Source organism: Streptomyces sp. f51 (genome assembly GCF_037940415.1).
In the GTDB taxonomy this organism is placed as follows: domain Bacteria; phylum Actinomycetota; class Actinomycetes; order Streptomycetales; family Streptomycetaceae; genus Streptomyces.
The window spans coordinates 3,148,724-3,205,333 of the sequence record NZ_CP149798.1 but is presented as its reverse complement, the minus strand read 5'-3'; the positions used below and the strand labels follow the sequence as shown (position 1 = coordinate 3,205,333).

The window sequence follows — 56,610 nt, the reverse complement described above, 5'->3', positions numbered from 1 at the left end:
CGTCCGCGGGACCGCGCCCGCCGCCGAGCAGTACGTCCTGACGCTGTCCTGCCCCGACAAGCAGGGCATCGTGCACGCCGTGTCCAGCTACTTGTTCATGACCGGCTGCAACATCGTGGACAGCCAGCAGTTCGGCGACCAGGACACGGGTCTGTTCTTCATGCGCGTCCACTTCTCGGCGGAGTCGCCGGTGACCGTGGAGAAACTGCGGGCGAGTTTCACGGCGATCGGCGACGCCTTCCACATGGACTGGCAGATCCACCGGGCCGAGGACCGCATGCGGGTCGTCCTCATGGTCAGCAGGTTCGGCCACTGCCTGAACGACCTGCTCTTCCGGACACGGATCGGCGCGCTGCCCGTCGACATCGCCGCCGTGGTCTCCAACCACACGGACTTCGCCGAGCTGGTGGGGTCCTACGACGTTCCCTTCCACCACATCGCGGTGACGAAGGACACGAAGGCCGAGGCCGAGGCGCAGCTGCTGGAGCTGGTGCGGGAGAAGGGCGTCGAGCTGGTCGTCCTCGCCCGCTACATGCAGGTCCTCTCGGACGACCTGTGCAAGCAGCTCAGCGGCCGGATCATCAACATCCACCACTCCTTCCTGCCGAGCTTCAAGGGCGCCAAGCCCTACCACCAGGCGCACGCCCGCGGGGTCAAGCTCATCGGGGCGACGGCGCACTACGTGACCGCCGACCTCGACGAGGGCCCGATCATCGAGCAGGAGGTCGAGCGGGTCGGCCACGACGTCACCCCCGACCAGCTGGTGGCCATCGGCCGTGACGTGGAGTGCCAGGCGCTGGCCCGCGCGGTGAAGTGGCACGCGGAGCACCGCATCCTGCTGAACGGCCGCCGCACGGTCGTCTTCGCCTGACGGCCGACCGCCGACTCCGCACGCCTGACCGGACGCTCGGACCGCCGACCGTCCGGAGCGCCGGGCGTCCGGAGCGCCGGGCGCTGACCCTTTGCGTCCGACCGGCCGTCCGGACCGCCGGGCCTCTGCCCCTGACCGTCTGGCCGGACGTTCGGGCCTCTGCTTCCTCAGCGGCGGCCGGGCCCTCGGGTCCCCGGCCGGCCGGGGACCCGGATCACATCCGGCTCAGTGACGCGGCCGCGAACAGGACGTCCCTGATGACCTCGCGGTCGCCGTCCTGTCCGGCGGCCGCCTCCTCCGGGGACACATGGCCCGCGGCCAGGCGGCAGAACTCCACCCCGTCCAGCGCGACATGGGCCACCTCGTGGTCGGCGGAGCCCACCGCGCCGGGCGAGTCGAGCGGGATGAGCCACTCGCCGCCCCCCGAGCCCTCGATCTCCAGGCGCAGACTGCGCCCCGGGGTGCCCGCGGCGACGAGGTGCCGGACCGACCGGTCCGCGAGCCCGGCCCGGCGCCGCTCGGCGAGCGCGACGGGCAGCATCCGCGCGGCCAGGTCGATCATCCGGTGCAGATGCCGGGGAGCCGGGGGTTCGTACGGGTAGTCCACCGCGTCGGCGATGTCCCCCGCGTGCACCCAGCACTCGAAGGCCCGGTCCAGCATCGAGTCGCTGAGCGGCAGGTCGAATCCGCCGTAGGGCACGGTGAGCCGCCCGGAGGCCTCCCCGCCCGCGACCCCGCCCGCGGCCGGTGCGCCCTCCTCCACGAACGACACCGTCCGCACGAGGTCGTGGCTCTGTTCCCGCCAGGGCCCGCGCACGGACCGGGTGTGCGGGACGCGCGTGGAGCGCCAGTACGCCTCGGTGCGGTCCTGCGGTGTCGGTTCCCGCGCGCCGGTCCCGCCGAGCGGGTCGTCCAGGCCCAGCGCGACGGCGACCAGCCCGTCGACGCTCAGCAGATGGGCGATGACCCCGGCGACCGTCGTGCGGCGGCTCACGGGCGCGTCGCCCTCGAACCAGCGCAGCCGCACGGGCGCGTGCCATTCGGAGCCGCCGATGTCCTGGAGCAGGGCGTCGAGCCGGGCGGTCTCCGCGTCGTACGGAGCGGCCCACCCGGGGACCGGGATGCGCGGCGGGCGCCGGTCGAGGCAGCTCGTCAGGACACGGGTGCGCAGCGTCGGGTCCAGATCGAGGCTCTCCGCCGGGTGCAGCAGCCCGACGGCCTCGCGCAGCCGCAGCGCCTCTTCCGCGCAGGAGCCGCAGTGCCCCAGGTGTTCCTCGACGGCGGCCGTCTCGTCGGCCGAGCAGGCGGCCAGCGCCCACGCGCCCAGCAGCGACTTCAGGACCCGGTGTTCGAGGACCAGCGGCGCCGGCCCCGGCGCGGCGGCCGGTTCGGGCAGCGGCAGTCCGGTGTCCTCCACGGAGGCGCGCGGCGGCGGTATGCGGGGCGGCCCGCCCGGCCGTGGTCCGGCGTCCGCGCCGCCCGCGTCCCCGTGCCCGTCCTCACGCATCCCGCTGTGCCCGTCCTCGTTCTCGTCCATGTTCCCGTGCACGCCCTCGTGGCCGTTCTCGCGCCCCTCCTCGTCGTCGGACGACGTGAACCGGCCGGATTCCCCGCTCACCGCGCACCCCCGGGTTCCGGTGGCGCGCCGGAGGGCCCGGCGTCGTGGGCGGTGGACAGCAGCTGGAGGCCGAGGCGGAGCCGGCGGCGGGCCTCGTCCTCGGTGACGCCGAGATCGGCGGCCGCCTGGCGGTAGTCACGGCGCTGGAAATACGCCAGTTCCAGTGCGGTCCGCAGCGGAGTGGGCATGGACGTGACGATGTAGTCCGCGCGGGCGGCGACGGACGCGCTGCGCACCTTGCGCTCCAGTTCCTCGGCGGTGCCGTCGCCGCCCTGGGCGAGCGCGGCGGTCTCGGTGGCGCGCAGGCGCTGCACGGCCAGGCGGTGGGTCAGCGTGGCGACCCAGGAACGCAGCGGCCCCTGCTTGGGGTCGTAGGCGTCGGGGTTCTCCCAGACGTGGGTGAAGACCTCGCGGGTGATCCCGTCGGCGGCCCGTTCGTCCCCGAGCACGCGATGGGCGAGACCGTGCACGAGCGAGGCGAAACGGTCGTAGAGCTCGCCGAGCGCGGCCGCCTCACCGCGCGAGAGCCGCTGCTGCATCCTGCGGTCCCAGCGGGGCGGTGCGTCCTGCGTCGCCATGCGGCCCCCTCACCTGGTCGTGCCCGGCGCCTGTCCTTGCCTCCGGCCGCTGTGCCGGCCGTGTCCCCTGCCTCTGTCCGCTTCCGCGGTGCCGTCGTCCAGCCTGTGCGCAACCGCTGTCTTGAATGTAGTCGGCACGTCCGGCAGCGCACGCCCCTTTGCGTCAATGTGCGCCCCTTGGCGGGCCGCAGATGGTAAAAGCGCGCCGCTTCCACCCCTGAGCCTGACCGCTGCTGGCCGTATGCGACCGAAAGAGAACCATCGTGGAGCTTTTTCGACCGTAGACAGGCGTTTCTTCCTGGCGCGTTCCGTGTTTCATGGAACTACGGCGGGGCAGCCGCGCTGGAAGGAAGCGTACGGAGTGCTTCCGTTTCTGCTGGGCGAGGCGAGCGAGAGGCGTGGCGGTGACGCTCAAGGTGACCCACGTGACCGACGTGGCCGACGGCGAGAGCGGCGTGGACGAGTGGACCGTGCTGCGGGTGTCGGGTGAACTCGACCTCGTCACGTCCCCGGCGCTGCGCCAGAGCGTGCACGACGTGGTGGCCGCGGGCCGGCACGGCATCGTCCTGGATCTGTCCGAGGTCGTGTTCTGCGACTCCAGCGGTGTCGGCGTCCTGATCGCCGTCCGCCGCCTCATGCGCTCCTGCCGCGGGCGCCTGCGGCTGATCCTGCCCGCCAGGGGCGCGGCCGACGGCTCCCATGTGAACCGTGTCCTCGGGGCCCTCGGGGTGCGCCGGCTCTTCGACGTCTACCCCGACGTCGACGCCGCCAGGGACGAGGAGTCCCGCCCGCTGTCGGCCTGACGGCACGGCGGCGCCGTTGTCCGGGAATTCTCCCGGTCGTGGGACAACCGTCGCTTTCCGGCACCCCGGACGGTTCGGGCGTCGTACGCTCCGTGCCAGATGAACGCAGTCCGGCGGAGGCCGGCTGAGAAGTGAGGCGGTCCGAACACCCATGGTCAGTTCCGAGTACGAGCGCAGGATCGCCGCCCGGTTCGCCGGCTTCGACCAGGACGGCAACGGCTACATCGACCGGGAGGACTTCAGCGCCGCGGCCAAGGCCGTGCTCGCCGAGTTCGGCACGACGGCCCGGTCGGACAAGGGCCAGGCCCTCTACGTCGGTGCCGAGGCGTTCTGGCAGGGCATGGCCGGGATAGCGGACCGGGACGGCGACCAGCGGATCACGCGCGAGGAGTTCGTGAGCGGTGCCGTGAAGCGGCTGCGCGACAACCCCGAGCGGTTCGCCGAGATCGCCCGCCCGTTCCTGCACGCGGCCCTCGCCGTGGCGGACACCGACGGGGACGGCGCGGCCACGGTCGGGGAGACCACCCGCGTCCTCAGGGCGCTCGGAGTGGGCGAGACCCTCGCCGCCACCGTGGCCGGCGCCCTGGACACGGACGCCGACGGACGCGTGGGCGAAACAGAGATCGTGACGGCCTTCGCCCGCTACTTCACCGTCCCGGAATAGCGGACCCGTCCCCGTCGGGGCCGGACCGCCGAGGCCACCCGGACCGCCCGGAGCATCCGGCCCGCCCCCATCGGCCGGTCCGCCCGGCGGGATCGGCCCGCCCCGACCCGCCCGGCCCTCGGCCACGTCGGCCCTCGGCCGCGTCGGCTCTCGGCCACGCCGGCCCCGGCCATGCCAGACCAAGCCAGCCCCCGACCCGCCCGGCCCTCGGCCACGCCAGCCCCCGACCCGCCCGGCCCTCGGCCCGCCGGCCCCCGCCCGGCCATGCCGGCCCCCGCCCGGCCATGCCGGCCCCCGCCCGGCCATGCCGGCCCCCGCCCGGCCATGCCGGCCCCCGCCCGGCCACGGCGGACCCCACGCGGCCACGCCGGGCCTCGCCCGGTCACGCCCGGCAGCGCTGGACCGGCCCGCCCACCCCGGTCCCTCCCGGCCACCCCGGTCCCTCCCGGCCACGCCGGCCCCTCCCCGGCCGCCCCGGCCCCCGGCCGGGGATCAGTCGGAGAAGCGTTCCCTGAGCCGGTACTTGAGTACCTTGCGCAGGGTTTCGTTGCGGGGGAGGGCGTCCACGACCTCCAGGCGCTCCGGCAGCTTGTGCACGGACAGGCCTTCCCCACGCAGATAGGACGTCACCGCGGCCAGCGTCAGCTCCGGCGCCCCCGGCGGCTGTTCCACCACCGCGCAGACGCGCTCCCCGCGCTCGGCGTCGGGCAGCCCGATCACGGCGGCGTCGCCGACGGCCGGGTGCCCGTGCAGCAGGTCCTCGATCTCCTTGGCCGAGATGTTCTCGCCCTTGCGGATGATGATGTCCTTCACCCGGCCGGTGAGGACGAGATGGCCGCCGCCGGTCAGATGCCCCACGTCCCCGGTGATCAGGAACCCGTCCCCGTCGAACGCCTCCGCGGTCTGCGCCGGGTCCAGGTACCCCTGGCACACGGCCTCCCCCCGGAGCCGTACGTCCCCGTCCGCACCGGCCGGCAGGGAAGCGCCCGCCGCGTCCACGATCCGTATCTCCATGCCCTCGGGGGGCCTGCCCTCCGTGGTGGCCAGGTTCTCGGCGGTGTCGTCCGGCGCGCCCATCGTGATCATCGGGACCTCGGTCATCCCGTACCCGTGGGTGAGCTGCACGCCCATCTCGCGGACGACCGAGTGATAGACCTCGGGCGGTTTCGGGGCCCCGCCGCCCGCGAGCAGCCGCAGCGTGGGGATCACCGGCTCCCCGGGCCGCTTGCGCTGTTCGGCCAGGAACATCGAGTAGAACGCCGTCGACCCGCCCGCCACCGTCACCCCGTGCCTGCGGTACTCCGCGAGCGCGTCCGGCAGCGCGAAGTGCTCGAACATCACCGCCGGGAAGCCGTAGAGCAGCAGCATCACGGTGTAGTCGGGCCCGGCGATGTGCGCGTACGGGAAGGCCATCGAGCCCACGTCGTCCCCGGACAGCCGCAGGGCGTGGGCCAGGCAGGAGCCGCCCGCGATCAGTGAACGGTCCGTGTGCAGCACGCCCTTGGGGTCGGAGGTGGTGCCCGAGGTCCAGTAGATCCAGCGGACGGAGGTGCCGTCGGAGGGCGGGGCGGGCAGGACGGCGGGGTCGCCCTCGGGCAGCTCCTCGTACGCCTCGAAGACGTTCCTCGCGCCGAGCCGGTGCGCCATCGCGGTGTGGTCGAAGCCGCGCCACTCGCCCGGCACGGCGAAGTACTCGGCCTTCGACTCCCGCAGCGCGAAGCCGACCTCGCGGTCGCGGTAGAAGGGGATGACCGGCGACTGCACGGCGCCGACGCGGGCCAGCGCGAAGGACAGCACGGCGGTCTCGATCCGGGTGGGCAGCTGCCAGGCGACCACGGTGCCGGGGCGCACGCCCCGCTCGTGGAGGCCCGCCGCCACCCGCTCGGCGCGGTCGCGCAGCCCGCCGAAGGTCAGGGAGCGGTCCTCCTGGAGCAGGACGGGCCGGTCGGGGGTGAGGCGGGCCCGGCGGTCGACCAGTTCCCACAGCGTGCGCGCGGAACTCAGGGTGTGTGCGGTGTCGTTCACGTCGGCCCCCCGGGACGGTTCCCTCGGCTCCCTGTAACTGACGGGTAGTCAGATCGTGGGCAGAGCGTAGGGCTCGGCGCCTTGTCGGTCCATAGGCGCGGGGCTAGCCTGCTTGTGCAGATGAATCTGACGGGTCATCAGAAACGTACGCCAGGCGGAGGGGACCATGACCGAACTGCCGCTCATCATCAGCGTCGACGACCATGTGATCGAACCGGCGCACCTCTTCGAGACCTGGCTGCCGCGCAAGTACCACGACCGGGGACCGAAGCCGCTGACCGCGGGGATCGGTGAACTCGCCTACGTCGGGGGCAAGTACCGCATCACCATGGACCCGGACGGCCCGCCGACCGACTGGTGGGTCTACGAGGACCTCAGGTTCCCGTACAAGCGCAACATCGCCGCCGTCGGCTTCGACCGTGACCAGATGACGCTGGAGGGCATCACCCGCGCGGAGATGCGGCGCGGCTGCTGGGACCCCGCCGAACGGCTCAAGGACATGGACCTCAACCACGTCGAGGCCAGCCTCTGCTTCCCCACCTTCCCGCGCTTCTGCGGCCAGACCTTCGCCGAGGCCCACGACAAGGAGGTCGCCCTGGCCTGCGTGCGGGCCTACAACGACTGGATGGTCGAGGAGTGGTGCGGGGACAGCGGCGGCCGGCTGATCCCGTTGTGCCTGATCCCGCTGTGGGACATCGCTCTCGCGGTCGCCGAGATCCGCCGCAACGCGGCCCGGGGCGTCAGGGCCGTCACCTTCTCCGAGATCCCCACCCATCTGGGCCTGCCCTCCATCCACTCCGGTTACTGGGACCCGTTCTTCGCGGTCTGCCAGGAGACCGGCACGGTCGTGAACATGCACATCGGCTCGTCCTCCCAGATGCCCGCCGCGTCCCCCGACGCACCCCCCGCCGTCCAGGCCTCGCTGTCCTTCAACAACGCCATGGCCTCGATGATGGACTTCCTGTTCAGCGGCGTCCTGGTCAAGTTCCCGCGCCTCAAACTCGCCTACTCCGAGGGCCAGATGGGCTGGATCCCGTACGCCCTGGAGCGGGCCGACGACGTCTGGTCCGAGCACCGCGCCTGGGGCGGGGTCAGGGACCTGATCCCGGAGCCCCCGTCGACGTACTACTACCGGCAGATCTTCTGCTGCTTCTTCCGCGACAAGCACGGGGTGGCGTCCCTGGACGTGGTGGGCCGCGACAACGCCACCTTCGAGACCGACTACCCGCACGTCGACTCGACCTTCCCGCACACCAAGGAGGTCGCCCTCGACCATGTGAAGGGCCTCGACGACGAGACGGTGCACAAGCTGATGCGGGGCAACGCCATCCGCATGCTCGACCTGGACCTGTAGTGGACCTGACGTACACGCCCGAGGAGGAGGAGTTCCGCGCGCGCCTGCGGGCCTGGCTCGCCGGGGTCCTTCCGGCGCTGCCGCCGAAGCCCTCCCCGCACGACTGGCCCGCCCGGCGCGCGTACGACCTCGGCTGGCAGCGGATGCTGTACGACGCCGGGTACGCGGGCCTGCACTGGCCCGTCGACGCCGGCGGCCGGGGTGCCACGCCCACCCAGCACCTCATCTACCTGGAGGAGACCGAGAAGGCGGGCGCCCCCTACGTGGGGGCCAACTTCGTCGGACTGCTGCACGCCGGGCCGACCATCGCCTCCGAGGGGAGCGCGGAGCAGCGGGCGCGCTGGCTGCCGCCCGTGCTGCGCGGAGAGGAGGTCTGGTGCCAGGGCTTCAGCGAACCCGGCGCCGGATCCGACCTCGCGGCGCTGCGCACGCGCGCGTGGCGCGACGGCGACGACTACGTGGTGAGCGGGTCCAAGATCTGGACCTCCCACGCCGAGGTGGCCGACTGGTGCGAACTGCTGGTGCGCACCGACCCGGACGCGCCCAAGCACCGGGGCATCACCTGGCTCGCGATGCCCATGGACGCGCCCGGGATCACCGTCCGCCCGCTGCGCACGCTCGCGGGCTCCACCGAGTTCGCGGAGGTCTTCCTCGACGAGGTGCGCGTCCCGGCCGCCAACCGGGTCGGGGCCGAGAACGACGGCTGGCGTGTGACCATGGTGACGCTCTCCTACGAGCGCGGCACCGCCTTCGTCGGCGAGGTGGTCGCCTGCCGCCGCGTCCTGTCCGAGGTCGCGCGCGAGGCACGGAAGAACGGCCGCTGGGACGACGCCGTCCTGCGCCGCCGTCTCGGCAGGCTGAACGCCGAGTTCCGCGCGCTGTGGCGGCTCACCCAGTGGAACGTCAGCGAGGCGCAGAGCACCGGGGGCGTGCCCGGCGTCGGCGGTTCGGTCTTCAAGCTGCGCTATTCGCACGCCCGTCAGGAGCTGTTCGACGCCGCCGCGGAGGTCCTCGGTCCCGAGTCCCTCGACCTGGGCCGGGAATGGAGCCTGGACCGGCTGTCGTCCCTGTCGTACACGATCGCCGCGGGCACCTCGCAGATCCAGCGGAACATCGTGGCCGAGCGGATCCTCGGCCTTCCCAGGGGGAGATGAGCTGCACAGTGGACTTCCGGCTCACGGACGACCAACGGGCCCTGCGCCAGGGCGTACGCGCACTGCTGGAGGGCCGCTTCGGGCGGGAGGAGCTGCGCGCGGCCGTGGACCGGGCGGAGGGGAGGCCTCCCGGGGGCGGGCGCGTGCTCGACCGGGGGCTGTGGCGCGAGCTGGGCGCGGCCGGGTTCTTCGCGCTGCGGCTGCCCGAGTCCGAGGGCGGTGTCGGGCTGGGCCTCCCGGAGGCCGTGCTGGCCTTCGAGGAGGCGGGGCGGGTCCTGCTGCCCGGCCCGCTCGTCGCCACCCATCTCGCCGCGGGCGTCGTGCCCGGCGCGGCGGGCGGAGAGGTGGTCGTGACGTCGGCCGACGGGTGGCTCGCCGAAGGGGGGCGTGCCGAGGAGTGCCTCACCGAAGGGGGAGCTGCCGGAGGGGGAGCTGCCGCACGGGGGCTCGCCTGCGGGGGCCTCGTGGAGTGGCTGGACGAGGCCGATGTCGTCCGGGGCGACGCCACCGGCGCCGTACGGCTGGCCTCGGTGGACCCGCTGACCCCCCTGCACCGGCTGCCCGCGGGCGCCGACGGCCGGTCCGCGGGCGGGGCGCTCCGGGCGGCACGTACGCCCGACCGGCTGGTCGCCTCGCTGCTCACCGCGGCCGAACAGCTCGGCAGCGCCTCCCGGACCTGCGAGAGCGCCGTGCAACACGCCCGGACGCGCGAGCAGTTCGGGCGGCCGGTCGGGGCCTTCCAGGCGGTGCAGCATCTGTGCGCCGACATGCTCGCGCGGGTCGAGACGGCCCGTGCGGCCGTCTACGCGGCCTCGGTCACCGCCGACCCGGCGGACATCGCGGCGGCCCGTGTGCTCGCCGACGAGGCCGCCGTGCGCGGCGCCCGCGACTGTCTCCAGGTCCACGGCGGCATGGGCTTCACCTGGGAGTCCGACGTCCATCTGCATCTCAAGAGGGCATGGGTCCGCACACACCGCGCAGGCGGCGTCACACAGAGCGAGGAGGAGCTGGCGGACGATCTGGTGGCCCGGACGGTGTAGAGGGCCGCTGTCCTGGGGCGCCGCGGGAGGAACGCGGACGGATGTCGCGGATCGTGGCAGAACAGGATCACGGAGCGTTGAGACCTGGTTGTGTCCTAGGCGTGACTTGTCACGGCCTGGAGTCGGCGCCGTGCTCCGGTACCTTGTGTGGGATGCGAGTGGTTCTGAGGCTGAGCCATCCCGGTGTTGCCCCCGAGGCCGCGCCGAACCCGGCGATGCGCGCCGCTCGTACGGCAGGGCGGACCCCCGCACCTGCCTGTTCGACTCCCCGTGGCGAGCGTCGCACAGTATGCCGCACGCGTACTCCTTCGCGCTGGAATATGCCCGAAGCGCTTGTTGGGGTGACTGTACGTCAACCATGCTGTCTCGCAAGGGAATCACGTTCCGTGATCCTTGTTCTGGCCATGCAGAAAATGGCTACGATCGTGGCCCTTGTGAGGCGCGAGGCGATGTGTCCGCCGGTTCGGATGGTGTGAGCGGTGCAGGTGCTTCAAGTGCAGCTGGAGATCCGGCCCGACCCCGCAGAGGTGGGGCGAGCCCGGCGCTGGGCCCGTTCGAGGCTCGCGGGGTCCGGGATAGACGCCGATGAACCACTCGCCGAGACGCTGATCCTGCTCGTCTCCGAACTTGTCACCAACGCCGTGGTGCACACCGGGTGTCCGGCCGTGCTGCGCCTGTGCCTGCCGGGCGGCGGCACGGGGGCCGCCACCGTGCGCCTGGAGGTCGCCGACTCCAGCGCCCGGCCGCCGATGCCCCGGCACGCGGACGGCGACGAGACCAACGGCCGCGGCCTGGAACTGGTCGACGGACTCGCGGACCGCTGGGGCTGGAGCCCCGAGGGTGCCGGCAAGCGCATCTGGTGCGAACTCGACCGCTGCGCCTCGGGCGCGGCGCAGGACTCCCCGTACGGCGCGTACGGCGGGTTCGCCTACGAGGCTGTCTGACGCGGCCGGTCCGGCCGGCCTCCCTGGTTGCCGCACGGCGGCCAGGGCCGCCGAGGCGATCGCGTTCCCCTGCCCCCGTCTCGCGTTTTGTGCATGTATGCACGAAAGCGCTGTACACGGCCGCCGTGGTGGCCGAATGCGCCGGGTCGTGCTTCCGTACGCGCGGTCTCAAATAGGGTGGAACACCGTAAATCCCCGATCGGGTGTTGACGTGGCGTGTCCGTTTGATCACGCTTGTGTTCAGCGATTCGCCGCGAGGGGACGGCGGGGGCTCCGGTGACGGGAGCCCTCGGCGAGTGCGGGTCGCGATTCGGCGTCGGCTCCCCCGCGGCCAGGGGGGGCAGGGCGGGTACGCCGGAGACGGTTGGTGGCGCGTGATGCCGTGCCCGGCGAGAGGTGGGGACCTTCCGGCCGGGCGCAGTCGAGAGTGGGGGAGGCGCGCCGCCGACCGCCCCTCGCCGGGCCGGGTCCGCGGGCCGCCCCCGGTGGACGGGCCGTCAGAGGATCGCCACGGGCGCCACCGGTGTGCCGGTGCCGCCGACGAAGGGTTCCGGCATCGCCGACAGCAGGAAGGCGTATCGCTCTTCTTGTCCACAGGCTGTGGACAACTCTTCGAGATTCCAGTTCTGGCCTTGCAGCATCCCCATCTCGACCAGGTCGAGCGCGTGCACGGGCAGCCACAGGTCCTCGATCTCGGGCGGGAAGATCTCGAAGGTCAGGGTGTCGTTGGCGACCGCCGCGACATCGCGCGCGTGGAACCACTCGGGCGTGCGCACCGAAAGACCCGGCGACGGATACCCGTACCCGTGCTTGTCGCCCGCCAGATACACCTGGATCTGCCCGGTCCGTACGAGCACGATGTCGCCCGCCCGCACCCGCGTCCCCGCCAACTCCTCCGCCGCCTCCAGGTCTTCGGGGGTGACGGCGTGCCCGCCGGCCAGCCGGTGTTCGCCTCGCGCGCGTGCCACGTCGAGCAGGACACCGCGCGAGACGATGTGCCGCGGCTTGTCGATCCCGCCGAACTCGGCTCCGCCGTGCGGGGTGACGGTGGAGGCCGGGCGCCCGTTGTAGAGCCGGCCGGAGTGCGAGACGTGGGGCAGCGCGTCCCAGTGCGTGGCCGCCTGGAGGCCCATGGTCACGGCGTCGTCGCTGCACGCCACCGTGCCGGGGCCGAAGATCTCCTGGTTGATCTGCACCATCGCGTGCAGCGGATTGACCCGCCCCGGGATCATCCCGGTCTGCACCCCGTCCTGCTGGAGCGGCAGGGCGAGCGGAACGCGGCGCCCGGTCCTCACGGTCCCCGCGGCCTCCCGCACCACCTCGTCGGTGATGAGGTTCAGCGTTCCGATCTCGTCGTCGTCCCCCCAGCGCCCCCAGTTGTTGACGCGCTTGGCGATCTCGTGGAACTCCGGATGAAGCGGCGGCCGCGACATGAGTCCTCCCCGGGGGCTTGTCTCCAGGTATCCGGCGGGTCGTAGAATCCGAGTTGAATCTAACGGACCGTCAGAAACTGCGGGAAGGGGCCGGGCATGGGGAACTTCCTTGCGGGCAAGACCGTCGCCGTCACGGGTGCGGGCCGGGGGATAGGCCGGGCGGTCGCGCTCGCCGCCGCCGCCGAGGGCGCCCGCGTCGTCGTCAACGACTACGGCGTCTCCATCGAGGGCGCCGAGCCCACGAGTTCGGTCGCGGACGCCGTCGTCAAGGAGATCGAGGCCGCCGGCGGCGAGGCGGTCGCGGTGGCCGACGACATCTCGACGATGGCGGGCGGGCAGCGGGTCGTCGACACCGCGCTCGCGTCGTACGGGCGCATCGACGGTGTGGTGTGCGTGGCCGGAATCCTGCGCGAGCGGATGCTCTTCAACATGTCCGAGCAGGAGTGGGACCCGGTCGTCGCCACCCATCTCAAGGGCACGTTCACCCTGTTCAGGGCCGCCTCCGCGGTGATGCGGGCCCAGGGCTCGGGCACGCTGATCGGCTTCACCAGCGGCAACCACCAGGGCTCGGTGGCGCAGGCCAACTACAGCGCGGCGAAGGGCGGGATCATCTCCCTGGTGCGCAGCGCGGCCCTCGGGCTGCACAAGTACGGGGTCACCGCGAACGCCGTCGCGCCCGTCGCCCGTACGCGCATGTCGGCGAACGTCCCGATGGAGCTGAAGGAGATCGGCGAACCGGAGGACGTGGCCGCGCTCGTGGTCTACCTGCTCTCCGACCGGGCCCGCGAGGAACGCATCACCGGGCAGGTCTACACGATCGCCGGACCCAAGATCGCCGTATGGGCGCAGCCGCGCGAACTGCGCGCCGGTTACGCCGAGGGCGCCTGGACCCCCGAGAAGATAGCCGACTTCCTGCCCGGGACCGTCGGCGTCGATCCGATGCCGCTGCTGGAGCGGCTGGAGGCGATGGCGCGGGCCGCGGCGGACAAGGCGCGCCCCAACGCCTGACCGTGGACCGGTCCGGGGTGCCCCGGATCCGGTCGGGAGGAGAGCGCGTGGACTTCGCATTCGGTGCGCGGGACGAACTCTTCCGGCGCGAGGCACGGGCCTGGCTGGAGCAGCACCTGGCCGGCACCCCCGCGCGCCGCGACTGGGAGCGCGAACTCGGCGCGGGCGGCTGGATCGGACTCGGCTGGGCCGAGGACGGGTACGGCAACCGGCGCGCGGACCTGACCCGGCAGGTGGTGTGGGCCGAGGAGTACGCCCGCTCGAAGGCGCCGGCCAGGTCCGGGCACATCGGTGAGAACCTGCTGGCGCCGACGCTCATCGCGCACGGGAGCCCGGAGCACAAGCGCCGCTTCCTGCCCCCGATCGCCCGCGGCGAGGAACTGTGGTGCCAGGGCTACAGCGAACCGGGCGCCGGCTCGGACCTGGCCGGCGTCCGTACGGCCGCCGTACGGGAGCAGGGGTCCTACCGGATCACGGGACAGAAGATCTGGACCTCGCTCGCCGGGGAGGCGGACTGGTGCTTCGTGCTCGCCCGCACCGAGCCGGGCTCGACCCGCCACCACGGACTGTCCTTCCTGCTCGTCCCCATGGACCAGCCCGGCCGGATCGAGGTCCGCCCCATCCGTCAGCTGACGGGCACGAGCGAGTTCAACGAGGTGTTCTTCGACGGTGCGGTGGCGGAGGCCGGGCATGTGGTCGGGGGCGAGGGCGGCGGCTGGCGGGTCGCCATGAGCCTGCTCGGCTTCGAGCGCGGGGTCTCCACCCTCGCCCAGCAGATCGGGTTCGCCGAGGAGTTGGGCCGTGTGCTGCGCACGGCCGTCGAGACGGGAATGGCCGGGGATCCCGTCGTACGGGAGCGACTGGTGCGCCTCTGGGCCGAGTTGCGCGTGATGCGGTGGAACGCGCTGCGCACCCTGGGGGGTTCGGGGAGTCCGGGCGGTCCGGGCGCGCCGAGCGTGGCGAAGCTGCTGTGGGGCGGATGGCACCGGCGGCTCGGTGAACTGGCGGTCCAGGTACGGGGATCCGCCTCGGCGGTGGGCCCCGGGGACTGGTCGGCCGAGCGGCCCTACGAACTGGACCCGGACCAGCACCTGTTCCTGTTCAGCCGGGCCGACACGATCTACGGCGGTTCGGACGAGATCCAGCGCACGATCGTCGCCGAGCGGGCCCTCGGCCTGCCGAAGGAACCCCGGGGAGGGCCGTGAACGGGCCCGGCACCGTGCGGCCGCCGGGTACGGACCGAATCAGCCCGGGAGCAGCCCGGGAACAGCGCCCGGGGCGGCCCGGGAAGAGGGGAGCCTGAGCGATGCGAGGCGTGATCTTCGACGGGAAGCGGACCCGGGTCGTGGACGATCTGGAGATACGGGACCCGGGGCCCGGGGAGGTCCTGGTCGCGATCGCCGCGGCGGGACTCTGCCACAGCGATCTCTCCGTGGTGGACGGGACCATCCCGTTCCCCGTCCCCGTGGTCCTCGGCCACGAGGGCGCGGGCGTGGTGGAGGCGGTGGGGGCGGGGGTGACCCATGTCGGGCCCGGCGACCACGTGGCGCTGTCCACCCTCGCCAACTGCGGGACCTGCGCCGAGTGCGACCGGGGGCGGCCCACGATGTGCCGCAAGGCGATCGGCATGCCGCAGCGGCCGTTCACCCGCTCCGGCGAGCCGCTCCACCAGTTCGCCGCCAACTCGGCGTTCGCGGAACGCACGGTGGTCAAGGCCGTGCAGGCGGTCCGGATCCCGAAGGACATCCCGCTCACGTCCGCCGCGCTGATCGGCTGCGGGGTGCTCACCGGCGTCGGAGCGGTCCTGAACCGCGCCCGGGTCGACCGCGGCGACAGCGTCCTGGTCATCGGCACGGGCGGCATCGGCCTCAACGTCCTCCAGGGGGCCCGGCTCGCGGGCGCGCTGCGGATCGTCGCCGTCGACTCCAACCCGGCCAAGGAGGCGGTGGCCCGGCAGTTCGGCGCGACCCACTTCCTGACCTCCGTGGACGGGGTCAGGGACATCCTGCCCACCGGGGCGCAGCACGCCTTCGAATGCGTCGGACGCGTCGACCTCATCCGCCGGGCCGTGGACTCGCTCGACCGGCACGGCCAGGCGATCCTGCTCGGCGTCCCCCCGGCCACGGCCGAGGCGTCCTTCCTCGTCTCCTCGATGTACCTCGACAAGTCCATCCTGGGCTGCCGCTACGGCTCGTCCCGCCCCCAGCGGGACATCGCCCTGTACGCCGAGCTGTACCGCGAAGGCCGCCTGCTCCTGGACGAGTTGGTGACGGCGACGTACCCGGTCGAGGACTTCGAGCGAGCGGCCGAGGACGCGCACGCGGGGAAGGTGGCACGGGCGGTGCTGACGTTCCGGAGCACCTCCGGCACGGTCACCCGGTGACGCCGGTGCCGGTGCCCGCCCTGAACGTGCGCCGGTAGGTGGTCGGGTTGACGCCGAGGGTCGCCTGAAGGTGCTGGCGCATCGACTGGGCCGTGCCGAAACCCGCGTCGCGGGCCACCTGGTCGATGGACAGATCGCTGGACTCCAGCAGATGGCGGGCGTGTTCGACGCGCTGCCGCGTGAGCCACTGGCCGGGGCTGACCCCGACCTCCTCGCGGAAACGCCGGGTGAAGGTGCGCACCGACATGGACTCCTGCTCGGCCATGTCGCGCAGCTGGATCGGCTCGTGGAGGCGGCCGAGCGCCCAGGCGCGCGCGGCGGTCGTGCCGGCCGAGCGCGCCTCGGGGACCGGGCGCCGGATGTACTGCGCCTGCCCGCCGTCGCGGTGCGGCGGCACGACGGTCCGGCGGGCCACCTCGTTGGCGACGGCGGCGCCGTGGTCACGCCGTACGAGGTGCAGGCACAGGTCGATCCCGGCGGCGACCCCGGCGGAGGTCAGGACGTCGCCGTCGTCGACGAAGAGCACGTCCGCGTCCACGTCGATCCGCGGGAAGAGCCGCTGGAAGTGCTCGGCGTGCATCCAGTGCGTGGTGGCGGGGCGGCCGTCGAGATACCCGGCGGCGGCGAGGACGTAACTGCCGGTGCAGATGGAGACCAGACGGGTGCCGGGGCGGATGTGCCCGAGGGCGGCCGCCAGCTCCGGGGTCAGGATCCCCTCCTGCTGGACGGGCCCGAGTTCGTACGAGGCCGGGACGACGACCGTGTCGGCGCCGGCCAGCGCCTCGGGCCCGTTGGCGACGAGGACCGAGAAGTCCGCGTCCGTCTCGACCGGGCCCGGCGGCCGGACCGAGCAGGTGACGACCTCGTAGAGCGGGCGCCCCTCCGTGTCCCGCGCCTTGCCGAAGATGCGCTGCGGGATGCCGAGCTCGAAGGGGAGCAGGCCGTCCAGGGCGAGGACGACGACGCGGTGCGGGGGCGGCGTACCGGGAGTGGCCATGGCCCGATCGTAGCGAATGCTGTCTCTCGGGCCAGTGGTTCGCCGGCGTACGTTCCCCGATGCTCTAGGGCGTGACCCAGACAACCGAAGCCGCCCCGGCCCCGGAGGACTCCCGGCCCGTCCGCCCCTCCCCCTCCCACCGCGTCCACCGTGCCTGGTTCGTCGCCGCCGTCACCTTCGTGACGATCATCGGCGCGGCCGCCTTCCGGTCGCTTCCCGGACTGCTGATCGACCCGCTGCACCAGGAGTTCCACTGGTCGCGCGGCACGATCGGCGCGGCCGTCTCGATCAACCTCGCGCTGTACGGACTCACGGCGCCGTTCGCCGCGGCGCTGATGGACCGCTTCGGCATCCGCCGCGTGGTGGCCATCGCCCTGACCGTGATCGCGATCGGCTCCGGGCTGACCGTGTGGATGACGGCGGCCTGGCAGCTGATGCTCTGCTGGGGCCTGCTGGTGGGCCTGGGCTCCGGATCCATGGCACTGGCCTTCGCGGCGACGGTCACCAACCGCTGGTTCACCGAGCGCAAGGGCCTGGTGACGGGCATCCTGACCGCCGCCTCCGCCTCGGGCCAGCTGATCTTCCTCCCGCTGCTGTCCTGGATCGTCACGGAGCACGGCTGGCGTCCGGCCGCGGTCACCGTGTCGCTCGCGGCCCTGGCGGTCGTCCCCTTCGTCTGGCTGCTGCTGCGCGACCACCCGGCCGACGTGGGCCAGACGCCGTACGGGGCGAAGGAGTTCGTACCGAAGCCCGAACCGGTGCGGGGCGCCGCCCGGCGCGCGGTGACCGTGCTGCTCTCCGCCGTCCGCACGGGCCCCTTCTGGCTGCTGGCCGGGTCGTTCGCGATCTGCGGGGCCTCGACGAACGGCCTGGTCCAGACGCACTTCGTGCCGGCCGCCCACGACCACGGCATGCCCGTCACCGCGGCCGCCTCGCTCCTCGCGGTCATCGGCGTCTTCGACGTGGTCGGCACCGTCGCCTCCGGCTGGTTCACCGACCGCTTCGAACCGCGCCGCCTGCTGGCGGCGTACTACGCGCTGCGCGGCATCTCGCTGCTGTTCCTGCCGATGCTGCTCGCCCCGTCCGTGCACCCGCCGATGATCTTCTTCATCGTCTTCTACGGCCTCGACTGGGTCGCCACCGTGCCGCCCACCCTGGCCCTGTGCCGTGAGCGGTACGGCGAGGACAGCGCCATCGTCTTCGGCTGGGTCCTCGCCTCCCACCAGGTCGGCGCCGCGCTCGTCGCCTTCCTCGCCGGCGTCGCCCGCGACCGCTTCGGCTCGTACGACGTGGTCTGGTACGCCTCGGGCGCGCTGTGCGCGGCGGCCACGCTGATGGTCCTGGTGATCCGGCGCCGCCGTCCGGCGGTCCCCGCGGCGGCCCAGGCGGTGGCACCCGCTCCCGCGTGACGGGCCGTCCTCGCGGTGTCAGGCGAGGAAGCGGCCCTTGTGGAAGAGCAGGGGCCGTACGTCCGAGTCGTCCCCGCCGCCCGGCCCGTCCTCGCCGCCCGCGCCGAGCGCGTCGACCCGGCCCACCACGATCAGGTGATCCCCGCCCGTGTGCACGGCGTGGATCGTGCAGTCGACCCAGGCCGCCGCACCCGCGAGGCGGGGGGACCCGGAGACGGGGGCGGGGTCGTGGGCGACCCCGGCGAACTTGTCCGCGCCGCTCACCGCGAAGCCGCGGCACAGGTCGCCCTGGTGCGCGCCGAGCACGTTGACGCAGAAGACCCCGGCGCGGGCGATGCGCGGCCAGGTCGTCGACGTACGGCCGACCATGAAGCACACCAGCGGCGGATCCAGTGAGAGCGAGGCGAACGACTGGCAGGCGAATCCGGCCGGGCCGTCGGCGCCGGTGGCCGGAGCCGTCACGACGGTCACCCCGGTCGCGAAGTGCCCGAGGACGCGCCGGAACCGGGCCGGATCGACCGGCGCCCGCTCGTCCTCGCCGACCGCGCGCAGATCCGGGCGCGGCAACGCCTCGACGGGCCCCGCGGCGGTGGGGGCCCCGGCCGACCTGAGGTAGCGGACGGCCGCCGCGGCCATCCCTGCGTGTCCCATCACACCGACCATTTAAGCTGACGGGCTGTCAGATAGGAAGGGGTGCGGGGGCCGGGACGGTGGCGGGGCAGGGGCGGGGGAGGGGCGGGTGGAAGGAGGGGGGAAGGGTGAGGGCGGGAACCCCTTGCGGCACGTCGTGTCCGGCCCGCGTATCTTTCGCCTCATGAGGTCGGGGAACTCCGATGAGCCCACGCGCCCCGGGTCGACATGGACCGGTGCGGAGGTGAACCTCGCCGCCGCGATCTGCGCGGCGCAGTTCGCCGTCGCCATCGCGGTCTGGTGGGTCGGGACGTTCGACGACGACGACCACGGCGCGGGCCTCGGCGGCGGATTCGCCGCCGTCGGCCTGCTGTGCGTGCTGGTCTTCGGGCCGCCCCTGCTCGCCGCCCTCGGCCTGCTGCACGCCGCGACGTGCACCCTGCCGGCGGCCACCCTCGCGCGGCTGGCGCGCCGCCGCGCACCCGGTCCCGAGAGCGCCTGGCACCTGGGTCTCGTCCTGCTGATCGGCGCGGCCTGGACGGGCCTCGCGGTCCTCCTCCTCGGTCTCGCGCCCACCGGGACCAGGGTCCTGCTGCTCACCGCGTGGGGCGTGCCGCCCGCGCTCGGCGTCGCCCTGATGCGACGGCGCGAACGGGCCACAGGACGTCCTCCCGAGCCCGGCCGTGTCTGGCTCCGCTCGGCCCTCGCGGCCCTCGGGGCGTGCGTGCTGGTCGTCACGGCGGGCACGGTGGGCCTGGCCACGGGGCTCATCCACGAGTACCGGCCGCCGAAGCTCGGCGCCGACCGGCTCACCGGCGTCTGGCGCGGCGACCACGGGGCCGTGCTGCGGCTGAGCGCCGACGGCGGGGCCGTGCTCTCGGCCGTGCCCGCCCAGCCCGAGTTCGGGGACGTGACCACCAAGGAGTTCACGCGCTGCGACGGCCCGGGCAAGTGGTTCCTCGACACCGCGGGCCGCTACGACCCGTACGCCGACGGGCCCGCCTCCCAGCGGCGGGACGGCGTGGTCGTCCGCGTCGGCGACTGCGGCCACGACACGTACTGGACCATCGGCGGCACCGAGGCCCATCCGGAACTCTTCGTCCTGTTCGGCGATCCCGACGCGGGGGACCTGCGCGTTCTGCGGCAGGACTGAACGGGGGCGGGCCGGACGGGGCGCGGGGTTGGATGGGGCGTGGGGTTGAAGGGGTGTGGGGTTGGACGGGGTGCGGGGCTGAAGGGGTGTGGGGTTGGACGGGGTGTGGGGCTGAACCGCCTTGTCAGCGGCCCTCGTAGCGGGGTGCGCGTCGTTCCACGAAGCTCGCCACGCCCTCGACGGCGTCCCTCGTCGTCATGTTGATCTCCTGCGCCGCCGCCTCCGCCGCGAAGGCGCCCCCGCGGTCGGTGTCGAGCGAGGCGTTGACCAACTGCTTGGTGAGGGCGAGCGCCCGGGTGGGCCCGGCGGCGAGCCGCTCCGCCCAGGCGCGGACCGTCTTCTCCAACTCGCCCGGAGGTACGACCCTGTTGACGAGCCCCAGCCGTTCGGCGTCCGCGGCGCTCAGCGCGTCGCCGAAGAACATCAGCTCCTTGGCCCGCTGCGGGCCGATCAGCCGGGGCAGCAGGTAGGCGCCGCCGCCGTCCGGCACGAGCCCCCGCCGCGCGAACACCTCGATGAACCGGGCCTCTTCGGCCGCGAGGACGAGGTCGCACGCGAGGGCCAGATGCGCGCCGAGCCCGGCCGCCGTGCCGTTCACCGCCGCGATCACCGGCTTCTCGCAGTCCAGGACGGCGGCGATCAGGCGCTGCGCGCCCAGCCGGATGGTGCGGGCGACATCGCCCGGGACCCGTTCGCCCGCGGGCGGTCCTCCCCGCAGATCCGCTCCCGCGCAGAACCCGCGGCCGGTGGCCGTGATGACCACGGCCCGTACGGCGGGGTCGGCGGACGCGGCCGCGAGCAGACCGATCACGCGCTCCCGCTGGTCCCGGGTGAGCGCGTTCATCGCCTCGGGGCGGTCGAGGGTGATCCACGAGACCGCGTTGTCAGTGGTGTGGCGTATCAATGAGGTGAGGGGCTTTTCGGGAGATTCGCCGGATTCATCGGGTTCACCGGATTCGGGGGCTTCGCGGGACGGGCGGGGGGAGTCGGGCATGAAGGTGCTCCGTTGTGGGCGAGGGGTGCGGGTGGGTCCGTCGCGGTGGTCGGGGTGTGTGCGAGGGGTGCGGGTAGGTTCGTCGTGGTGCTCGCGGTGTCGGCGAGGGGCGCGGGTGGGTTCGTCGTGGTGCTCGCGTGGTGTGCGGTGGTGGGGAGCGGTGGGTTCGGAGCCCGCTCAGCGGCACATCACCAGGGCGTCCAGGGCCACGGCGCCCTGTCCCCGGGGCAGGACCATCAGCGGATTGATGTCCAGCTCCGAGATCCCGTCGCCGAGTTCGAGCGCCATGCGCTGGACCCGGATCACCACCTCGACCAGCGCGTCCACGTCCACCGGCGGACCGCCGCGCACCCCGTCGAGGAGCGCCCGCCCCCGCAGTTCGGACAGCATGGCCCGCGCCTGGTCGTCACCGAACGGCGGCACGCGCACGGCGGTGTCCCGCAGCACCTCGACGAGAACCCCGCCGAGCCCGACGGTGACGGTCGGCCCGAAGAGCTCGTCGTGCGTGACGCCCACGACCATCTCGACACCCCGCTCGACCATCTGGCAGACCAGGACTCCGTCCAGGGAGATGCCCTCGTAGCGGGCGATGTCGGTGAGCTCGCGATAGGCGTCGCGGACCTGGCTGGCGGAGGTCAGTCCGATCTTGACCAGGCCGAGTTCGGTCTTGTGGGCGATCTGGGCGCCGGACGCCTTCATGACCACCGGGTAGCCGACCTGGCTCGCCGCCCGCACGGCCGCCGCCGCGCTGGTCACCAACTGCTCCCGCGGCACACGGATCCCGTACGCGCGCAGTAGCTGCTTGGCCGCGTGCTCGCTCAGCTGCTGGCCCGGGCGCATCAGGGCCTGCGCCTTGCGGAAGGAGGGAGACGGGGTGCGCGGGGCCTCGTCGAAGGGCGAACGGTAGGCCGCGGTGAAGCGCGCGTGGTCGAGGTGGGCGCGGACGGCGGTGATGCAGTTGGCGAACGTACGGAACGTGGCGACCCGGGACGAGCCGAGCAGCGTCTCCCGGTAGGCCGCCTCCGTGCCGACCGGCGACCCCCACACCACGCACACCAGCTTGTCCGTCTGCTCCGCCGCGTCCACGAGGTCCTGCGCCAGTTCGTCGCTCATGGGCGGGAACGGCCCGGTGATCGGGCAGATCAGCACGCCGACGGCGGGGTCGGCGAGGATCGCGTCGATGATCTTCCGGCCGCGCCAGTCGCCGACCGGGTGCCCGCCGTTGTCGACCGGGTTCGCGACGTTCAGGTAGTCCGGTATCCAGGTGTGCAGCTCGGCCTGTTTGTCCTCCGAGAGGACCGGCAGGTCGAGGCCCGCCTCGCTCGCCAGGTCCGCGAAGTGCGCGCCCGTGCCGCCCGAGATCGAATAGACGACGACCCCGTGGGCCTGCGGTGCGCGGGCGCGCGCCAGCAGGGCCGCGGTGTCCTGGAGTTCGTCGAGTCCGTCGACGCGGATCACGCCGAACTGGCGCATCGCCGCGTCCACCACCGCGTCGGCGCCGGTCAGCTTGCCGGTGTGCGAGGCGGCGGTGCGGGCGCCGGTCTCGGTGCGGCCGACCTTCACCGCGACGACGGGCACCTTGCGGCGGGCGGCCCGGTCGGCGGCGAGCAGGAAGGAGCGGCCGTCCTTGAGTCCCTCGACGTAGCAGGCGATGGCGCCGACCTCGGGCCGTTCGGAGAAGTAGGAGATGAAGTCCGCGGTCTCCAGGTCGGCCTCGTTGCCGGTGGGTGCCCAGTGGGACAGGCGCACGCCCAGCTGCTGCATCGCGAACACCGGCCGGCCCTGGTGGCCGGACTGGGTGATGAGCGCGATCGCGGGGCCGTCGAGGTCGTCGCGGAAGTTCTCGAAGGCGTTGAGGTTGGTGTTGGGTCCGAGCAGGCGCAGTCCTGAGCCGCGTACGGCGGCGGCGAGGCGGGCCTGGGCGGCGGCGCCCTCGGCGCCGGTCTCGGCGAAGCCGGACGCGAAGGCGACCGCGAATCGCACCTTGGCCTCGGCCAGTTCCTCGATCACCGGGAGGGGGTCGCCGACGAGGACGACGGCCAGGTCCACCTGCTCGGGCAGGGCGGCGACGGAGGGGAGGCACGGGAGGCCGAAGACCTCCCTGCGGGTGGGGTGGACCGGGTGGAGCCGGGCGCCGACCCGCTCGGCCCAGCCGATCAGTTGCCGGGTGATGCCGGTGTTCGGCCGGCCCTCGGTGTCCGAGGCGCCGATGACGGCCACGGACTCGGGACGGAAGAAGCGGTCCAGGTCGGGGACGGTGGCGTACAGCGGGCGTCCGCTGACGTCCAGGTCGTCGACCTCGGCCGGGCGTCCGTGCACGACCGGGGAGGGCTGCTCGCCGCAGGCGATGACCCTGGCCCGGCGGGAGTCGGTGGTGAGGGTGCCGTGGGTTGATCCAAGCATCGGTCCGCCCGCTCCTGTGTGACAGCCAATTGTTAACTGACGCAGTGTCAGATTACGCAACTGACGTCGTGTCAGGAACCGTTGTGCAGGGGTGGGCTTGTGTTGGGTGTGCGGAGGGGCTCCGGGCGGGGGCGCGGGGTCGGGTTCGGCTCCGGTTCGGTGGTGGGTCGGGGCCGTGCCGGTGCATCAGCCCGTCGCCGTTGGGTGAGGTGTGACCGTCGGTGGCGACGGGCATCGATGTACCGGCACGTCCCCTCGCGCCGGATCCCGGGTGCGGGTGCGTCGTGGTGCCCGGTCCACCTCCCAGCCCCGGCCGCGGAAGGGTTCAGCCCCAGGCCGCGGAAGGCTTCAGCCCTCGGCCGCAGAAGGTTTCAGCCCCCGGCTGCGGAAGGCTTCCGCCCGCGGGCCGGCGAATCGTCAGCCCCGGCCGCGGAAGATTCAGCCCCCGGCCGCCGCAACGTCAGCCCAGGCCGTGGCCATGTCATCCCCGGCCGGGGGAAACTCAGCCCCTACCGCCGCAATGTCATCCCCAGCCGGGGAAAACTCAGCCCCGACCCGCCGAAAAGTCAGCCCCGACCCGCCGCAACGTCACCCTCGGCCGGGGGAGACTCAGCCCCGACCGCCGAAAACTCGGCCCTGACCCGGCGCAATGTCATCCCCGGCCGGGGAAAAATCAGCCCCTCCGGCGTTTGAGGAGCGGGGTTCGGGGCGGAGCCCCGGGGGTGGCCTCCCCCGGCCCGCCTTTGGGTGCGGGGCAAGATTCAGCCCCTCCGGCGTTTGAGGAGCGGGGGGCTGGGGCGGAGCCCCGGGTTCGGGTTGGGTAGGGGCGGAGGGGGCGAAAGGAGTTGGGGCCTGGGCGGGACCGGGGCGGTCGGTGAGGGCCGGGGGGCAGGGGGTTCAGCTGGTGGGCTTGGCCTTGGAGGTGTGGCGGGATATCGCTCTGGCGATCTTTTCGGCGTCCAGGGCCAGTTCGCGGAACATGCCGCTGATGGGGTTGGTGAAACCCGTGAAGTACAGGCCGGGCGCGTCCTTCGGGGCATGACCACCGTGCACGACCGGATGCCCCCGCCCGTCGAGCACACCGAGATGCCCGACCATGCCTTCCAGCGCCCGCGAGTACCCGGTCGCGGCGATCACCGCGTCCGGAGCGATCCGGTCCCCACCGGCGAGGACGACCTTGTCGTCCTCGAACCCCTCGACCGCGGCCACGATCTCGACCCTGCCCTTGCGGACGGCATCGATGAGGCCGACGTCCTGGACGGGGATGGAACCCTCGTTGACGCGGGAGTAGAGCCCGGTGCCGGGGCGGGGCAGCCCCTGCGCCGCCAGGTCGGGCACGCTCAGCTTCGCCATCGGCCCGGCCAGCGCGTCCACGACCCGCACCGGCAGCCTCCGCACGGCGATGCCGGTGAACTGCGCGGCCCAGCCCGCCGTGGAGCGGCGCACGATGTGCGGCGCGGTGCGGACGGACAGCCGTACGCGCGAGGCGCCGCCCTCGACCAGGTCCACGGCGATCTCGGCACCGGTGTTGCCGACACCGACGACCAGGACGTCACGGCCCGCGTAGGGGGCGGGGTTGCGGTACGCGCCGGCGTGCAGCAGTTCGCCGGTGTAGGTGTCGCGGCCGGACCAGTCGGGGACGCGCGGGGTGTGGTTGTAGCCGGTCGCCACGACCACCGCGCTGCCGGTCAGCTCGCGCCCGCCGGTGGCGTGCAGCAGCCAGCCGTCGCCGCCCGGGGCGGGCTCCACGCGGGAGACCTCGACACCGGTGACGATCTCCAGACCGTGGTGCTCGGCGTACTTCTCCAAGTAGCGCACCACGTTGTCGCGTGCCACCCAGCGGCCGAACGAGCGCGGCATGGACAGCCCCGGCAGCGCGGACAGGCGCCGGGTGGTGTGCAGGCGCAGCCGGTCGTAGTGGCCCCGCCAGGAGGCGCCGACCTGGTCCGACTTCTCCAGTACGACAGCTCGTACGCCCCGGGCGCGCAGCGCGTACGCCGCCGCGAGCCCTCCGGGGCCGCCTCCGATCACGTACACGGGGCGGTCCTCGTGGGAGGGCACCGTGCGGGAGGTCGTGGAAGCAGTCGAGTCGGCCATAGCGCGAGCGTAATCACAGCTGTGCTTGATAGGTCTCGGTCAAGACCTGAATCAGTTGCGAACTGGTCACGACTGTGGGAGGGGTGGGTGGGCCTGGTGGCGTAGGTCACTTCGACGTGGTGAGGACGTGCGAAAAGTGCGCCGTCGTCGCAGGTGGGCGGTGGGGCGTACGTCTCCTGCGGGAGCGCGGGAGCGGCCCTGCGCGCCCCCTGAGAGGGGTGCTGCGGGGGTGGGCGGCGGCGCGCCGGTCGCCCCCTCCCGGTCGACCGGTGCGGGCCTCTTGCGCGGACGTTCCCGGGAGTCGAAACTGACGTACCGTCAGATGCGGCTCCTCTGCGGGAGGTTCGGCCATGGACACGATCTGGCTCGGCGGGGCGGAATGGCTGGCCGTGCTCCGTATCGGGCTCGGGCTGTGGTGGTTCGAGAGCTGGCGGCACAAGGACAGAAAGGGCTGGTTCGAGCGGGGGACCGGCATCGCGTGGGCGGCGGACGTCGCCTCCAAGCACCGCTGGAACGCCGTGCGTTCGGGCTTCGACACGATCGTGGCACCGCGTCCCAGGGTGATGGCGTACGTCGTCGTGTACGCGGAGCTGGCACTCGGTCTCGGCCTGGTGGCCGGACTGCTCACTCCCGTCGCCCTGGTCGCGGGCCTGCTCCTCAACGCCCTCTACTTCACCCTCATGATCCACGACTGGGCGGAGCAGGGACAGAACGCGATGATGGCGCTGGTCTCGGCCGTCGCCCTGTTCGGGATGTCCTGGCAGACGTGGTCCCTGGACAGCGCCCTGGGACTGTTCGGGTGAGCGGGACCGGCCGGGGCGCGCCCGGCACCGGTGGCGGGTTCGACGTTCCCGAGGCGGACGCCTTCACCCGGCCGTACTGGGACGCGGCGGCCCAGGGGCGGCTGCTGATCCGGCACTGCGCGTCCTGCGACCGCGTCCACCACTATCCGCGGGAGTTCTGCCCGTACTGCTGGAGCGAGGACGTGGGCTGGCGCCCCGCGAGCGGACGCGCCACGCTCCACACCTGGTCCGTCGTCCACCGCAACGACCTGCCGCCCTTCGGCGAACGCGTGCCCTACGCCGCCGCCGTCGTCGACCTCGCGGAGGGCCCCCGGATGATGACCGAGGTGGTCGGGTGCGAGGAGGCCGAGCTGCGGATCGGGATGCGGCTGGAGGTGGTCTTCCGGGCGGGGGTTCCCGTGTTCCGGCCCGTGTCACGATCGGCGTCACGGTCCGTGGCAGGGGGCGGGGCAGGGGGCGGGGCACAGTCCGTGGCAGGGCCTGTGTCGCCGGCCGCCGGGGGGTGACCTCCGCCGGGCCCGGCCTTCGTGGCCCGCGGCCCTCCCGTCCTACCGGTCGGGTGCCGGTTCCGGGTCCGTGGCCAGGCGGCCGTGCAGGTGGACGTCGCGGAACGCGTCGTGGCGGCCGGCCTCGAACATCGCGCCCCGCAGGGTTCCCTCGTGCCGGGATCCGCAGTGTTCGGCGACCCGGCAGGACACCTCGTGGCCCACGGCGTGGCCGAGGTCCAGGCGGTGCAGGGCGAGGTCGGTGAAGCCGTAGCGGGCCGCCAGCAGGAGGGCGCGGGTGGCGACCCGGCGGCCGCGGCACTCCGGGAGGACCCAGTAGCCGATGCGGGCGCAGCTGATGACGTGGTCGATCTCGTTGAGGCCGACATGGCCCAGGGTCTCGCCGGTCCCGGCGTCGGTGACGCAGAAGGGGAGCGCGGTGCCGCTGGTCGCCGCCGCGACCCGGGTCCGCAGCGACTCACGGGCGGCGTCGATGTCCCGGACGAACCTGAGCGGGGTGTTCCAGCGCTGGAACTCGGGATCGGTCAGCCCGCGCAGATACGCCGACACATCCGCGTCGGACTCCGGGTCCCAGGGGCGCAGCCGCAGGCCGAGGCCCGTCAGCTCGGGGGCGGGCTGGACGGAGAACTGCACATGCGCGTCGGCCATCCAGCCATTCAAACCTCTCCCGGCCCACCGGTCACTCCCGACGCCGAAAATCGGAGGCACCTCGCCGGGGCCGCACGGGATCATCCGGCATGACCTCCGTGACGTACGAGTGGCAGCTCATCCACGACCTCGACGCGTTCCTCGGCAGGGCCGGGGACTTTCTCCGCTCGCGGCCCGACCGGCACACCGTCGCGCTGACCGTGACGGACGGGCTGCGCAGGCGGGGGATGAGCCAGTACGGCGGGAGCGCGCCGGTCTTCGGCACCCTGGAGCGGGACGGGGCCGTCCGCGGTGCGTTCTTCCGTACGCCGCCGTACCGGCTGAATCTCACCTCGCTGGACGAGCGGGACGCGCGGTCGCTGGCCGCGCTGCTCGCCGACGCGGGGATCGAGGTGCCCGGAGTCTCCGCGGACAAGGACACCGCCGAGGTCTTCGCCGAGGTCTGGGGGCTGCGGACCGGCGCGAGGGCGAAGCGGCTGCGGAGCGAGCGGCTGTACCGGCTCGCCGGCCTGACCGTGCCCGGGACCGCGCCGCCCGGCCGTCCCCGGGTCGCGGACGAGGGCGACCGTGACCTGCTCGCCCGCTGGTACACGGAGTTCGCCGAGTCCATCGGTGAGGGCGGGTACAGCGAACCCGGCGCCTGGGCCGACGGCCGGATCTCGTACGGCGGCATCACCCTCTGGGAGACCCCCGACGGCACCCCCGTCGCCATGGCGGGCGTGACACCCCCGGTCGCCGGGCAGCTCCGGGTCGGGCCCGTCTACACCCCGGCGCCCCTGCGCGGCCGGGGATACGCCGCTGCCGTCACCGCCGAGGTGAGCCGGGCCGCGCTCGCCACCGGCGTCCAGGAGGTGCTGCTCTTCACCGACCTCGCCAATCCGACCAGCAACGGCCTCTACCGGCGGATCGGCTACCGGCCCGTCGCCGACTTCGCCACGTACGACTTCACGTACGAGGGGTAGCGCGGGGCGGTCGGTCCCGGGGTGTTCACGTCGTGGCCGCCGCCGGTGTCACGGCCAGAGCAGTTCGGTGGCCCAGCCGGTCTCCGTGCGGCGGTAGACGAGCCGGGTGTGGCGCCTGCGGGCGTCGCCCTGGAAGAACTCGACCTCGTCCGGGCGGAGGCGGTAGAGGGTCCAGGTGGGGGCGGGGGAGTCCGGGGCGCTCTCGGCGCGCTGCCAGGCGGCGTCCGAGGCCCGGTCCAACTCGGCCCGTGAGGGCAGGACTTCGCTCTGCCGGCCCACCAGGGCGGCGGCCAGTGCCCCGGTGGAGCGGGCGTGCAGGTCCGCCAGGCTCTCCTCGGGCGAGGCGGCCTCGACCGGGCCGCGGAGCCTGATCTGACGTCCGAGCGCGGGCCAGTAGAAGCCGAGAGCGGCGTACGGGCGCGCGGCCAGCTGGTGTCCCTTGCGGCTCGTCACGTGCGAGGCGAACGCCCAGCCGTCCTCGTCCGCGCCGTGCAGCATCACGATTCGCACGTCGGGCAGGCCGTCCTCGTCGGTCGTCGCGAGCGACATCGTGTGCGGCTCGGTCTGTCCGGCGGCCGCGGCCCGCGCGAACCACTCCGTGAACAGCGCCAGTGGTTCGGCGGGTGCTGCCGCCGGGTCGAAGGACGGCAGCTCGGCGTCCCACACCCGCAGCGACCGCAGCAGGTCGTGTAGATCTGTTCCCATGACCCGATTATCACGCCAGGAGCCGACGGAGGCCGGAGGCTCACAGGCTCACCCTCGTGGTGGTCCGGAGGCCTCGCCGAGGGGAGGACGGGGACGTTCGCCGAGACGTACGGCCGTCGTCGGCGTTCTCGGTGTCGGGCTGCCGCTGCTGCTCGCCGGGTGCGGCTCCGTCACGGACCGGAAGTCCTCGATCACCGCCCCCGAGGTCTTCTGTCTGCGCCCGCACGGCGACAGGACCGGGCCCAAGGCCAAGGTGCCCTTCCCTACGAGCCGCTCTGCGACTCGGCCGACGGGACGTACCGCTGCCCGGTGGACGCGCTCGGTCCGGGCGAGAGCCAGGACTTCGTGTTCACCCTGCGTCTCGACGGGCCGGGGGAGGGCAGCGTGACCGTCGAGGACGCGAGCCCGTCGGCCGGCCGCCGCGACGCGCATCCCGGCAACGACACGGCCGCCGTCACCGTCCTGCCCTGACCGGCCTCACGCCGGCCCGGTCGCTACCGACCCAGCACCACGGTGCCCGACGAGCAGAACCAGCCCCCGGTCCCGGACGCCACCGCCAGTTCCGGCAGGGTGCCGTCGGGGCGCCGCACCTGGCGCTCCGGCGGCAGTTCGCCCCGCAGCTGCCGTACGGCCTCCACCAGAAGGAACAGACCGCGCATGCCGGGATGCTGGGCCGAAAGGCCGCCCCCGTCCGTGTTGACCGGCAGCTCCCCGTCCACCAGGAGCCGCCCCTTCGCCGCGTCCACGAAGGCGCCGCCCTCGCCCTTGGCGCAGAACCCGAGGTCCTCCAGGGTCACCAGGGTCATGTAGGTGAAGGCGTCGTAGATCTCCGCGAGGTCGATCTCGGCCGGGCGGATCCCGGCCCGCTCGAAGGCGAGCCGGCCGCTCACCGCCGACGGGGAGACGGTGAAGTCCGCCCACTCGGACATGGTGGTGTGGGAGACGTGTTCACCGGTCCCCAGCACCCACACCGGGGCCGTACGGCAGTCGCGCACGTACTCCTCGGCCGCCAGCAGCACCGCCGCGCCGCCGTCGGAGCGGATGCAGCAGTGCAGCTTGGTGAACGGGTCCGCGATCATCGGCCCGGACAGGACGTCGTCGACGGTGACCGGGTCGCGGAACATCGCCTCCGGGTTGCGGGCCGCGTTCGCGCGGGCCTGGACGGCCACCGAGGCGAGCTGTTCGAGCGTGGTGCCGTACGTGTGCATGTGGCGGCGCGCGGCCATCGCGTACTTGGCGACGAGCGTGTGGCCGTAGGGGACCTCGAACTGGAGCGGGCCCCGCGCGCCGAAGGAGAGGTTGCCGGTGCGGCGGCCCGCCCTGATGTCGGCGCGGGCGGTGGAGCCGTAGACGAGCAGGACGGCGTTCGCGTGGCCCGCGGCTATGGCGTCGGCCGCGTGGGCCGCCATGACCTCCCAGGTGGAGCCGCCGACCGAGGTCGAGTCGACCCAGGTGGGCCGCAGCCCCAGATACTCGGCCACCTCGGCGGGCGCGAGGACGCCGAGCCCCGCCGACGCCAGTCCGTCGATCACCGAGCGGTCCAGGCCGGAGTCGGCCAGGGCGCGGCGCGCGGCCTGCGCGTGCAGGGCGTACGGGGTCGCCTCGTCCACACGGCCGCAGTCGGACAGGGACACACCGACGACGGCGACCTTGCGACGGCTGCGCTCCGAGGTGGCATGCGTCATGAATCTGACGGTACATCAGATGACCGCTGCGCCGGGAGGCGTCGCACCCCTGTGCATCTGCGACCCCCCGCCCTAACATGACGGCCCGTCAGATCGGCTTGCCGGACCAGCCGTCGGACCAGCCGTCGGACCGGCACGTTCGCGCCGCCCGGAGTCTCCGGACGTCCGCCGCCCGACGAGGGAGGAGCCCGCCCATGGATGCCCGTCTCACCGCGGAGCAGGAGGAGATCCGCCGCACTCTGCGGGAGGTGCTGGTCAAGCGGTGCGGTCCGCAGGAGCTGCGGGCCGCCGAACTGACCCCGGCCGGCTACGACCCCGCGCTCTGGGAGGCCCTCGCCCTGCACCTGGGGCTGCCCGCGCTGGCCCTCCCCGAGACGTACGGCGGTGTCGGCTGCTCCCTCACCGAACTCGCCCTCGCCTGCGAGGAGTCGGGCCGCGCCCTGGCCCCCTCGCCCCTGCTGTCCACCGCCGTCCTCGCCGCCCCGCTGATCCTGGCCCTCGGCACCGAGGCGCAGCGCGCCGCGCTGCTGCCGTCGCTGGCCTCGGGTGCGCTGACCGCCGCCCTCGCGGTCCCCGGCACGGGCCTGGCCACCGCTGTCGGCCTGGCCGGAGACAACCGCGGCGACTGGGCGGGCGGCGGCCGCGCCGGGGGAGTGCAGGCGCGCCGGGCGGACGGCGCCTGGCGGCTCTACGGACAGGCGGCGCAGGTGCTCGACGGCCACAGCGCCGGGCTGCTGCTGGTGGCCGCGCACACCGGTGGCTTCGCGCGCTCGCGGACGCTGCTGTTCCTGGTGCGGGACGACGCCGAAGGGCTCGTACGGGCACGGCAGACCGCCCTGGACCCGACCCGGCCGCAGGCCAGGCTCGAACTGCGCGAGGTGGAGGCCGAGTTGCTCGGGGACGACCGGGCCGACGTGCCCGCGGCGCTGGCCGCCGTCGGCGACGGCGCAGCGGCCGTCCTGGCCGTGGAGGCCGTGGGCGCTGCCGACCGGGCGCTGGAGCGCACCGTCGAATACGTGGGCAGGCGGGAGCAGTTCGGCCGGGCGATCGGCTCCTTCCAGGCCGTCAAGCACCGGCTCGCGGACGTGTACGTGGCCGTGCAGTCGGCCCGCTCGGCGGCGTACTACGCGGCCTGGTCCGCCGGGACGGGCGGTGAACGCGTGGGCGGGCTCGCCCTGGCCCAGGCGCTGGAGGCACTGCGCACGGCCGCCTCCGAAGGGGTGCAGCTGCACGGTGGCATCGGCTTCACCTGGGAGCACGAGGCCCATCTCTACTTCAAGCGCGCCTCGGGCGACGAACTGCTCTTCGGGCCCGCCCACCGGCTGCGCGCGCACGCGGCGGACGCGGCGCGGCTCTTCGACGGCGGAGAGGTGACGGTCTGATGGCGGCGGGCGGGCGTTCGCGCGAAGGCGGCGGTGCGGGGGCCGGTTCCGGCGGGGGATCGGGGGCCGGACCGGGTGAGGGGGTGGGCGCCGGACCCGGCGCGAGGGATGGTGCCGGCTCCGGCGAGAGAGCGGATGCCGACTCCGGTGAGATGGCGGGTCCCGGCTCTGTCGAGAGGGATGGTTCCGGGTTCGGCGAGATGGCGGGTGTCGGTTCCGGTGAGAGGGATGGTTCCGGGTTCGGCGCGAGGGATGGTGCCGGGGCAGGGCGGAGGGCGGGGGTGGGGAGCGGCGCGAGGCGGATGCCCGGTGTGCGGCTGGTGCAGCGGGTGTCCTCCACCCGGGCGTTCGCCAGGATCGCCCCTCACCTCATACCGGCCCTGGACCGCGCCGTGCACCGGCTCACCCGCGGCAAGGTGCTGCTCAGCGCCCAGATGCTGCCGGGGGTCGTGCTGACCGTGCGGGGCGCCAAGAGCGGTCTGGAGCGCCGTACCCCGCTGGCCTGCATGCCGGAGGGCGGTACGCCGGGCGCGGGGTCCGCCGGGGACGCGGAGGCCGGGGCCGGATGGATTCTCGTCGGGTCCAACTTCGGCCGCGACGACCACCCCGCCTGGACCGCGAACCTGCTGGCCGGTCCCGAGGCCGTCATCAACTGGAAGGGCGAGGACATTCCCGTCACCGCCCGGCTTCTGACGGGCGAGGAGCGGGCCGAGGTCTGGCGGACGGTGCTGGCGTTCTGGCCGCCGTACGCCACCTATCAGGCCCGTGTGGACCGGGAGATCCGGCTCTTCAGGATCGTGCGCAGGTAGGTGTCCGTCGGCCCCGAGGAGGGACCGGGCGGCTCCGGGTGAGACGCGCAGCGGGCGGCGGTCCGCCGGAAGGGGTCCTCCGGGACGAACTGCCGCCCGCATGACAGGAGCTGGAGCGTTTCGGACGCGGGAATCTACTTCGTCGGCTTCTTCCCGGTCACACCCAGATACACCAGAAGCGCCAGGTTCGGCTTGAGTTCGGCCTGTTTGACGCCCCAGGTCTGGAAACCCTTCTGGTGCGAGGCGACCGCGGCGAGCATGGCGACCAGGGAACCGGCCATCGCGGCCGGGTTCACGTCCTTGTCGACCTTGCCCTTGGCCTGGAGCTCGGTGACCGAATCCGTAAGGGAGTTGTTCACGGAGTTGAGGATCTTCATGCGGATCTTGTAGAACCGCTTGTCCCCCTCGGCGGCCCCGAGGTCGACGACGCGGAGGATCGCGTCGTTCTTGCGCCAGAACTCCAGGAATCCGTCCACGAGTTCCTGCGCGGTCTGCCAGCCGGCCTTGCCGACCCATGAGCGGCCTTCGAGGAGCTGGGTCAACCCGGCGCCCTCGGCGGCCATTTGCTCGGCGATCTCCAGGACGGCGCCTTCGACGTCCGGGAAGTACTGGTAGAAGGTCGCCGGTGAAGTGCCCGCCTTCCGGGCGACGTCAATGACTTTGACGTCCCGGTAGGGCGACGAGCTGAGCATCTCGCTGAGGCAGTCGAGCAGCTTCTGCCGGGTCGCCTGCCCACGTCGTCCGGCCACGCGGCCGTCGACGGTACGCACTTGTCCTGTCATGCCGTCAGCTTACCGAGGGGTGATCGGAGCGCGATTCGGCCGACTGCAAATGGGGTGCGACCGTGATCCGCGCGCTCTCCGGAGGTGCTCGTGTTCCCCCTGCGAGGCCCCTGAGCAGGGACGGGACGTCACCGGAGGAGGTGCGCACGCCCTGCGGGATGCCGAAAGGACCGTTAGCTTGGCCGCATGGCCGAATCAGCCGTTGTCGCCGGGTTCTCCGAGGGTGTGCCCTGCTGGGTCGACGCCCAGCTCCCCGACGTGGAGGCGGGCAAGCGCTTCTACGGCGAGCTCTTCGGCTGGACGTTCCCCGAGGAGTCGGGCACGGCGGTCTGGGCGGAACTGGACGGCGAACCCGTCGCGGCGCTCACGCCCAAGCTGGACGGGCGCATGCCCACCGTGTGGACGGTGTACTTCGCGACGCCGGACGCCGAGGGGCTCTCCCGCCGCATCACGGGGGCCGGCGGCCGGATCATCGCCGTCCCCACGGCCGTGGGACCGTCGGGCGAGCTGGGCACGGCCGCCCTCGCCACCGACCCGGAGGGCGCCGTCTTCGGCCTCTGGCAGCCCGGTACCCACCCCGGCTTCGCCAAGCGGCACGAGCCGCGCACCTTCTGCTGGGCCGAGCTCTACGCCCGCGACACCGCGACCGTCGACCGCTTCTACGGCACCCTCTTCCACGACGCGCTGTTCGGGTCCGACGCGACCCCCGATTTCGGCCGCGTTCCCGTGACGGGAGTCTTTCCGGCCGAGATGCCGCCCCACTTCCTCGTGCACTTCGGGGTCGAGGACTGCGAGGAGGCACTCGGGACGGTGAACAGGCTCGGCGGACGTGTCCAGGTGACACCCTTCGACACGTCGTACGGGCGGGTGGCCGTCGTCACGGACAATCAGGGTGCGTCGTTCGCCGTGCTCCAGCGGTGAAGGCGCCGCCACCAGGCGTGACGTCCTCGCGACGGTGCGGGGGTTCCGGCCTCGCGGGAGGCCGGGCACACTTCGGCGGCACCGGCCGAAACGCTTCCGTGTTCGGGGGCACGGTATTTCGACGTGAGGGACGGCACTTCCGGGGCGTGGAGCGGGGTACTTCTGGGGTGAGGGGCGCATTTCGGCCCCGAACCGTGGCGCCCCGGCGACCGTGCTTTTGTCGGGGCGGCTGATTTGTCATGAGACACCCCGATCCGCCCCCGGGTTCGCAACCGGCGGCTCGGCCAGGAAGAATCGGGGTGCGTGCCGCCATGGCGGTGCGGTGGTGAGACGCTGCACTGGGCCGCGTTCATACGTGGATGACGTGACCCGTACGGGGAGGTGGCAGGCAAGTGGTGGATCAGCTGACGCAGCACGATCCGCGCCGGATCGGGCCGTTCGAGGTGCTGGGCCGGCTGGGTGCCGGCGGCATGGGGCTGGTCTATCTCGCGCGCTCGGCCTCCGGCCGGCGCGTGGCGATCAAGACGGTCAGGACCGAGCTCGCCGAGGACCAGTTGTTCCGGGTCCGCTTCTCGCGCGAGGTCGAGGCGGCCCGCGCCGTCTCGGGCTTCTACACGGCGGCCGTGGTGGACGCCGACGCCCGTGCCGCGGTGCCGTGGCTGGCCACCGCCTACGTGCCCGCGCCCTCGCTCGAAGAGATAGTGAACGAGTGCGGGCCGCTCCCGGCCCAGGCGGTGCGCTGGCTGGCGGCCGGTGTCGCGGAGGCGCTCCAGTCGATCCACGGCGCCGGACTCGTCCACCGCGACCTCAAGCCCTCGAACGTCCTCGTGGTCGAGGACGGACCGCGCGTGATCGACTTCGGCATCGCGTCCGGCGTCTCGAACACCCGTCTGACCATGACCAACGTCGCCGTCGGCACCCCCGCCTACATGTCGCCCGAGCAGGCGAAGGACTCCCGCAGCGTCACCGGTGCGAGTGATGTCTTCTCGCTCGGCTCGATGCTCGTCTTCGCGGCCACCGGACACGCGCCCTTCCACGGCGCCAACCCCGTCGAGACGGTCTTCATGCTGCTCCGCGAGGGCCCGGACCTCGAAGGCCTGCCCGACGAGCTGCGCCCGCTCATCGAGTCCTGCATGCAGATGGACGCCACGGCACGCCCCAACCCCGCCGACCTCCAGGCCCAGCTCGCGCCCCACCTCTTCGGCTCGGGCTCCGACGACAGCGGTACGGCCTCGGCGTGGCTGCCCGAGCGCGCGGTGGGCCTGATCGAGACCCGCCGGGGCGGCCGTCCGCCGGTCCAGCAGCCGGCCCAGGGAGCCGGCCGCAGCGCGGGCGGGCGTCCGGCACTGCCGCCGCCCCCCTCGCACGCCCCGGTGCCCGTGGGGGCACCCGACACCGGCCCCGTGCGCCTGGCGGGCGCCAAGGTGCCCATCGGCCCCGGGCCCCGGGTCCTCGACGCCCGCGCGGCGGCCGTGAAGGCGCCGCCGCCGGAGGCCGGGCTCGCCGCGTCCTGGTCCCGGCCGCGTGTCGGCGCGAACGGCGCCGAACCCGCGCCGCTGCCCGCGCCGCAGGCGCCCGACGCCCCGGCGGGCTGGCGCCCCTGGCGCTTCCGCATGTCCAACGACGTCTGGGGCACTCCCTCGGTCGCCGGCGACCTCGTCTACGTCACGTCCTTCGAAGTCCACGCCCTCGACGTCGCGACCGGCAGGCGCCGGTTCAAGACCCGTGACGTGGCCTGGTCGATGGCGGTGGCGGACGGCCGCATCCACGCCTCCGACGGGCCGACGCTGTACGCGCTGGAGGCCAGGGAGGGCGGCGACCTGTGGCGTCTGTCCACGGACGCCTGGGTGTACTCCCTCCAGGCCGACCGGGGCACGGTCGTCACCGGTACGCGCGGCGGCGGCGTCCAGGCGTGGGAGGCCTCGAACGGCCAGAAGCTCTGGGAGATCAGCGGCGCCCAGACGGACTTCGAGTCCCCGGAGTCCGGTCCGTCGATCCACGACGGCACGGTGTACGTCTGGAAGGACGCGCGGCTGCGCGCCCTGGAGGCCCGTACGGGCGAGGAGCGCTGGTCGTACCCGATCGGTGACGCGGCCTCCTGCGGCGGCGTACCGGTGCGGATGACCCATGCCCCCGACGGCTACGTCTACATCTGCGCGGGCACCCGGGTCCTGGCCGTCGACGTGGCCGGCGGTCATGTCCGCTGGCACTTCGAGGCCCCGGCCGTCTTCCTCAGCCCGCCCACCTTCGCCCCGGGCCCCGCGGTGACGGGCGGTGGCGTCTACCTCGCCGACTACCTGGGCACGGTGTACGCCCTCGACGCCACCGACGGCCGCGACCGCTGGCGCATCGCCACCGAGTCCCGCGCCTCCACCGAGCCGGTCCTCGTGGCCGCCGGACACGTCCACGTCGGCAGCGGCAAGGGCCTGTACACGCTGGACGCCGTCACCGGCACCCCGAAGTGGCGCTTCCAGGCCGGGGGCGACCTGGTGGGAGCTCCGGCGGTGGCCGAGGGCCGTATCCACTTCGGCTCCACGGACCATCTCCTGTACACCCTGAAGGCCGACGACGGGCGGCTGCGCTGGAAGCTGGCCACCGGCGGCGAGATCACCGGGGCACCCGTGGTCAAGGACGGCGTGGTGTACGCGTGCAGCAAGGACCGCTGTGTGTACGCGCTGGACGCGGAGAAGGGCACCGGCACCGCGCGCACCACGTAGGTCACGGCACGCGCGTGACGGCCGCCGTACCGGGCACGGAAGGGTCTCCGGACGGCGGCCGTCGTTCGCGCGGACGGCCTGCGGAAGCCGCTCCGGCTGCGAGGCTACGCCCGGCGTGAGCGGCCCGCCACAGGGAGCGAGCGGACGGCCCGCCCGCTCCTGCCCGGTTCGAGGATTCCTCCGGCCGGGCGGCAGCGGAGGTCGAGCGCCGGACGTCCGCGGGGACGCTCAGCGCAGCCGGAACCCCGGCCTGCGGGCCGCGAACAGCTCCGCCTGCCGTTCGCCCGGCAGGTTCCCGAGGGAGACGAGCTGCGGAGCGTGCGCCAGGGCCGCGGCCCGGGTCGCCTCCTGCGCCGACCACAGCGCACGCACCGTCCCCTGGACGGCCTCGGGAGGGTAGGACGCGAGGACCGTGGCACACCCGACCGCCGCCGCCAACGCCTCGCCCGGCGGCGTGAGTTCGGAGACCAGCCCCACCTCGTACGCCCTCCGTGCGGAGACCCGCTCGGCGGTGCCCATCAGAGCCATCCGCGCCACCTCCCCGAACGGCATCCGCTGCGCGAGATAGACGGACTCGTACGCGCTGACCATCCCGTACGTCGTGTGCGGGTCGAAGAAGGTCGCCTCCTCGTCGGCGACGACGAACTCCGACTCACCCAGCAGGTAGAAGGCGCCGCCGCAGGCGATCCCGTTCACGGCGGCGATCACGGGCTTCCACAGGCCGTTGGCCTTCGGCCCGATCGAGGCGAGCGGATCGTCCACCATGTACGGGGAGTTGGGCTGGGGCACGTCGGCGGAGCGGTCGATCCCGGTGCAGAAGGCCCGCCGTCCCGCGCCGGTGACGACGAGCGCCCGTACGGTGTCGTCGAAGCGGAACTCCCGCCAGACGGAGCCCAGTTCGGCGGCCGTCGCGAGATCGAGGGCGTTGAGCCGGTCCTGCCGGTCCAGGGTGAGGACGGCGACCCCGGAGGACTTGTCGACGCTCACCGTGAGCCCGTCCCCCGCCCGCCCGTTCACGCCCGCTCCAGGACCCAGCGCGGCACGCTCACGCCGTTCACCTCGGTGAAGACCGCCTGCACCCGGGCACCGATCCGGATGCGCTCCGGCGGAACGGAGCCGATGGGCTCGTCCGGCCCGCTCACCAGGTTCCCGGCGAGCCGGATGCGCGGTGCCTCGTCGAGCTCCACCACGACGACGTTGTACGGGGCCAGCGCCGCGTAGGCGGGAAGGAGCGGCGGATGCGGGACCACGTACGACCAGATGCGGCCCCGTCCGCTCGTCCTTCGCCACGTGTCCGCGAAGGAGTGGCAGTGCGGGCAGCAGGGGCGCGGCGGGAAGCGCGGTTCACCGCAGTCGGCGCAGGCCTGGACCCGGAGTTCGCCCCGGGCCGCGTACCGCCAGAAGGGCGCCCCGTCGTCGTCGGGGACGGGGGACAGCAGGGGTTCGTCCGTTCCGCCGGTCCCGGTTCCGGTCCCCGTGCTCACATTCGCGTCGGCTGTCTCGGTCATGTCGGCCGTCCCGTCCCCTCAGTTCCTCAGCAGGAGCGCGGAGGTCGGGACCCCTTCCCCCGCGGTGACCAGACAGGTGGCCGCTCCCGGCACCTGCGCCGTGCTCGTGCCCCGCAGTTGCTTCACGCCCTCGTTGATGAGGTTGAAGCCGTGCACGTAGGCCTCGCTGAGCCCGCCGCCCCCGGTGTTGACCGGCAGCCGTCCGCCGATCTCCAGCGCCCCGCCCTCCGTGAAGGCCGCGCCCTCCCCGCGCCCGCAGAAGCCGTAGCCTTCGAGCGAGAGCGGGATCAGGGGGGTGAACGCGTCGTAGATCTGGGCCACGTCCACGTCCTCGGGGGTGAGGTCGGCGTGCTTCCACAGATGGCGGGCGGCGGTCCAGGCGGGTCCCGTGAGCGGGTCGTCGTTCCAGTAGTTGACCATCCCGTGGTGCTGGGCCGGCAGACCCTGGGCGGCGGAGTGGACGTAGACGGGCCGCTGCCGGCAGTCGCGGGCCCGCTCGGCGGACACGATCACGCAGGCGAGCGCGCCGTCCGTCTCCAGGCAGTTGTCGAAGAGGCACAGCGGCTCGCTGATCCAGCGGGCGGTCATGTACATCTCGCGGGTCAGCGGGCGGTCGTACATCATCGCGGCCGGGTTCTGGTTGGCGCGGTTGCGGCAGGCCAGGGCCACGTTGAACAGGTGGTCGCGGGTTGCCCCGTACTCGTGCATGTACCGGCGCGCGAGCATCCCGATCTCGTCGGCGGGGCGCAGCAGTCCGAAGGGCCTGGTCCACTGGGCGGGGGTGGGGAGCTGGACGGCCGTGTTCTTCCAGGGGCGCGGCCCGCTGCCCCGCTTGCGCGAGCGCCAGGCCACCCCCACCGTCGCCTGGCCCGCGGTGACGGCGGCGGCCAGGTGCGCGACGGTGGCGCAGGAACCGCCGCCCCCGAAGCCGACCTTGCTGAAGAAGGTGAGGTCGCCGAGACCGACGGCCTTGGCGACCTCCACCTCGTCGGTCTCCTCCATGGTGTAGGAGGCGAGCCCGTCGACCTCGGCGGGCGCGATGCCGGCGTCGTCCAGGGCGGCGAGGATCGCGCGGCAGGCCAACGCCTTCTCGGACTCGGGCAGTTGCTTGGCGAAGGCGGTCTGCCCGATTCCGACGACTGCTGTGGCGTCCTTGATCCCTGGCATGGGTGACCTCCGCACACGGTCCCGGCTGCTGACAGGCCGTCAGGCTACAGCTAATCTGACGGTCAGTCAGCTAGTGGTGCTGCGGCGGGAGGTGTTCGATGCGCGGTGACCTGGAGTGGGACGGCGTCCCGGGACTCGTCCGGTGGGCGGCGGCCCGTTTCGCCGGCCGCGAGGCGGTCGTCGAGGGCCGGGCGCGCGTCTCCTACGAGGAGTTGGGCGCCCGGGTGGAGCGGGCCGCGGCGGCCTGCATGGCGAGCGGGGTGCGCGCGGGCGACCGGGTGGCCGTCTGGGCCCCGAACACCCTGGACTGGATCGTCTCCGCCCTCGGCGCGGTGTCCGCGGGGGCGGTCCTGGTCCCCCTCAACACCCGTTTCAAGGGCGCCGAGGCGGTGTACGTGCTGGGCAGGAGCCGGGCGAAGCTGCTGTTCGTGACGGGAACCTTCCTCGGCACGTCGTACGTGGCGGCGCTGCGCCGGGCGGCGGCCGGGCCGGGGCGGACGGACCAGGCCCCCGCTCCCGTACCCGCCTCCGCACCCGGTCCCGCCGCTGGCTCCACCCCCGGTCCCGGCCCCGCACCGGCCCCCGGATCCGGCCCGCTCCCCGGTCTCCCGCACCTGGAGCAGGTGGTGGTCCTCGCGGACGACGCCCCCGCCGACTTCCGCACCTGGAAGGACTTCCTGGCGGACGGCGAGGGCGTGGGCCGCGAGGAGGTGCTCCGCCGCGGAGCGTGCGTCTCCGGCGGCTCCCCCTCGGACATCGTCTTCACCTCGGGGACCACGGGCCTGCCCAAGGGCGCCCTGATCACCCACGCCCAGACGCTGCGCGGCTACGGCATCTGGAGCGAGCTGGCCGGTCTGCGCGAGGGCGACCGCTATCTGATCGTGAACCCGTTCTTCCACACCTTCGGCTACAAGGCCGGGATCATCGCCTGTCTGATGCGCGGGGCGACGATGGTGCCGCAGCCGGTGTTCGACGTGGACACGGTGCTGGCGAACGTGGCCGCGGAGCGCGTGTCCGTCCTTCCCGGCCCGCCCACCCTCCACCAGTCGCTGCTCGACCACCCGTCCCGCGACGCGTACGACCTCTCCGCCCTGCGCCTGGTGGTCACGGGCGCCGCGGTGGTGCCGCTGCGCCTGGTGGAACGGCTGCGCACCGAGCTGGGCGTGGACACGGTCCTGACCGCGTACGGCCTCTCCGAGGCGAGCGGCATCGTCACCATGTGCCGCCGGGGCGACCGGCCGGAGGTGATCGCCTCGACCTCGGGCCGGGCGATCCCGGACACCGAGGTGCGGGTGGTGGACTCCTTGGGAGCCCCCGCGGCTCCCGGATCGCCCGGCGAGGTCCTGGTCCGCGGCTTCAACGTCATGGGCGGCTACTTCGAGGACCCGGCGGCCACGGCGGAGGTCCTGACCCCGGACGGCTGGCTGCGCACGGGCGACGTGGGCGTCCTCGACGCCGAGGGCAATCTCCGCATCACCGACCGGATCAAGGACATGTTCATCGTCGGCGGCTTCAACGCCTACCCCGCCGAGATCGAGCAACTGCTGGGCCTGCACCCGGAGATCGCCGACGTGGCGGTGATCGGCGTACCGGACAGCCGGCTGGGCGAGGTCGGCAGGGCCTACGTCGTCCGGCGTCCGCACTCCACGCTCACCGCCGACGACCTGATCACCTGGTCCCGCCGCGAAATGGCCAACTACAAGGTGCCCCGCACGGTCGCCTTCGTCCCCCGGCTGCCCCGCAACGCGAGCGGGAAGGTGGTGAAGGGGGAGCTGCGCGGACGCTGAGCCCGCGCCGGCCGCCCCCGGCACACGGCGACCGCGGGAGGCCCCGGACGCACGGCGACCGCGGCGGCTCCCCCTCCGCGCCGCCGCGGTCGATCCCCGTGTGGTGTAAGTCCGCCCCCCCCCAGGTGGGACTTAGACCGGCTCGTCCGTCGCGTGGATGTTGTCCGTCGAGGCGTCGCCGGTGCCGCTGTCCTTGGTGATCAGGTTCTTGCCGGTGAGCGGCTCGCTCGTGGCGTGGATGTTGTCCGTGGAGGCCCCGCCGGTCGGCTCGTCCGTGGCGTGGATGTTGTCGGTGCTGTTGGTGTCGCTCATGGTGGCTGTCCCCCTGACAGTCTTGGTGCGTTGTTTGGAGCAGCCCGTCCGGCAGCTCCCCCGTGGGCCGCCGGACGGGTACTCGGGGCCGATTACCTTAGTGCTACGGCCTCAGGTCGTCCCGACTGCCCCCCGACGCGACGGATCGACAACACAGAGACTGCCGGGCGGCGATAAACGAACGATGAACGCCTCCGTCTGCGAACGCCCATGAGCCCTAGGCGACCGCCATCGGATTGAGCAGCGCCCTGACCGTGGCGGCCTCCGGGGCCCCCAACGCCTGGAAGATGTCCAGGGATTCGCGCCAGCAGACCTGGGCCCGACCGGAGTGACCGATCGCGTTCAGCGCCTGCCCGAGCACGACGAGCACGTTGCCCCTGCGCCACTCGCCGCCGATGCCGCGCAGCACCGTCAGGGCCGCCTCGGCGTTCGTGGCGGCCGCGGCCGGGCGCTGGCCGGCGAGATCGGCCTCCGCGAGGCGGAACAAGGACATGCCCTCCCACAGCCGCTGCCGGCTGTTGCGGAACACCGCCAGTGCCTCTCCGAGGCGGGCGGCCGCCTCCGCCAGCCGGCCGCTCTGGGTGAGGGCCAGGCCCAGCGCGTAACGGCCGTTGGCGCCCTTCAGCGCGTGACCCATGTCGTCGTACATGTCGGTGCCCTGCTGGGCAAGCGAGACGGCGCTGCCGGTGCGCCCGGTGGCGAGGTGGATGCGCGAGAGGTTGCACAGGGCGCTGGCCTCGCCGGCCCGGTCGTGGCAGGCCCTGAAGCTCTCGATGGCCCGGGTGAGATGCGCCTCGCCGTCCTCGTACTGGTTCTGGAGGAGGGCGATCACCCCGAGGGTGTTGGAGGCCCAGCAGCTCGTCAGGTGGTCCGTCTCGGTGGCCAGTTCGAGGGCCCGCCCCGCGGCCTCGCGGGCGGGGTCGAAGCGTCCGGTGTAGTAGTGGACGTAGGCCAGGGTGACCAGGGCCCGCGCCTCGGCGTGCGCGTCGGCGGACTCCCGGGCCGCTTCCCGCAGCGCGGAGGCGACCCCCTCGTACGCCTTGGAGTTCGTGCCGGACTCCGCCAGGTCCACGGAGGCCCACAGCGCGTCGACGGAGCGCCGGAGGAATCCCTCCTTGGTGGACTGCCGGACACACGCCAGCAGGGAGATCGCCTCCGAGTACAGCCAGTCCTGCGCCCGGTGCCGGTCCTCGAACCTCAGCCCCGCGTAGGCGGTCGGTTCCAGGTGGTCCACCAGGCGGTCTCCGGGCCGCTCGATCGCGTACACCCCCGCCGCCGTGCTCAAGTAGAAGTCCAGCAGCCGGGACATGGCCGCCGTCCGCTCGCTGGGCGGCTGTTCGTCGCGTTCGGCGCACGCACGCGCGTAGAGGCGTACGAGGTCGTGGTAGCGGTAGCGGCCGGGGGCCGCCGACTCCAGGAGCGAGGTGTCGACGAGGGACTCCAGGAGGTCCTCGGTGGCCTCGGCCGGGAGGTCGAGCACCGCGGCGGCGGCCGCGAGCGAGATGTCCGGGCCGTCGGCGAGGCCCAGCAGCCGGAAGGCGCGTGCCTGGGCCGGCTCCAGCTGGCCGTAGCCGAGCTCGAAGGTGGCCTTCACGGCCAGGTCGCCGGCCTGGAGCTCGTCCAGCCTGCGCCGCTCGTCGCCGAGCTTCGCCGCGAGCACCGACACCGTCCAGGTGCGGCGGGCGGCGAGCCGGGACGCGGCGATCCGGATGGCCAGGGGCAGGAAGCCGCAGGCCGCGACCACGTCGAGGGCGGCCTCCCGCTCGGAGGCGACCCGCTCCTGTCCCACGATCTTGGTGAAGAGCTGGAGCGCCTCCTCGGGGGACATCACGTCGAGGTCCACGAGATGGGCGCCCGCGAGGTCCACCATCCGGATGCGCGAGGTCACCAGGGCGGCGCAGCCCTCGGTGCCGGGCAGCAGCGGCCGTACCTGGGCGGCGTCCCGGGCGTTGTCCAGCAGGACCAGGACACGACGGCCGTCGAGGACGGAGCGGTAGAGGGCCGAGCGTTCCTCCAGCGAGTCCGGGATCGCGGAGTCCGCGGTTCCGAGGGCCCGCAGGAAGGCGCCGAGGACCGTCTCCGGTTCGGCCGCCCGTGATCCGGCGCCCTGGAGGTCGACGTAGAGCTGTCCGTCGGGGAAGGCTCCGCGGGCCTGGTGGGCCACGTGCACGGCGAGCGTGGTCTTGCCGACGCCCCCGATGCCGGCGAGCGCCGAGACGGCCATGACCCGGCCCTCCTCGGAGGAGGCCGCGGCGAGGACGTCGCCGAGTTCCTGGACGAACGACGACCGCCCGGTGAAGTCGGTTACGGTCGCCGGCAGTTGGGCCGGGCGGACCGGGGCGACGACGGGCTCCGCCTTGGGGGCGGAGGGCTCGGCGAGGCCCGGGTCCGCCTGGAGTATGCGCTGCTGGAGTTCCTTGAGGCCCGCCCGCGGGTCCACGCCCAGCTCGTCGGCGAGCAGCCGTCGGGTGTCGGCGTAGACGGCGAGGGCTTCCGCCTGGCGGCCGGAGCGGTACAGCGCCAGCATCAGCAGTTCCCGCAGGCGTTCGCGCAGCGGGTGCGCCGCGGTGAGCGCGGTGAGTTCGGAGACCGCCTCGGCGTGGAAGCCCTGTTCCAGGTCCATGTCGAGCCGGGATTCGAGGAGTTGGAGCCGCCATTCCTCCAGGCGGGCCCGCTGGGTCTCCGCGTAGGGGCCGGGGATGCTCGCGAGCGGCTCGCCGTCCCACAGGGCGAGCGCGTCGCGGAGCAGGTCGCGGGCGCGGGAGAGATCGCCCGACGCGCGTGCCTTCTCGGCGTCGGCCGCGAGCTCCTGGGCGTTCACGTGGTCGAGGGCGCCCTCGCGCAGGGAGCGGATGGCGTAGCCGCCGGACTCGCTGACCAGGACCTCGGCGCCGAGTGCCTTGCGCAGACGCGAGGCGTACGTCCGCAGGGCGGCCAGCGCCTGGGAGGGGGGCTCGTCGCCCCAGAGGGCGTCGATCAGCTCGGAGGCCGTGGCCGTGCGGCCGTCGCGCAGCAGCAGCGCCGCCAGCAGCGCGCGCTGCTGCGGGGACCCGGCCGGCAGCGGATCGTCCCCGAGCCAGGCGCGCACCGGGCCGAGCACGCTGAAGCGCAGCGTCGCGGGCTCCTCGGGGCCCGGATGCCACTGCTGCGGTACGCGCGGCACACCGTCCATCGCTTCCCCCTGCCGAACTGTCAGTACAACGAGGCCAGTTTGCCTTGTTCAGGGCGGATGCGTCAGCCGTGCGAGACAGCGATCACAAGGCGCGGCCCGGGAGTCCGCACGGTCCTCACACAGGCTTCTCACACTTCCCGGCCCGTTCATCCGCGCGCCGCCGTCGGTGCCCGCCCGTGGAGCGGGCCGGACGGGCCCCGAACCAAGAGCTGACGGGTCGTCAGATCAGCGCTACCGTGGCCGGTATGGAGACCACGGAAACCGCGCAGAGCCCCTCGGCGGACGCTGGGGCCGCCTTCCCGAGGATCATCTCGGTGGACGACCACACGGTCGAGCCGCCCGACGTCTGGCGCGACCGGCTGCCCGCGAAGTACCAGGACACCGGGCCCCGCATCGTTCGCGCGCCCCTGAAGGAGATGACCTTCCTGGGCGGCAAGTTCGCCCCCGTGATGGGCGCGCCGGGCGACGACGGCCCGGTCGGGGACTGGTGGGTCTACGAGGACCTGCACCGGCCCCTCACCCGCCTCGACACGGCCGTGGGCTACGCCCGCGACGAGATCAGGCTCGAAGTCATCACGTACGAGCAGATGCGCCCCGGCTCCTACGACGTGGCGAGGCGACTGGCCGACATGGACGTCAACCACGTCCAGTCCGCGCTCTGCTTCCCCACCTTCCCGCGCTTTTGCGGGCAGACCTTCACCGAGGCGGCCGACCGCGAGTTGGCCCTGCTCTCCGTGCGGGCCTACAACGACTGGATGGTGGAGGAGTGGTGCGGGCCCGACGCCCGGGGGCGGCTGATACCGCTCACGCTCGTGCCGCTGTGGGACGCCCGGCTCGCCGCGGCCGAGGTCCGGCGCAACGCCGCCCGCGGGGTGCGCGCGGTGGCCTTCTCCGAGATCCCGCCGCACCTCGGTCTCCCGTCGGTGCACACCGACGACTGGGACCCCTTCCTCGCCGCCTGCGACGAGACGGGCACGGTCGTCGCCATGCACATCGGCTCCAGCAGCCGGATGCCGTCGACCTCGGCGGACGCCCCGCCCGCGGTCGGCTCCACGATCACCTTCGCCAACTGCTGCTTCTCGATGGTCGACTGGCTGATGAGCGGCAAGTTCGAGCGCTTCCCGAACCTGAGGGTGATGTACGCGGAGGGGCAGATCGGCTGGATCCCGTACATCCTGGAGCGCGCGGACGTGGTGTGGGAGGAGAACCGCGCCTGGGGCGGTGTGGCCGACAAGGTCCACCGGCCGCCGTCCGAGCTGTTCGCCGACCATGTGTACGGCTGCTTCTTCGACGACGCCTTCGGCCTGCGGAACCTCGACGCGATCGGCGTCGCCAACGTCCTCTACGAGACCGACTACCCGCACTCCGACTCGACCTGGCCGCAGTCGAAGGAGGTCGGCGAGGCCCAGATGGGACACCTGGCCCCGGAGGTGGTCGAGCGGATCGTACGGGGCAACGCGATCGACCTGCTGGCTCTGACCCCGGAGGGCCTCTGGGCGGGCTGAGGGTCCGGGCGGCCGTGCGGGCCCGGGGCTCCGGGCCCCGAACTCCGCGGGACCGCACGTCCGGATACGCGCCCGGCCCTTGTCTGACGATGTGTCAGCGATGAGTATGTCAGCGCAGCCCGAGAAATGACGGACCGTCAGATGAGAGGTGCGGGCCCATGCGGATCCTGCCCGAAGGGCGGCTGGCGTACGGCATCCAGCTCCCCGTCCAGTCCCAGAGCACCATCTACGCCGAGCCGTGGGAGGCGGACGCGGGTCCCGACGATCTCGTCGCGATCGCCCGCGCCGCCGACCGCGCCGGATTCGCCTACGTCGCGAGCTGCGACCACGTGGCCGTGCCCCGCCGGCTCGCGGACGCGATGAGCACGGTCTGGTACGACCCCGTCGCCACGCTCGCCTTCCTCGCGGCCGTCACCGAGCGCGTCCTGCTGCTCAGCCATGTCGCGGTGGTCGGACTGCGGCACCCGCTCTTCACCGCCAAGCAGTACGCGACCCTCGACCACCTCTCCGGCGGCCGGCTGGTCCTCGGGGTCGGCGCCGGGCACGTACGGGAGGAGTTCGAGGCGGTCGGGGCCGACTTCGAGCGCCGGGGGGCGGTCCTCGACGAGACGATCGACGCCCTGCGCGCCGCGCTCGGACCCGAGGAGTTCCCCGTCCACCACGGCAAGACCTATGACTTCGAGGGGCTCGGGCAGCGGCCGAGGCCCGCGCAGGCCCGGGTGCCCGTGTGGGTGGGCGGGTCCTCGCCCGCCGCCGTGCGCCGGGCCGCGCTGCGCGGCGACGGCTGGCTGCCGCAGGGCGATCCGCGCGGCCGGCTGCCCGGGCAGATCGCCCGGCTCACCGCCCTGCGCGCCGAGGCGGGCGTCGGCGCACCCCTGACCATCGGCGCCATCACCGAGCCGCTGTACGTCGGGGAGCCCGGCTGGGACGTCGGCCGGCGCACGCTCAGCGGTCCGCCCGAGGTCCTGGCCGCGTCGCTGCGGGAGTACGGCGCGATGGGCGTGCACCAGATCCAGGTGCGGTTCCGCAGCCGGAGCCGCGACGAACTCACGGACCAGATGGCGGCGTTCGGAGCGGACGTCGCCCCCCACCTCGGCTAGGGAGTCATGGCATGGGCAAGCTGGACGGGCGGGTCGTGCTCATCACCGGCGCGGCGCGCGGGCAGGGCGAACAGGAGGCGCGGCTCTTCGCGGCGGAGGGCGCGCGCGTGATCGTCGCGGACGTGCTCGACGACCGGGGGGAGGAGCTGGCCAAGGAGATCGGCGCGACGTACGTGCACCTGGACGTGGGCCGGGAGGAGGACTGGACGGCGGCGGTCGCCTCGGCGAAGGCCGCGTACGGGCGGATCGACGGGCTGGTCAACAACGCCGGGATCCTGCGCTTCAACGCGCTCGTCGACACCCCGCTGGCCGAGTTCATGCAGATCGTGCAGGTCAACCAGGTCGGGGTGTTCCTCGGGATCAAGAGCCTCGCACCCGAGATCGCCGCGGCCGGCGGCGGCACGATCGTGAACACGTCGTCCTTCACCGGGCTCACGGGAATGGCGTACGTGGGCGCGTACGCGGCGAGCAAGCACGCCATCGTCGGTCTGACCCGCGTGGCGGCGCTGGAGCTCGCGGAGAAGGGGATCCGCGTCAACGCGGTCTGCCCCGGCGCCGTCGACACGGCCATGAGCAACCCGGCGCAGCTGTCCCCGGGCCAGGACGCCGAGGAGGCCTCGCAGGCGCTCGACGCGTTCTACTCCAAGCTCGTGCCGCTCGGCCGGATCGGCCGCCCGGAGGACGTGGCCAGGCTGGCCCTGTTCCTGACCGGCGAGGACTCCTCGTACATCACCGGGCAGCCCTTCGTGATCGACGGCGGCTGGCTCGCGGGCGTGAGTGTTCTCTGACGCCGTATCAGCTATTGACGGTCCACGCACGCGGTGGAACAGTCGGCTCAAAGAATCTGACGGTACGTCAGATAACTGGATGGGGACGGTGAAACGCCTTGGAATTCGGGCTCTTTGTACAGGGATACGTGGGCAAGCGCGCCGAGACCGACCCGCTCGCCGAGCACAAGGCGCTGATGGAGGAGACCGAGTACGTCATCCAGGCGGACACGTCCGGCTTCAAGTACGCCTGGGCCTCCGAGCACCACTTCCTGGAGGAGTACTCGCACCTCTCGGCCAACGACGTCTACCTCGGCTACCTCGCCCACGCCACCGACCGCATCCACCTCGGCTCCGGCATCTTCAACCCGCTCGCCCAGGTCAACCACCCGGTCAAGGTCGCCGAGAAGGTCGCCATGCTCGACCATCTCACCGGCAACCGCTTCGAGTTCGGGTCGGGCCGCGGCGCCGGCTCGCACGAGATCCTCGGCTTCCTCCCCGGCATCACCGACATGAACTTCACCAAGGAGATCTGGGAAGAGACCATCGCGGAGTTCCCGAAGATGTGGCTCCAGGACGAGTACGTCGGCTTCCAGGGCAAGCACTGGTCGCTGCCGCCCCGCAAGATCCTGCCCAAGCCGTACGGGAAGTCCCACCCCGCGATGTGGTACGCCGCCGGGTCGCCGCCCTCGTACGCCATGGCCGCCCGCAAGGGCCTCGGCGTGCTCGGCTTCAGCGTGCAGAAGGTCGCCGACATGGAATGGGTCCTGGAGCAGTACAAGACCGCCGTCGTCGACGCCGAGCCCATCGGCGACTTCGTCAACGACAACGTGATGGTGACCACCACCGCCATCTGCGCGCCCACCCACGACGAGGCCATCGCGATCGCGGTCGGCGGCGGACTGCACTACCTGCCCTCGCTCGTCTTCCGCTACCACGACACCTTCCCGCGCCCCGAGGGCTTCCCCGTCTGGCCCGAGACCCTCCCCGAGTACAACGCGGAGTTCGTCGAGCTCCTCATCGAGGAGGAACTGCTGATCTGCGGCGACCCGGACGAGGTGCTCACCCAGTGCAAGCGCTGGGAGCAGGCCGGCGCCGACCAGCTGAGTTTCGGACTGCCCGTCGGCGTCCCCAAGGAGGAGACCCTCCAGACGATCCGGCTGATCGGCGAGCACGTCATCCCGAAGATCGACACGGACCCGGTGCACCGCACCACCCGGTTCCGCCAAGCCGTCGTCTAGGTCCAGGGGGTACCTCCGCGATGCTCGACCATCTGATCAGGGGCGCGACCGTCGTGGACGGCACGGGAGCGCCCGCGTACACCGCGGACGTGGGGCTGCGCGACGGCCGGATCGCCGTGATCGGCACGGTCACCGAGCCGTCCGGGACCAGTGAGGACGCGCACGGACTCGTCCTCGCCCCCGGCTTCGTCGACCCGCACACCCACTACGACGCCCAGCTCTTCTGGGACCCCTACGCGACCCCGTCCCTCAACCACGGCGTCACCACGGTCGCGGGCGGCAACTGCGGCTTCACCCTCGCCCCGCTGAACCCCGACCGCCCCGAGGACGCCGACTACACGCGCCGCATGCTGTCCAGGGTCGAGGGCATGTCCCTGGTCGCCCTGGAGGAGGGCGCGCCCTGGAACTGGCACACCTTCGGGGAGTACCTCGACGCCCTGGAGGGCCGGATCGCGGTCAACGCGGGCTTCATGGTGGGCCATTGCGCGCTGCGCCGGTACGTGATGGGTCCCGGCGCGGTGGGCGGGCAGCCGACGCGGGACCAACTCGACGCCATGCTGCGGCTGTTCCACGACGCGATGGACGCGGGAGCCTGGGGCCTGTCCACCACCCAGTCCTCCACCCACTCCGACGGAGACGGCCGGCCGGTCGCCTCCCGGCACGCCGAACCCGCCGAACTGCTCGCCCTCTCAAGGGCCGTGGGCGAGCACGAGGGCACCCAGATCGAGGCGATCACGGCCGGCTGCCTCGACCAGTTCAGCGACGCCGAGATCGATCTGTTCGTGGAGATGAGCGCGGCCGCCGGCCGCCCGCTCAACTGGAACGTCCTCACGATCGACTCCGCCGTCCCCGAGCGCGTCCCGCGCCAGCTGGAGGCGAGCGAGCGCGCCCGCAAGTCCGGCGGCCGTGTCGTCGCGCTCACCATGCCGATCCTCACCCCGATGAACATGTCGCTTCGCACCTTCTGCGCCCTGAACCTGATCCCCGGCTGGGGGCCGGTGCTCGCGCTGCCCGTCCCCGAGCGCATCGAGAGGCTCCGCGACCCCGCGGTCCGCGCCGAGATGCTCGCGCGCGCCCGGAGCAAGGAGGCGGGCGTCTTCCGGCGGCTCGCCGACTTCGGCCGCTACGTCATCGGCGACACCTACAGCCCGGCGAACGAGGGGCTGACCGGGCGAGTGGTGCGCGACATCGCCGCCGAACGCGGCCAGGAGCCCTTCGCCTGCCTGGTGGAGATCTGCGCGGCCGACGAGCTGCGGACGGTCCTGTGGCCCATGCCCACCGACAACGACCCGGACTCCTGGGCCCTGCGCGCCGAGACCTGGCGGCACGAGGACGTCCTGCTCGGCGGCTCCGACGCCGGCGCCCATCTGGACCGCATGTGCGGCGCCCCGTACACCACCCGGTTCCTCGGCGACTGTCTGCGCGGTCGCGGTCTCGCCTCCCTGGAGCAGGCCGTGAAGATGCTGACGGACGACCCGGCCCGGCTGTTCGGGCTGCGCGGACGCGGGCGCGTCGAGGTGGGGTTCCACGCGGACCTGGTGCTCTTCGACCCGGAGCGGATCGACGCGGGGAAGGCCACGCTGGTGCACGACCTGCCCGGTGACAGCCCGCGCCTCGACTCCCGGGCGATCGGGGTGAACGCCGTGTGGGTCAACGGCACCGAGGTGATCCGCGACGACGTGGTGACGGGGGCGGTACCCGGCAGGGTCCTGCGGTCCGGCCGCGACACCAGGACGGTGAGCACCCGGTGACGGCCTCGGAGAGCTCCGGGCAGCGGCTGTTCGTCGGCGGCGCGTGGGTGGCGCCCGACCACGGGTTCTACGAGGTGAGGGACCCGGCGACCGAGAGGACGGTCGGGCTCGCCCCCGAGGCGTCCCGGGCCCAGGTGCACGCGGCCGCGGCGGCGGCCCGTGAGGCGTTCGGACCCTGGTCGCGCACACCCGCCGAGGAGCGGTGCGCCGTCCTCGCGCGGGCGGCGGACGTCATCCGGCGCAACCTCGTGCCGTACGCGGACCTCGCCCAGGCGGAGAGCGGCGCCACCACCGGGACGGCGCGCGGGATGCAGGTCGGCGTCGGGATGGCCCGCTTCCTGCGCTACGCGCGGCCCGAACCCGTCGAGACGGCGCTGCCGCCGCAGATCAACGAGGCGGGACCCTTCGGCGGGGCGGCCGTGATGGGCGCGCTCGCCGTGCGCCGGCCCGTGGGCGTGGTCACCTGCATCACGTCGTACAACAACCCCTGGGCCAACCCGGCCGGCAAGATCGCCCCCGCGTTGGCGATGGGCAACACGGTGGTGGTGAAGCCGGCCCCGCAGGACCCGCTGTCGGTGTACCGGATGGCCGAGGCGCTGGAGGCGGCGGGCGTGCCGCCCGGCGTGGTGAACGTGGTGAGCGGTTCGACGCCGGAGTCCGGCGAGGCGGCGGTCGACTCCCCGGACGTCGACATGGTCAGCTTCACCGGCTCGACGGCGGTCGGACAGCGGATCGCCGAGGTGTGCGGGCGCGGCATGAAGCGCCAGCTGATGGAACTGGGCGGCAAGGGCGCGGCCGTCGTCTTCGACGACGCCGATCTCGGCTCGGCGGTGGCGGGCATCGGCACCACCTTCTCCTTCTACAGCGGACAGATCTGCACGGCGCCGACGCGGGTGCTGGTGCAGCGGGGCGTGCACGATCTCCTCGTGCAGCAACTGGCCGCCTACGCGGCCCACTTGAAGGTGGGCGATCCACGCGAGCGGGGCACGGTGGTCGGCCCGGTCATCTCCGCGGCCCACCGTGACCGCGTCGAGTCCTACGTCGAACTCGGCCGCAAGGAGGGGGCGCGGATCGTCACAGGCGGCGAACGCCCGTCCCTGCCCACGGGTTTCTACGTGGCCCCCACTCTTCTCGCCGACTGCACCCCGGACATGAGGGTCGTCCGTGAGGAGATCTTCGGTCCGGTCGTGGTGGTGCTGCCCTTCGACGACGAGGAGGAGGCGATCGCCCTGGCCGACGACTCCGAGTACGGCCTGATCGACTACGTCTGGTCCGGTGACGTGGCCCGCGCCTTCCGCGTGGCCCGCAGGCTGCGCGCGGGCGGCGTCGGCGTCAACACGGTCGGCCGCAACATGGAGGCCCCGTTCGGCGGCTTCAAGAAGAGCGGAGTGGGCCGGGACGTGGGCTCGTACGCCCTGCACGCGTACAGCGAGACGCAGGCGATCGTCTGGCCGGGGTGATGCGGCGGGCGCCCGTAGCGGCGCTACGGCGACAGGCCATCGTGCGGGTAGCGGCGCTACGGCGTGAGTGTTAGCGTTGTTCTTATCGGGATGGTGAACGCCGCCACCCCGGCCGAGACAAGGAGCAACGCCATGAGTGAGCAGCCGAGCACCTCCCCGCGCGTCGCGATCGTCACCGGCGGATCGCGGGGGATCGGGCGTGAGAGTGCCGAGCGGCTGGCCCGTGAGGGGTTCGCCGTCGTCGTGAACTACGCGGGCAACGCGGCCGAGGCCGACAAGGCGGTCGCGGCGATCGCCGAGGCGGGCGGGCAGGCCGTCGCCTTCCGCGCCGACGTCGCCGAGGAGGCGGAGGTCGCCGCCCTCTTCGACACGGCCAAGGAGACCTTCGGCGGCGTCGACGTCGTCGTCCACGCGGCCGGTGTCATGACCCTGGCCCCGCTCGTCGACCTCGACCTCGACGCGCTGGACCGGATGCACCGCACCAACATCCGCGGCACGTTCGTGGTGGACCAGCAGGCCGCGCGCCGGCTGCGCGCGGGCGGCGCGATCATCAACTTCTCCAGCTCCGTGCTGGCCCTGGCCCTCCCCGGCTACACCGCGTACGCCGCGACCAAGGGCGCCGTCGAGGCCATGACCCTGATCCTCGCCCGCGAGCTGCGCGGCCGGGACGTCACCGTCAACGCCGTCGCGCCCGGTCCGACGGCCACCGCCCTCTTCCTGGACGGCAAGGACGAGGAGACGATCGCGCGCATGGCCGCCCAGCCGCCCCTGGAGCGGCTCGGCACCCCCGAGGACATCGCCTCGGTCGTCGCCTTCCTCGCGGGCCCCTCGGGACGCTGGGTCAACGGCCAGGTGCTGCGCGCCAACGGCGGCATCGCCTGACACCGCCCGCTGCGCCCGCGGCGCCGAAGATGTCAGGATCACCGACATGAGCGACAGCACGAACCCCGGCACGGCCCCCGTGACCACCCGGGCCCGCATCCTGGCCGTGGCCGCCGAGCTGGTCGCGGGGTCCCCGGACGGGGACGTCTCGACCCGGGCCGTGTGCGAGGCCGCCGGGGTCGGCGCCCCCGCGCTCTACCGCCACTTCGGCGACAAGGAGGGCCTGCTGTCGGCCGTCGTCGACCACGGCTGGGAGCGGTACCTGGCGGCCAAGCGGGAGCGGCACCCCGGCACCGACCCGGTCCAGGACCTGCGCGACGGCTGGGACGGCCACACCGAGTTCGCCCTGCGCAACCCGAACCTCTACCGCCTGATGCACTCCCCGGCGATGCGCACCCCGCCCGCCGCGGCGCTGGAGGCCCACCGGATCCTCACCGGCGACCTGCGCCGCGCCGCCGAACAGGGCAAGCTGCGGCTCGCCCCCGAACTCGCCGCGCAGATGATCATGTCCTCGAACGTCGGTGTCTGCCTGATGCTGGTCTCCCGCCCGGCGACCTTCACGGACGAGACCCTGTCCCGCCGTGTACGGGACGCGGTGCACGCCTCCGTCTTCGCCCCGGAGGTGACCGCCCCGGAGGCACGGACCGCCGGACCTGCTGCCTCCACGGTCCCGGCGACCGCGACCCGTCTCGGCGCACAGCTCCGCCTGCACCCGAGCCCCGCGTTCACCCCCGGCGAGACGGCCCTGCTCACGGAGTGGCTGGACCGCCTGTCCAACACGGGCTGAGGCCCCGGCGGGGGTCCCTCACTTCGACATGATGAACCGCAGGGCGAAGCCGGAAGCGGTCGTCCAGTAGGTGACCAGCTGGCCGTTGTCCGCGTGCAGCGTGCTGACGGGCATCGGGACGTCGATCGGCTTGCCCACGCTGCTGCCGGGCTTGCCGCCCTGGAGGCTCAGGGTGATGCTCTTCGCCTCGTACCCACCCGTGTTGCCGCTGCCGACGAGCAGGGCGGCGTAGGCCTCCCGGCCCGGGTCGAGGGTGACGGGCACCCCCGGGGTCCCGTCGCTGTCCTTGATCACGGGGGTCGTGAACTGGGCGTCGGCGCCGAGCGTCACGACGGGGTAGCCGTAGAGGTCGCACTTCTTGTCGCTCGCGTTGTGCACCGTGAGGACGAGGTGGCGGTTGTCCCGCTCCTTCACGGCGGACACCCCGAGTTCCTTCTGGGTGCAGGCGGCGACGGTGCTGCCACCGCTACCCGTACCGCCCTTGGAGCCCTTGGAGCCGCCCGTACCGGTGCCGCCCGTCCTGCCGCCGCCGCTGCCGGCGCTCGTGCCGCCCTTGGTGCTGCCGCCCGTGGTACCTCCGCCGCCGGCGGTGCCCGTGCCGCCCGTGGCGCCCCGCCGGGGACGGCGCTCTCGCCGCCCGCGTCGCTCGTGGCACCGCCCGGCGCGGCCGACGCCGTTCCGCTCGGGCTCGCCGAGGGCCTGGAGCCGTCGGAGCCCTCGGCCGCGCCCGGGTGGCACGCCGTGGTCGCGAGCAGCGCCGCTGCCGCCGTGGCCCCGAGGACGTAGGACTTCCAGCCCCGGGTGCTCTTGTCGTTTCTGCGGGCAGGCGTGTTCATGGTGTCCCGTTTCCTTTTCGATCCGTGAGAGGTCGCGTGCGCCGGTGGTCGGCACCCCGGGCCGACGGACACGGGTGTCCCCTGTGGACGGGCCGGGGTGTTGCGGCTGCCGAGCTGACGACGTGCCTCAGCCGGTGCGACAGCCACAGCATGGGATTCCTCGCGGGCCTGGGACAACGGCAGGCGCGCAACTGGGACGGTGAAACCATCCCACCCCTGGTGACCTGCGGAAAGGCGCAACCCTGGGATGGCTGTGGGACGCGCGGACCCACCGCGGCCGGACACCCGGCGGGTTCCACGGGCCGGGTCCCCGTGCGGGCCGCCGCCCGGGGACCCTCTCCGCGCCGGTGTCCGGAACCCCTCCGGACGACTGGTCCGGGGCGCGGGGGAGTTGTTTCAATGGTTCCCGGTGTGGCGCGACGGGAGCGGGTGGCTGCGGATGAGGGTCGTGACCTGGAACCTCTGGTGGAGGTTCGGGCCCTGGGAGGAGCGACAGAAGGCCATCCTGACCGTGCTGCGCGAACTGCGGCCCGATGTCGTCGGGTTGCAGGAGGTGTGGGAGTGCGGCGGCCAGAACCTCGCCGGGTGGCTCGCGGACGAGCTCGGGATGCACTGGACCTGGGCGGCCTCCGATGCCTGTGACCGCTGGCAGCGGCGGATCGGGGACGACACCGTCGACGTCGGCAACGCCGTGCTGAGCCGCTGGCCCGTGGTGGGGCAGGAGGTGCTGCGGCTGCCCGCCCCCGACGACCTGTACGACGGACGGCTCGCCCTGCACGCCCGCCTGGCCACGCCCACGCACGAGGTGCCCTTCTTCACCACCCACCTCACCTCGGCCATCCACGCCTCGGGCGTGC

49 protein-coding genes (2 of these 49 only partly in view) are annotated in these 56,610 nt (G+C 73.1%); 30 read left to right on the top strand and 19 right to left on the bottom strand.

Annotated features, from left to right (window positions below; all coding sequences use genetic code 11):
* A protein-coding gene (gene purU, locus WJM95_RS13985) for a formyltetrahydrofolate deformylase (RefSeq protein WP_339130000.1) crosses the window boundary here: on the top strand, window positions 1–871 show its 3' portion. The gene continues 14 nt to the left of window position 1, outside the view; the window shows 871 of its 885 coding nt (coding positions 15–885); the start codon falls outside the window, past its left edge; it ends in the stop codon at window positions 869–871.
* 214 nt (window positions 872–1,085) lie between these two features.
* Here purU and WJM95_RS13980 read toward each other — a convergent pair whose 3' ends face one another.
* Together WJM95_RS13980 and WJM95_RS13975 are read right to left on the bottom strand one after the other, a co-directional pair.
* The gene (locus tag WJM95_RS13980) at window positions 1,086–2,378 is read right to left on the bottom strand and encodes a maleylpyruvate isomerase N-terminal domain-containing protein (protein WP_339135551.1); all 1,293 of its coding nucleotides are present in this window, start codon (window positions 2,376–2,378) and stop codon (window positions 1,086–1,088) included.
* A 107-nt stretch (window positions 2,379–2,485) separates the two neighbouring features.
* Window positions 2,486–3,067: a sigma-70 family RNA polymerase sigma factor gene (locus WJM95_RS13975; protein ID WP_339129999.1), complete on the bottom strand. Its 582-nt coding sequence runs from the start codon at window positions 3,065–3,067 to the stop codon at window positions 2,486–2,488.
* Window positions 3,068–3,501: 434 nt separating this feature from the next.
* Here WJM95_RS13975 and WJM95_RS13970 point away from each other — a divergent pair, with 434 nt between their 5' ends.
* Together WJM95_RS13970 and WJM95_RS13965 are read left to right on the top strand one after the other, a co-directional pair.
* Window positions 3,502–3,870, top strand: coding sequence for an STAS domain-containing protein (locus WJM95_RS13970; protein WP_339135549.1), 369 nt, complete (start codon window positions 3,502–3,504; stop codon window positions 3,868–3,870).
* Between the two features lie 151 nt (window positions 3,871–4,021).
* Complete coding sequence (locus WJM95_RS13965; RefSeq protein WP_339129998.1) at window positions 4,022–4,534, top strand: EF-hand domain-containing protein; 513 nt, start codon at window positions 4,022–4,024, stop codon at window positions 4,532–4,534.
* 492 nt (window positions 4,535–5,026) lie between these two features.
* On the opposite strand, the gene WJM95_RS13960 is transcribed toward WJM95_RS13965, so the two are convergent.
* The gene (locus tag WJM95_RS13960; RefSeq protein ID WP_339129997.1) at window positions 5,027–6,559 is read right to left on the bottom strand and encodes an AMP-binding protein; all 1,533 of its coding nucleotides are present in this window, start codon (window positions 6,557–6,559) and stop codon (window positions 5,027–5,029) included.
* Window positions 6,560–6,725: 166 nt separating this feature from the next.
* Between WJM95_RS13960 and WJM95_RS13955 the strand changes: the two genes are divergently transcribed.
* From WJM95_RS13955 to WJM95_RS13940, 4 genes are all read left to right on the top strand, one after another.
* Window positions 6,726–7,913, top strand: coding sequence for an amidohydrolase family protein (locus WJM95_RS13955; RefSeq protein WP_339129996.1), 1,188 nt, complete (start codon window positions 6,726–6,728; stop codon window positions 7,911–7,913).
* Window positions 7,913–9,067: an acyl-CoA dehydrogenase gene (locus WJM95_RS13950; protein ID WP_339129995.1), complete on the top strand. Its 1,155-nt coding sequence runs from the start codon at window positions 7,913–7,915 to the stop codon at window positions 9,065–9,067. Before WJM95_RS13955 ends, WJM95_RS13950 begins: the two co-directional genes overlap by 1 nt.
* A gap of 8 nt (window positions 9,068–9,075) precedes the next feature.
* Entirely contained in the window at window positions 9,076–10,107 is a 1,032-nt protein-coding gene (locus WJM95_RS13945) for an acyl-CoA dehydrogenase family protein (RefSeq protein WP_339135547.1), read from the top strand.
* A gap of 479 nt (window positions 10,108–10,586) precedes the next feature.
* Window positions 10,587–11,051 carry an ATP-binding protein gene (locus WJM95_RS13940; protein WP_339129994.1) on the top strand — a complete coding sequence of 155 codons (465 nt, stop codon included), beginning with the start codon at window positions 10,587–10,589 and terminating at the stop codon, window positions 11,049–11,051.
* 497 nt (window positions 11,052–11,548) lie between these two features.
* Here WJM95_RS13940 and WJM95_RS13935 read toward each other — a convergent pair whose 3' ends face one another.
* Window positions 11,549–12,484, bottom strand: a complete 936-nt coding sequence (locus WJM95_RS13935) for a cyclase family protein (protein ID WP_339129993.1) — start codon at window positions 12,482–12,484, stop codon at window positions 11,549–11,551.
* Between the two features lie 96 nt (window positions 12,485–12,580).
* On the opposite strand from WJM95_RS13935, the gene WJM95_RS13930 reads away from it, so the two are divergent.
* The 3 genes from WJM95_RS13930 to WJM95_RS13920 all read left to right on the top strand — a co-directional run bounded on the left by WJM95_RS13930 (window position 12,581) and on the right by WJM95_RS13920 (window position 15,875).
* Window positions 12,581–13,492, top strand: coding sequence for an SDR family oxidoreductase (locus WJM95_RS13930; protein WP_339129992.1), 912 nt, complete (start codon window positions 12,581–12,583; stop codon window positions 13,490–13,492).
* 47 nt (window positions 13,493–13,539) lie between these two features.
* Entirely contained in the window at window positions 13,540–14,697 is a 1,158-nt protein-coding gene (locus tag WJM95_RS13925; RefSeq protein WP_339129991.1) for an acyl-CoA dehydrogenase family protein, read from the top strand.
* Between the two features lie 101 nt (window positions 14,698–14,798).
* Complete coding sequence (locus WJM95_RS13920) at window positions 14,799–15,875, top strand: Zn-dependent alcohol dehydrogenase (protein ID WP_339129990.1); 1,077 nt, start codon at window positions 14,799–14,801, stop codon at window positions 15,873–15,875.
* Here the strand turns inward: WJM95_RS13920 and WJM95_RS13915 are convergent.
* Entirely contained in the window at window positions 15,865–16,872 is a 1,008-nt protein-coding gene (locus WJM95_RS13915) for a helix-turn-helix domain-containing protein (RefSeq protein WP_339129989.1), read from the bottom strand. The two genes, WJM95_RS13920 and WJM95_RS13915, sit on opposite strands and share 11 nt — an antisense overlap.
* Before the next feature lie 71 nt (window positions 16,873–16,943).
* On the opposite strand from WJM95_RS13915, the gene WJM95_RS13910 reads away from it, so the two are divergent.
* Window positions 16,944–18,281: an MFS transporter gene (locus tag WJM95_RS13910; RefSeq protein ID WP_339129988.1), complete on the top strand. Its 1,338-nt coding sequence runs from the start codon at window positions 16,944–16,946 to the stop codon at window positions 18,279–18,281.
* An 18-nt stretch (window positions 18,282–18,299) separates the two neighbouring features.
* On the opposite strand, the gene WJM95_RS13905 is transcribed toward WJM95_RS13910, so the two are convergent.
* Window positions 18,300–18,932, bottom strand: a complete 633-nt coding sequence (locus WJM95_RS13905) for a flavin reductase family protein (RefSeq protein ID WP_339129987.1) — start codon at window positions 18,930–18,932, stop codon at window positions 18,300–18,302.
* Window positions 18,933–19,155: 223 nt separating this feature from the next.
* On the opposite strand from WJM95_RS13905, the gene WJM95_RS13900 reads away from it, so the two are divergent.
* On the top strand, window positions 19,156–20,064 hold the full coding sequence (locus WJM95_RS13900) for a hypothetical protein (RefSeq protein ID WP_339129986.1): 909 nt from the start codon (window positions 19,156–19,158) through the stop codon (window positions 20,062–20,064).
* Between the two features lie 124 nt (window positions 20,065–20,188).
* Here the strand turns inward: WJM95_RS13900 and WJM95_RS13895 are convergent, their stop codons facing one another.
* From WJM95_RS13895 to WJM95_RS13885, 3 genes are all read right to left on the bottom strand, one after another.
* The gene (locus WJM95_RS13895; protein ID WP_339129985.1) at window positions 20,189–21,058 is read right to left on the bottom strand and encodes an enoyl-CoA hydratase-related protein; all 870 of its coding nucleotides are present in this window, start codon (window positions 21,056–21,058) and stop codon (window positions 20,189–20,191) included.
* Window positions 21,059–21,235: 177 nt separating this feature from the next.
* A complete protein-coding gene (locus WJM95_RS13890) occupies window positions 21,236–23,461 on the bottom strand; it encodes an acetate--CoA ligase family protein (RefSeq protein ID WP_339129984.1) in 2,226 nt (741 codons plus the stop codon).
* 897 nt (window positions 23,462–24,358) lie between these two features.
* Window positions 24,359–25,558, bottom strand: a complete 1,200-nt coding sequence (locus tag WJM95_RS13885) for an NAD(P)/FAD-dependent oxidoreductase (protein WP_339129983.1) — start codon at window positions 25,556–25,558, stop codon at window positions 24,359–24,361.
* A 350-nt stretch (window positions 25,559–25,908) separates the two neighbouring features.
* On the opposite strand from WJM95_RS13885, the gene WJM95_RS13880 reads away from it, so the two are divergent.
* Together WJM95_RS13880 and WJM95_RS13875 are read left to right on the top strand one after the other, a co-directional pair.
* Window positions 25,909–26,361, top strand: a complete 453-nt coding sequence (locus tag WJM95_RS13880; RefSeq protein WP_339129982.1) for a DoxX family protein — start codon at window positions 25,909–25,911, stop codon at window positions 26,359–26,361.
* Window positions 26,358–26,867: a Zn-ribbon domain-containing OB-fold protein gene (locus tag WJM95_RS13875; RefSeq protein ID WP_339129980.1), complete on the top strand. Its 510-nt coding sequence runs from the start codon at window positions 26,358–26,360 to the stop codon at window positions 26,865–26,867. Before WJM95_RS13880 ends, WJM95_RS13875 begins: the two co-directional genes overlap by 4 nt.
* Window positions 26,868–26,909: 42 nt before the next feature.
* On the opposite strand, the gene WJM95_RS13870 is transcribed toward WJM95_RS13875, so the two are convergent.
* Complete coding sequence (locus WJM95_RS13870; RefSeq protein ID WP_339129979.1) at window positions 26,910–27,515, bottom strand: GNAT family N-acetyltransferase; 606 nt, start codon at window positions 27,513–27,515, stop codon at window positions 26,910–26,912.
* Between the two features lie 89 nt (window positions 27,516–27,604).
* On the opposite strand from WJM95_RS13870, the gene WJM95_RS13865 reads away from it, so the two are divergent.
* A complete protein-coding gene (locus tag WJM95_RS13865) occupies window positions 27,605–28,477 on the top strand; it encodes a GNAT family N-acetyltransferase (RefSeq protein ID WP_339129978.1) in 873 nt (290 codons plus the stop codon).
* A 48-nt stretch (window positions 28,478–28,525) separates the two neighbouring features.
* On the opposite strand, the gene WJM95_RS13860 is transcribed toward WJM95_RS13865, so the two are convergent.
* A complete protein-coding gene (locus WJM95_RS13860) occupies window positions 28,526–29,182 on the bottom strand; it encodes a pyridoxal 5'-phosphate synthase (RefSeq protein WP_339129977.1) in 657 nt (218 codons plus the stop codon).
* A gap of 309 nt (window positions 29,183–29,491) precedes the next feature.
* Between WJM95_RS13860 and WJM95_RS13855 the strand changes: the two genes are divergently transcribed.
* Window positions 29,492–29,653, top strand: coding sequence for a hypothetical protein (locus WJM95_RS13855; RefSeq protein WP_339129976.1), 162 nt, complete (start codon window positions 29,492–29,494; stop codon window positions 29,651–29,653).
* Window positions 29,654–29,676: 23 nt separating this feature from the next.
* Here WJM95_RS13855 and WJM95_RS13850 read toward each other — a convergent pair whose 3' ends face one another.
* Entirely contained in the window at window positions 29,677–30,867 is a 1,191-nt protein-coding gene (locus WJM95_RS13850) for an acetyl-CoA acetyltransferase (RefSeq protein WP_339129974.1), read from the bottom strand.
* A 194-nt stretch (window positions 30,868–31,061) separates the two neighbouring features.
* Between WJM95_RS13850 and WJM95_RS13845 the strand changes: the two genes are divergently transcribed.
* Both WJM95_RS13845 and WJM95_RS13840 read left to right on the top strand, forming a co-directional pair.
* Complete coding sequence (locus tag WJM95_RS13845) at window positions 31,062–32,249, top strand: acyl-CoA dehydrogenase family protein (RefSeq protein WP_339129973.1); 1,188 nt, start codon at window positions 31,062–31,064, stop codon at window positions 32,247–32,249.
* A gap of 302 nt (window positions 32,250–32,551) precedes the next feature.
* Window positions 32,552–33,058, top strand: a complete 507-nt coding sequence (locus tag WJM95_RS13840) for a nitroreductase/quinone reductase family protein (RefSeq protein ID WP_339129972.1) — start codon at window positions 32,552–32,554, stop codon at window positions 33,056–33,058.
* A gap of 134 nt (window positions 33,059–33,192) precedes the next feature.
* Here the strand turns inward: WJM95_RS13840 and WJM95_RS13835 are convergent, their stop codons facing one another.
* Entirely contained in the window at window positions 33,193–33,840 is a 648-nt protein-coding gene (locus WJM95_RS13835; RefSeq protein WP_339129971.1) for a TetR family transcriptional regulator, read from the bottom strand.
* Window positions 33,841–34,026: 186 nt separating this feature from the next.
* On the opposite strand from WJM95_RS13835, the gene WJM95_RS13830 reads away from it, so the two are divergent.
* Both WJM95_RS13830 and WJM95_RS13825 read left to right on the top strand, forming a co-directional pair.
* Entirely contained in the window at window positions 34,027–34,761 is a 735-nt protein-coding gene (locus WJM95_RS13830) for a VOC family protein (RefSeq protein ID WP_339129970.1), read from the top strand.
* 392 nt (window positions 34,762–35,153) lie between these two features.
* On the top strand, window positions 35,154–37,478 hold the full coding sequence (locus WJM95_RS13825) for a serine/threonine-protein kinase (protein ID WP_339129969.1): 2,325 nt from the start codon (window positions 35,154–35,156) through the stop codon (window positions 37,476–37,478).
* 228 nt (window positions 37,479–37,706) lie between these two features.
* On the opposite strand, the gene WJM95_RS13820 is transcribed toward WJM95_RS13825, so the two are convergent.
* The 3 genes from WJM95_RS13820 to WJM95_RS13810 all read right to left on the bottom strand — a co-directional run bounded on the left by WJM95_RS13820 (window position 37,707) and on the right by WJM95_RS13810 (window position 40,153).
* Window positions 37,707–38,495, bottom strand: a complete 789-nt coding sequence (locus WJM95_RS13820; RefSeq protein WP_339129968.1) for an enoyl-CoA hydratase/isomerase family protein — start codon at window positions 38,493–38,495, stop codon at window positions 37,707–37,709.
* Window positions 38,492–38,917, bottom strand: a complete 426-nt coding sequence (locus WJM95_RS13815; RefSeq protein ID WP_339135545.1) for an OB-fold domain-containing protein — start codon at window positions 38,915–38,917, stop codon at window positions 38,492–38,494. The genes WJM95_RS13820 and WJM95_RS13815 overlap by 4 nt, the downstream gene beginning before the upstream one ends.
* An 87-nt stretch (window positions 38,918–39,004) precedes the next feature.
* Window positions 39,005–40,153 (bottom strand): lipid-transfer protein, encoded by a 1,149-nt coding sequence (locus tag WJM95_RS13810; protein WP_339129967.1) that lies wholly within the window; start codon window positions 40,151–40,153, stop codon window positions 39,005–39,007.
* A gap of 98 nt (window positions 40,154–40,251) precedes the next feature.
* Between WJM95_RS13810 and WJM95_RS13805 the strand changes: the two genes are divergently transcribed.
* On the top strand, window positions 40,252–41,940 hold the full coding sequence (locus WJM95_RS13805) for a fatty acid--CoA ligase family protein (RefSeq protein ID WP_339129966.1): 1,689 nt from the start codon (window positions 40,252–40,254) through the stop codon (window positions 41,938–41,940).
* 132 nt (window positions 41,941–42,072) lie between these two features.
* Here the strand turns inward: WJM95_RS13805 and WJM95_RS13800 are convergent, their stop codons facing one another.
* Together WJM95_RS13800 and WJM95_RS13795 are read right to left on the bottom strand one after the other, a co-directional pair.
* Entirely contained in the window at window positions 42,073–42,252 is a 180-nt protein-coding gene (locus tag WJM95_RS13800; protein WP_339129965.1) for a hypothetical protein, read from the bottom strand.
* 217 nt (window positions 42,253–42,469) lie between these two features.
* On the bottom strand, window positions 42,470–45,424 hold the full coding sequence (locus WJM95_RS13795) for a BTAD domain-containing putative transcriptional regulator (RefSeq protein ID WP_339129964.1): 2,955 nt from the start codon (window positions 45,422–45,424) through the stop codon (window positions 42,470–42,472).
* A 245-nt stretch (window positions 45,425–45,669) separates the two neighbouring features.
* On the opposite strand from WJM95_RS13795, the gene WJM95_RS13790 reads away from it, so the two are divergent.
* The 8 genes from WJM95_RS13790 (at window position 45,670) to WJM95_RS13755 (ending at window position 54,917) form a co-directional block, all read left to right on the top strand.
* Entirely contained in the window at window positions 45,670–46,929 is a 1,260-nt protein-coding gene (locus tag WJM95_RS13790) for an amidohydrolase family protein (RefSeq protein WP_339129963.1), read from the top strand.
* A 158-nt stretch (window positions 46,930–47,087) separates the two neighbouring features.
* Window positions 47,088–48,029 carry a TIGR03619 family F420-dependent LLM class oxidoreductase gene (locus WJM95_RS13785; protein WP_339129962.1) on the top strand — a complete coding sequence of 314 codons (942 nt, stop codon included), beginning with the start codon at window positions 47,088–47,090 and terminating at the stop codon, window positions 48,027–48,029.
* 11 nt (window positions 48,030–48,040) lie between these two features.
* Complete coding sequence (locus WJM95_RS13780) at window positions 48,041–48,817, top strand: glucose 1-dehydrogenase (RefSeq protein ID WP_339129961.1); 777 nt, start codon at window positions 48,041–48,043, stop codon at window positions 48,815–48,817.
* A gap of 98 nt (window positions 48,818–48,915) precedes the next feature.
* Window positions 48,916–50,037 (top strand): LLM class flavin-dependent oxidoreductase, encoded by a 1,122-nt coding sequence (locus WJM95_RS13775; protein ID WP_339129959.1) that lies wholly within the window; start codon window positions 48,916–48,918, stop codon window positions 50,035–50,037.
* Window positions 50,038–50,057: 20 nt separating this feature from the next.
* Window positions 50,058–51,788: a D-aminoacylase gene (locus WJM95_RS13770; protein ID WP_339129958.1), complete on the top strand. Its 1,731-nt coding sequence runs from the start codon at window positions 50,058–50,060 to the stop codon at window positions 51,786–51,788.
* The gene (locus WJM95_RS13765) at window positions 51,785–53,248 is read left to right on the top strand and encodes an aldehyde dehydrogenase family protein (protein ID WP_339129957.1); all 1,464 of its coding nucleotides are present in this window, start codon (window positions 51,785–51,787) and stop codon (window positions 53,246–53,248) included. The genes WJM95_RS13770 and WJM95_RS13765 overlap by 4 nt, the downstream gene beginning before the upstream one ends.
* Window positions 53,249–53,380: 132 nt before the next feature.
* Window positions 53,381–54,130, top strand: coding sequence for an SDR family oxidoreductase (locus tag WJM95_RS13760; RefSeq protein WP_339129956.1), 750 nt, complete (start codon window positions 53,381–53,383; stop codon window positions 54,128–54,130).
* A 46-nt stretch (window positions 54,131–54,176) separates the two neighbouring features.
* A complete protein-coding gene (locus WJM95_RS13755; RefSeq protein ID WP_339129954.1) occupies window positions 54,177–54,917 on the top strand; it encodes a TetR/AcrR family transcriptional regulator in 741 nt (246 codons plus the stop codon).
* Window positions 54,918–54,935: 18 nt separating this feature from the next.
* Here WJM95_RS13755 and WJM95_RS13750 read toward each other — a convergent pair whose 3' ends face one another.
* Window positions 54,936–55,655 (bottom strand): DUF4232 domain-containing protein, encoded by a 720-nt coding sequence (locus WJM95_RS13750; RefSeq protein ID WP_339129953.1) that lies wholly within the window; start codon window positions 55,653–55,655, stop codon window positions 54,936–54,938.
* Window positions 55,656–56,192: 537 nt separating this feature from the next.
* Between WJM95_RS13750 and WJM95_RS13745 the strand changes: the two genes are divergently transcribed.
* Window positions 56,193–56,610, top strand: partial view of an endonuclease/exonuclease/phosphatase family protein gene (locus tag WJM95_RS13745; RefSeq protein ID WP_339129952.1) — the beginning only. It continues 422 nt past the right edge of the window; the window shows 418 of its 840 coding nt (coding positions 1–418); the start codon lies at window positions 56,193–56,195; its stop codon lies off the right edge, out of view.

Excerpts from the sequence above, each read along its gene's own strand:
- WJM95_RS13830 (WP_339129970.1), top strand. The coding sequence starts at position 34,027 with ATGGCCGAATCAGCCGTTGTCGCCGGGTTCTCCGAGGGTGTGCCCTGC.
- WJM95_RS13845 (WP_339129973.1), top strand. The coding sequence starts at position 31,062 with ATGGATGCCCGTCTCACCGCGGAGCAGGAGGAGATCCGCCGCACTCTG.
- WJM95_RS13810 (WP_339129967.1), bottom strand. The coding sequence starts at position 40,153 with ATGCCAGGGATCAAGGACGCCACAGCAGTCGTCGGAATCGGGCAGACC.
- WJM95_RS13800 (WP_339129965.1), bottom strand. The coding sequence starts at position 42,252 with ATGAGCGACACCAACAGCACCGACAACATCCACGCCACGGACGAGCCG.
- WJM95_RS13790 (WP_339129963.1), top strand. The coding sequence starts at position 45,670 with ATGGAGACCACGGAAACCGCGCAGAGCCCCTCGGCGGACGCTGGGGCC.
- WJM95_RS13785 (WP_339129962.1), top strand. The coding sequence starts at position 47,088 with ATGCGGATCCTGCCCGAAGGGCGGCTGGCGTACGGCATCCAGCTCCCC.
- WJM95_RS13860 (WP_339129977.1), bottom strand. The coding sequence starts at position 29,182 with ATGGGAACAGATCTACACGACCTGCTGCGGTCGCTGCGGGTGTGGGAC.
- WJM95_RS13795 (WP_339129964.1), bottom strand. The coding sequence starts at position 45,424 with ATGGACGGTGTGCCGCGCGTACCGCAGCAGTGGCATCCGGGCCCCGAG.
- WJM95_RS13895 (WP_339129985.1), bottom strand. The coding sequence starts at position 21,058 with ATGCCCGACTCCCCCCGCCCGTCCCGCGAAGCCCCCGAATCCGGTGAA.
- WJM95_RS13865 (WP_339129978.1), top strand. The coding sequence starts at position 27,605 with ATGACCTCCGTGACGTACGAGTGGCAGCTCATCCACGACCTCGACGCG.
- WJM95_RS13850 (WP_339129974.1), bottom strand. The coding sequence starts at position 30,867 with ATGACGCATGCCACCTCGGAGCGCAGCCGTCGCAAGGTCGCCGTCGTC.
- WJM95_RS13755 (WP_339129954.1), top strand. The coding sequence starts at position 54,177 with ATGAGCGACAGCACGAACCCCGGCACGGCCCCCGTGACCACCCGGGCC.
- WJM95_RS13980 (WP_339135551.1), bottom strand. The coding sequence starts at position 2,378 with ATGCGTGAGGACGGGCACGGGGACGCGGGCGGCGCGGACGCCGGACCA.
- WJM95_RS13880 (WP_339129982.1), top strand. The coding sequence starts at position 25,909 with ATGGACACGATCTGGCTCGGCGGGGCGGAATGGCTGGCCGTGCTCCGT.
- WJM95_RS13920 (WP_339129990.1), top strand. The coding sequence starts at position 14,799 with ATGCGAGGCGTGATCTTCGACGGGAAGCGGACCCGGGTCGTGGACGAT.
- WJM95_RS13805 (WP_339129966.1), top strand. The coding sequence starts at position 40,252 with ATGCGCGGTGACCTGGAGTGGGACGGCGTCCCGGGACTCGTCCGGTGG.
- WJM95_RS13975 (WP_339129999.1), bottom strand. The coding sequence starts at position 3,067 with ATGGCGACGCAGGACGCACCGCCCCGCTGGGACCGCAGGATGCAGCAG.
- WJM95_RS13760 (WP_339129956.1), top strand. The coding sequence starts at position 53,381 with ATGAGTGAGCAGCCGAGCACCTCCCCGCGCGTCGCGATCGTCACCGGC.
- WJM95_RS13955 (WP_339129996.1), top strand. The coding sequence starts at position 6,726 with ATGACCGAACTGCCGCTCATCATCAGCGTCGACGACCATGTGATCGAA.
- WJM95_RS13885 (WP_339129983.1), bottom strand. The coding sequence starts at position 25,558 with ATGGCCGACTCGACTGCTTCCACGACCTCCCGCACGGTGCCCTCCCAC.
- WJM95_RS13840 (WP_339129972.1), top strand. The coding sequence starts at position 32,552 with ATGCCCGGTGTGCGGCTGGTGCAGCGGGTGTCCTCCACCCGGGCGTTC.
- WJM95_RS13935 (WP_339129993.1), bottom strand. The coding sequence starts at position 12,484 with ATGTCGCGGCCGCCGCTTCATCCGGAGTTCCACGAGATCGCCAAGCGC.
- WJM95_RS13780 (WP_339129961.1), top strand. The coding sequence starts at position 48,041 with ATGGGCAAGCTGGACGGGCGGGTCGTGCTCATCACCGGCGCGGCGCGC.
- WJM95_RS13835 (WP_339129971.1), bottom strand. The coding sequence starts at position 33,840 with ATGACAGGACAAGTGCGTACCGTCGACGGCCGCGTGGCCGGACGACGT.
- WJM95_RS13770 (WP_339129958.1), top strand. The coding sequence starts at position 50,058 with ATGCTCGACCATCTGATCAGGGGCGCGACCGTCGTGGACGGCACGGGA.
- WJM95_RS13905 (WP_339129987.1), bottom strand. The coding sequence starts at position 18,932 with ATGGGACACGCAGGGATGGCCGCGGCGGCCGTCCGCTACCTCAGGTCG.
- WJM95_RS13915 (WP_339129989.1), bottom strand. The coding sequence starts at position 16,872 with ATGGCCACTCCCGGTACGCCGCCCCCGCACCGCGTCGTCGTCCTCGCC.
- WJM95_RS13965 (WP_339129998.1), top strand. The coding sequence starts at position 4,022 with ATGGTCAGTTCCGAGTACGAGCGCAGGATCGCCGCCCGGTTCGCCGGC.
- WJM95_RS13930 (WP_339129992.1), top strand. The coding sequence starts at position 12,581 with ATGGGGAACTTCCTTGCGGGCAAGACCGTCGCCGTCACGGGTGCGGGC.
- WJM95_RS13890 (WP_339129984.1), bottom strand. The coding sequence starts at position 23,461 with ATGCTTGGATCAACCCACGGCACCCTCACCACCGACTCCCGCCGGGCC.
- WJM95_RS13870 (WP_339129979.1), bottom strand. The coding sequence starts at position 27,515 with ATGGCCGACGCGCATGTGCAGTTCTCCGTCCAGCCCGCCCCCGAGCTG.